At 40.1% G+C, this 57,362-nt stretch carries 59 protein-coding genes, 1 riboswitch and 1 other annotated feature (1 of these 61 running past the window's edge); of the genes, 40 read left to right on the plus strand and 19 right to left on the minus strand.

Annotation, left to right across the window (positions count from 1 at the left end):
* Positions 1-876 carry the 5' portion of a glucarate dehydratase gene (gene gudD, locus ACWF5P_RS01195; protein WP_452444497.1) on the minus strand. Its footprint begins 483 nt before the window's first position, so the window shows 876 of its 1,359 coding nt (coding positions 1-876); it begins with the start codon at positions 874-876; its stop codon lies beyond the left edge, outside the window.
* Between the two features lie 31 nt (positions 877-907).
* Entirely contained in the window at positions 908-2,269 is a 1,362-nt protein-coding gene (locus ACWF5P_RS01200) for an MFS transporter (RefSeq protein WP_101223159.1), read from the minus strand.
* Positions 2,270-2,588: 319 nt separating this feature from the next.
* On the opposite strand from ACWF5P_RS01200, the gene kdgD reads away from it, so the two are divergent.
* The 9 genes from kdgD (at position 2,589) to ACWF5P_RS01245 (ending at position 13,639) form a co-directional block, all read left to right on the plus strand.
* Positions 2,589-3,521 carry a 5-dehydro-4-deoxyglucarate dehydratase gene (kdgD, locus tag ACWF5P_RS01205; protein ID WP_452444498.1) on the plus strand — a complete coding sequence of 311 codons (933 nt, stop codon included), beginning with the start codon at positions 2,589-2,591 and terminating at the stop codon, positions 3,519-3,521.
* An 18-nt stretch (positions 3,522-3,539) separates the two neighbouring features.
* On the plus strand, positions 3,540-5,003 hold the full coding sequence (gucD, locus tag ACWF5P_RS01210) for an alpha-ketoglutaric semialdehyde dehydrogenase GucD (RefSeq protein ID WP_101223157.1): 1,464 nt from the start codon (positions 3,540-3,542) through the stop codon (positions 5,001-5,003).
* 61 nt (positions 5,004-5,064) lie between these two features.
* Positions 5,065-6,600, plus strand: coding sequence for a galactarate dehydratase (gene garD / locus ACWF5P_RS01215; RefSeq protein WP_427571569.1), 1,536 nt, complete (start codon positions 5,065-5,067; stop codon positions 6,598-6,600).
* Between the two features lie 152 nt (positions 6,601-6,752).
* Positions 6,753-7,205, plus strand: coding sequence for a GNAT family N-acetyltransferase (locus ACWF5P_RS01220; protein WP_101223155.1), 453 nt, complete (start codon positions 6,753-6,755; stop codon positions 7,203-7,205).
* 121 nt (positions 7,206-7,326) lie between these two features.
* Complete coding sequence (locus ACWF5P_RS01225; protein ID WP_101223154.1) at positions 7,327-7,647, plus strand: hypothetical protein; 321 nt, start codon at positions 7,327-7,329, stop codon at positions 7,645-7,647.
* A 112-nt stretch (positions 7,648-7,759) separates the two neighbouring features.
* Positions 7,760-8,209 (plus strand): ASCH domain-containing protein, encoded by a 450-nt coding sequence (locus tag ACWF5P_RS01230; protein WP_230176612.1) that lies wholly within the window; start codon positions 7,760-7,762, stop codon positions 8,207-8,209.
* A 90-nt stretch (positions 8,210-8,299) separates the two neighbouring features.
* Positions 8,300-8,998 carry a polysaccharide deacetylase family protein gene (locus tag ACWF5P_RS01235; protein ID WP_434167683.1) on the plus strand — a complete coding sequence of 233 codons (699 nt, stop codon included), beginning with the start codon at positions 8,300-8,302 and terminating at the stop codon, positions 8,996-8,998.
* A 709-nt stretch (positions 8,999-9,707) separates the two neighbouring features.
* Entirely contained in the window at positions 9,708-12,743 is a 3,036-nt protein-coding gene (locus ACWF5P_RS01240; protein WP_434167682.1) for an efflux RND transporter permease subunit, read from the plus strand.
* A gap of 242 nt (positions 12,744-12,985) precedes the next feature.
* Positions 12,986-13,639 carry a DsbA family oxidoreductase gene (locus ACWF5P_RS01245; RefSeq protein WP_452444499.1) on the plus strand — a complete coding sequence of 218 codons (654 nt, stop codon included), beginning with the start codon at positions 12,986-12,988 and terminating at the stop codon, positions 13,637-13,639.
* A gap of 174 nt (positions 13,640-13,813) precedes the next feature.
* Here the strand turns inward: ACWF5P_RS01245 and ACWF5P_RS01250 are convergent, their stop codons facing one another.
* On the minus strand, positions 13,814-14,227 hold the full coding sequence (locus tag ACWF5P_RS01250; protein WP_452444500.1) for a hypothetical protein: 414 nt from the start codon (positions 14,225-14,227) through the stop codon (positions 13,814-13,816).
* Positions 14,228-14,737: 510 nt separating this feature from the next.
* On the opposite strand from ACWF5P_RS01250, the gene ACWF5P_RS01255 reads away from it, so the two are divergent.
* The 4 genes from ACWF5P_RS01255 to ACWF5P_RS01270 all read left to right on the plus strand — a co-directional run bounded on the left by ACWF5P_RS01255 (position 14,738) and on the right by ACWF5P_RS01270 (position 16,457).
* Positions 14,738-15,349, plus strand: coding sequence for a flavodoxin domain-containing protein (locus tag ACWF5P_RS01255; RefSeq protein ID WP_452444501.1), 612 nt, complete (start codon positions 14,738-14,740; stop codon positions 15,347-15,349).
* Positions 15,270-15,437: a Fur-regulated basic protein FbpA gene (locus tag ACWF5P_RS01260; RefSeq protein WP_084786080.1), complete on the plus strand. Its 168-nt coding sequence runs from the start codon at positions 15,270-15,272 to the stop codon at positions 15,435-15,437. The genes ACWF5P_RS01255 and ACWF5P_RS01260 overlap by 80 nt, the downstream gene beginning before the upstream one ends.
* Positions 15,430-15,579, plus strand: a complete 150-nt coding sequence (locus ACWF5P_RS01265) for an FbpB family small basic protein (RefSeq protein WP_434167679.1) — start codon at positions 15,430-15,432, stop codon at positions 15,577-15,579. Before ACWF5P_RS01260 ends, ACWF5P_RS01265 begins: the two co-directional genes overlap by 8 nt.
* Positions 15,580-16,010: 431 nt before the next feature.
* A complete protein-coding gene (locus tag ACWF5P_RS01270) occupies positions 16,011-16,457 on the plus strand; it encodes a DinB family protein (RefSeq protein WP_434167678.1) in 447 nt (148 codons plus the stop codon).
* 29 nt (positions 16,458-16,486) lie between these two features.
* On the opposite strand, the gene ACWF5P_RS01275 is transcribed toward ACWF5P_RS01270, so the two are convergent.
* Positions 16,487-17,119, minus strand: coding sequence for a DUF2238 domain-containing protein (locus ACWF5P_RS01275; protein ID WP_452444502.1), 633 nt, complete (start codon positions 17,117-17,119; stop codon positions 16,487-16,489).
* 26 nt (positions 17,120-17,145) lie between these two features.
* A complete protein-coding gene (locus tag ACWF5P_RS01280) occupies positions 17,146-17,919 on the minus strand; it encodes an alpha/beta fold hydrolase (RefSeq protein ID WP_434167676.1) in 774 nt (257 codons plus the stop codon).
* 287 nt (positions 17,920-18,206) lie between these two features.
* On the opposite strand from ACWF5P_RS01280, the gene ACWF5P_RS01285 reads away from it, so the two are divergent.
* Positions 18,207-18,377, plus strand: a complete 171-nt coding sequence (locus ACWF5P_RS01285; protein ID WP_225989034.1) for a hypothetical protein — start codon at positions 18,207-18,209, stop codon at positions 18,375-18,377.
* Between the two features lie 107 nt (positions 18,378-18,484).
* On the opposite strand, the gene ACWF5P_RS01290 is transcribed toward ACWF5P_RS01285, so the two are convergent.
* The 3 genes from ACWF5P_RS01290 to ACWF5P_RS01300 all read right to left on the minus strand — a co-directional run bounded on the left by ACWF5P_RS01290 (position 18,485) and on the right by ACWF5P_RS01300 (position 21,261).
* A complete protein-coding gene (locus ACWF5P_RS01290; RefSeq protein WP_452444503.1) occupies positions 18,485-18,619 on the minus strand; it encodes a hypothetical protein in 135 nt (44 codons plus the stop codon).
* A 214-nt stretch (positions 18,620-18,833) separates the two neighbouring features.
* Positions 18,834-20,558, minus strand: coding sequence for a sensor histidine kinase (locus tag ACWF5P_RS01295; protein WP_452444504.1), 1,725 nt, complete (start codon positions 20,556-20,558; stop codon positions 18,834-18,836).
* Complete coding sequence (locus tag ACWF5P_RS01300) at positions 20,545-21,261, minus strand: response regulator transcription factor (RefSeq protein ID WP_452444505.1); 717 nt, start codon at positions 21,259-21,261, stop codon at positions 20,545-20,547. Before ACWF5P_RS01300 ends, ACWF5P_RS01295 begins: the two co-directional genes overlap by 14 nt.
* A 157-nt stretch (positions 21,262-21,418) precedes the next feature.
* Here ACWF5P_RS01300 and ACWF5P_RS01305 point away from each other — a divergent pair, with 157 nt between their 5' ends.
* From ACWF5P_RS01305 to ACWF5P_RS01325, 5 genes are all read left to right on the plus strand, one after another.
* Positions 21,419-22,108, plus strand: a complete 690-nt coding sequence (locus ACWF5P_RS01305; RefSeq protein WP_452444506.1) for an ABC transporter permease — start codon at positions 21,419-21,421, stop codon at positions 22,106-22,108.
* Positions 22,108-23,013 carry an ATP-binding cassette domain-containing protein gene (locus tag ACWF5P_RS01310; RefSeq protein ID WP_452444507.1) on the plus strand — a complete coding sequence of 302 codons (906 nt, stop codon included), beginning with the start codon at positions 22,108-22,110 and terminating at the stop codon, positions 23,011-23,013. The genes ACWF5P_RS01305 and ACWF5P_RS01310 overlap by 1 nt, the downstream gene beginning before the upstream one ends.
* 116 nt (positions 23,014-23,129) lie before the next feature.
* Positions 23,130-23,564, plus strand: a complete 435-nt coding sequence (locus ACWF5P_RS01315) for a PH domain-containing protein (RefSeq protein WP_452444620.1) — start codon at positions 23,130-23,132, stop codon at positions 23,562-23,564.
* Positions 23,561-25,072, plus strand: a complete 1,512-nt coding sequence (locus ACWF5P_RS01320) for a PH domain-containing protein (RefSeq protein WP_452444508.1) — start codon at positions 23,561-23,563, stop codon at positions 25,070-25,072. Before ACWF5P_RS01315 ends, ACWF5P_RS01320 begins: the two co-directional genes overlap by 4 nt.
* A 271-nt stretch (positions 25,073-25,343) precedes the next feature.
* Entirely contained in the window at positions 25,344-25,904 is a 561-nt protein-coding gene (locus ACWF5P_RS01325) for a peptidoglycan-binding domain-containing protein (protein WP_452444509.1), read from the plus strand.
* Between the two features lie 508 nt (positions 25,905-26,412).
* On the opposite strand, the gene ACWF5P_RS01330 is transcribed toward ACWF5P_RS01325, so the two are convergent.
* Complete coding sequence (locus tag ACWF5P_RS01330; protein WP_452444510.1) at positions 26,413-26,859, minus strand: hypothetical protein; 447 nt, start codon at positions 26,857-26,859, stop codon at positions 26,413-26,415.
* 220 nt (positions 26,860-27,079) lie between these two features.
* On the opposite strand from ACWF5P_RS01330, the gene ACWF5P_RS01335 reads away from it, so the two are divergent.
* Positions 27,080-28,507 (plus strand): phospholipase D-like domain-containing protein, encoded by a 1,428-nt coding sequence (locus ACWF5P_RS01335; RefSeq protein ID WP_452444511.1) that lies wholly within the window; start codon positions 27,080-27,082, stop codon positions 28,505-28,507.
* Positions 28,508-28,640: 133 nt separating this feature from the next.
* Complete coding sequence (locus ACWF5P_RS01340; protein ID WP_434167672.1) at positions 28,641-29,492, plus strand: MBL fold metallo-hydrolase; 852 nt, start codon at positions 28,641-28,643, stop codon at positions 29,490-29,492.
* Positions 29,493-29,582: 90 nt separating this feature from the next.
* On the opposite strand, the gene ACWF5P_RS01345 is transcribed toward ACWF5P_RS01340, so the two are convergent.
* Both ACWF5P_RS01345 and ACWF5P_RS01350 read right to left on the minus strand, forming a co-directional pair.
* A complete protein-coding gene (locus ACWF5P_RS01345) occupies positions 29,583-29,927 on the minus strand; it encodes a hypothetical protein (RefSeq protein WP_452444512.1) in 345 nt (114 codons plus the stop codon).
* A gap of 141 nt (positions 29,928-30,068) precedes the next feature.
* The gene (locus ACWF5P_RS01350; protein ID WP_452444513.1) at positions 30,069-30,710 is read right to left on the minus strand and encodes a hypothetical protein; all 642 of its coding nucleotides are present in this window, start codon (positions 30,708-30,710) and stop codon (positions 30,069-30,071) included.
* A gap of 241 nt (positions 30,711-30,951) precedes the next feature.
* Between ACWF5P_RS01350 and ACWF5P_RS01355 the strand changes: the two genes are divergently transcribed.
* Complete coding sequence (locus ACWF5P_RS01355) at positions 30,952-31,080, plus strand: hypothetical protein (protein WP_260358459.1); 129 nt, start codon at positions 30,952-30,954, stop codon at positions 31,078-31,080.
* A gap of 136 nt (positions 31,081-31,216) precedes the next feature.
* Here the strand turns inward: ACWF5P_RS01355 and ACWF5P_RS01360 are convergent, their stop codons facing one another.
* The 5 genes from ACWF5P_RS01360 to kynU form a co-directional block, all read right to left on the minus strand.
* Positions 31,217-31,849, minus strand: a complete 633-nt coding sequence (locus tag ACWF5P_RS01360) for a LysE family transporter (protein WP_434167670.1) — start codon at positions 31,847-31,849, stop codon at positions 31,217-31,219.
* Positions 31,850-32,014: 165 nt separating this feature from the next.
* Positions 32,015-32,641, minus strand: a complete 627-nt coding sequence (kynB, locus tag ACWF5P_RS01365) for an arylformamidase (RefSeq protein WP_434167669.1) — start codon at positions 32,639-32,641, stop codon at positions 32,015-32,017.
* Positions 32,642-32,687: 46 nt separating this feature from the next.
* A complete protein-coding gene (gene kynA / locus ACWF5P_RS01370) occupies positions 32,688-33,542 on the minus strand; it encodes a tryptophan 2,3-dioxygenase (protein WP_101223135.1) in 855 nt (284 codons plus the stop codon).
* A 51-nt stretch (positions 33,543-33,593) separates the two neighbouring features.
* Complete coding sequence (locus ACWF5P_RS01375) at positions 33,594-35,015, minus strand: amino acid permease (RefSeq protein WP_434167668.1); 1,422 nt, start codon at positions 35,013-35,015, stop codon at positions 33,594-33,596.
* 89 nt (positions 35,016-35,104) lie between these two features.
* A complete protein-coding gene (gene kynU, locus ACWF5P_RS01380; protein WP_402939341.1) occupies positions 35,105-36,382 on the minus strand; it encodes a kynureninase in 1,278 nt (425 codons plus the stop codon).
* Positions 36,383-36,554: 172 nt separating this feature from the next.
* Here kynU and ACWF5P_RS01385 point away from each other — a divergent pair, with 172 nt between their 5' ends.
* The 6 genes from ACWF5P_RS01385 (at position 36,555) to ACWF5P_RS01410 (ending at position 40,988) form a co-directional block, all read left to right on the plus strand.
* Positions 36,555-37,169: a TetR family transcriptional regulator gene (locus ACWF5P_RS01385; protein ID WP_434167667.1), complete on the plus strand. Its 615-nt coding sequence runs from the start codon at positions 36,555-36,557 to the stop codon at positions 37,167-37,169.
* A gap of 237 nt (positions 37,170-37,406) precedes the next feature.
* Complete coding sequence (locus ACWF5P_RS01390) at positions 37,407-37,754, plus strand: lmo0954 family membrane protein (RefSeq protein WP_101223131.1); 348 nt, start codon at positions 37,407-37,409, stop codon at positions 37,752-37,754.
* A 19-nt stretch (positions 37,755-37,773) separates the two neighbouring features.
* Positions 37,774-38,409, plus strand: coding sequence for a PspA/IM30 family protein (locus ACWF5P_RS01395; protein WP_434167666.1), 636 nt, complete (start codon positions 37,774-37,776; stop codon positions 38,407-38,409).
* A 155-nt stretch (positions 38,410-38,564) separates the two neighbouring features.
* Positions 38,565-39,311 (plus strand): cell wall-active antibiotics response protein LiaF, encoded by a 747-nt coding sequence (gene liaF / locus ACWF5P_RS01400; protein WP_434167665.1) that lies wholly within the window; start codon positions 38,565-38,567, stop codon positions 39,309-39,311.
* On the plus strand, positions 39,308-40,354 hold the full coding sequence (locus tag ACWF5P_RS01405) for a histidine kinase (protein WP_434167664.1): 1,047 nt from the start codon (positions 39,308-39,310) through the stop codon (positions 40,352-40,354). The genes liaF and ACWF5P_RS01405 overlap by 4 nt, the downstream gene beginning before the upstream one ends.
* Positions 40,347-40,988, plus strand: a complete 642-nt coding sequence (locus ACWF5P_RS01410; RefSeq protein ID WP_452444514.1) for a response regulator — start codon at positions 40,347-40,349, stop codon at positions 40,986-40,988. Before ACWF5P_RS01405 ends, ACWF5P_RS01410 begins: the two co-directional genes overlap by 8 nt.
* Positions 40,989-41,474: 486 nt before the next feature.
* Here ACWF5P_RS01410 and ACWF5P_RS01415 read toward each other — a convergent pair whose 3' ends face one another.
* Positions 41,475-42,638 carry an MFS transporter gene (locus tag ACWF5P_RS01415; RefSeq protein ID WP_452444515.1) on the minus strand — a complete coding sequence of 388 codons (1,164 nt, stop codon included), beginning with the start codon at positions 42,636-42,638 and terminating at the stop codon, positions 41,475-41,477.
* Between the two features lie 209 nt (positions 42,639-42,847).
* On the opposite strand from ACWF5P_RS01415, the gene ACWF5P_RS01420 reads away from it, so the two are divergent.
* From ACWF5P_RS01420 to ACWF5P_RS01430, 3 genes are all read left to right on the plus strand, one after another.
* Positions 42,848-43,081, plus strand: a complete 234-nt coding sequence (locus ACWF5P_RS01420) for a hypothetical protein (RefSeq protein WP_434167662.1) — start codon at positions 42,848-42,850, stop codon at positions 43,079-43,081.
* Positions 43,082-43,462: 381 nt separating this feature from the next.
* Positions 43,463-43,700: a binding site (T-box leader), on the plus strand.
* Between the two features lie 59 nt (positions 43,701-43,759).
* Positions 43,760-45,109 carry an amino acid permease gene (locus tag ACWF5P_RS01425; protein ID WP_101223124.1) on the plus strand — a complete coding sequence of 450 codons (1,350 nt, stop codon included), beginning with the start codon at positions 43,760-43,762 and terminating at the stop codon, positions 45,107-45,109.
* Positions 45,110-45,337: 228 nt separating this feature from the next.
* Positions 45,338-45,994 (plus strand): phosphatase PAP2 family protein, encoded by a 657-nt coding sequence (locus ACWF5P_RS01430; protein WP_434167661.1) that lies wholly within the window; start codon positions 45,338-45,340, stop codon positions 45,992-45,994.
* 52 nt (positions 45,995-46,046) lie between these two features.
* Here the strand turns inward: ACWF5P_RS01430 and ACWF5P_RS01435 are convergent, their stop codons facing one another.
* Positions 46,047-47,435 carry a cation:dicarboxylate symporter family transporter gene (locus ACWF5P_RS01435; protein ID WP_434167660.1) on the minus strand — a complete coding sequence of 463 codons (1,389 nt, stop codon included), beginning with the start codon at positions 47,433-47,435 and terminating at the stop codon, positions 46,047-46,049.
* 283 nt (positions 47,436-47,718) lie between these two features.
* On the opposite strand from ACWF5P_RS01435, the gene ACWF5P_RS01440 reads away from it, so the two are divergent.
* The 9 genes from ACWF5P_RS01440 (at position 47,719) to ACWF5P_RS01480 (ending at position 56,397) form a co-directional block, all read left to right on the plus strand.
* Positions 47,719-48,228, plus strand: coding sequence for a GNAT family N-acetyltransferase (locus ACWF5P_RS01440; RefSeq protein WP_434167659.1), 510 nt, complete (start codon positions 47,719-47,721; stop codon positions 48,226-48,228).
* A 108-nt stretch (positions 48,229-48,336) separates the two neighbouring features.
* A riboswitch (cobalamin riboswitch) is annotated at positions 48,337-48,525 on the plus strand.
* Between the two features lie 191 nt (positions 48,526-48,716).
* The gene (locus ACWF5P_RS01445; protein WP_434169715.1) at positions 48,717-49,796 is read left to right on the plus strand and encodes an iron chelate uptake ABC transporter family permease subunit; all 1,080 of its coding nucleotides are present in this window, start codon (positions 48,717-48,719) and stop codon (positions 49,794-49,796) included.
* Complete coding sequence (locus tag ACWF5P_RS01450) at positions 49,793-50,560, plus strand: heme ABC transporter ATP-binding protein (RefSeq protein ID WP_434167658.1); 768 nt, start codon at positions 49,793-49,795, stop codon at positions 50,558-50,560. The genes ACWF5P_RS01445 and ACWF5P_RS01450 overlap by 4 nt, the downstream gene beginning before the upstream one ends.
* A gap of 28 nt (positions 50,561-50,588) precedes the next feature.
* Positions 50,589-51,578: an ABC transporter substrate-binding protein gene (locus ACWF5P_RS01455; RefSeq protein WP_452444516.1), complete on the plus strand. Its 990-nt coding sequence runs from the start codon at positions 50,589-50,591 to the stop codon at positions 51,576-51,578.
* Between the two features lie 175 nt (positions 51,579-51,753).
* Positions 51,754-52,242, plus strand: a complete 489-nt coding sequence (locus ACWF5P_RS01460; protein WP_434167656.1) for a VOC family protein — start codon at positions 51,754-51,756, stop codon at positions 52,240-52,242.
* 155 nt (positions 52,243-52,397) lie between these two features.
* The gene (locus ACWF5P_RS01465; protein ID WP_434167655.1) at positions 52,398-54,002 is read left to right on the plus strand and encodes an ATP-binding protein; all 1,605 of its coding nucleotides are present in this window, start codon (positions 52,398-52,400) and stop codon (positions 54,000-54,002) included.
* A 2-nt stretch (positions 54,003-54,004) separates the two neighbouring features.
* Complete coding sequence (locus tag ACWF5P_RS01470; RefSeq protein ID WP_434167654.1) at positions 54,005-54,709, plus strand: response regulator; 705 nt, start codon at positions 54,005-54,007, stop codon at positions 54,707-54,709.
* A 173-nt stretch (positions 54,710-54,882) separates the two neighbouring features.
* Positions 54,883-56,193, plus strand: a complete 1,311-nt coding sequence (locus ACWF5P_RS01475) for a CitMHS family transporter (RefSeq protein ID WP_101223119.1) — start codon at positions 54,883-54,885, stop codon at positions 56,191-56,193.
* A 57-nt stretch (positions 56,194-56,250) separates the two neighbouring features.
* Positions 56,251-56,397: a hypothetical protein gene (locus ACWF5P_RS01480; protein ID WP_230176639.1), complete on the plus strand. Its 147-nt coding sequence runs from the start codon at positions 56,251-56,253 to the stop codon at positions 56,395-56,397.
* A gap of 170 nt (positions 56,398-56,567) precedes the next feature.
* Here the strand turns inward: ACWF5P_RS01480 and yyaC are convergent, their stop codons facing one another.
* Positions 56,568-57,140 (minus strand): spore protease YyaC, encoded by a 573-nt coding sequence (yyaC, locus tag ACWF5P_RS01485; RefSeq protein ID WP_434167653.1) that lies wholly within the window; start codon positions 57,138-57,140, stop codon positions 56,568-56,570.
* Positions 57,141-57,362 lie beyond the last annotated feature (222 nt).

The raw sequence follows: 57,362 nt of genomic DNA on the forward strand, positions 1-57,362 counted from the left end.
TGGAAGGCCCGTTGCACGCCTGAATTCCGTCATGATTTCCCGGGCGGAAAAACCATTTTCCGCTCCGCATGGATCTTCCGCATAAGCTAAAACATGATGCTGATCCCTGCAAAGTTTAATCGCATCCTCAAGCAGCCAGCCGCCATTTGGATCAAGCGTGATCCTGGCTTCAGGGAAGCGTTCAGCAAGTGCCGTCACCGCTTCGATTTCTTCCTCCCCGCGTAAAACCCCGCCTTTCAATTTAAAATCATTGAATCCATAGCGAGAGTGGGCGGCTTCTGCCAAGCGGACAATCGATTCGGGTGTCAGCGCTTCCTCATGACGGAGGCGAAGCCAGTCATTTTCCGCTTCCGGTTCGCTTAAATAACCAAGATCTGTTTTATTGCGGTTACCTACATAAAATAAGTAGCCCAGCATTTCCACCTTATCACGCTGCTGTCCTTCACCGAGAAGGGCTGCGACAGGAACACCTAAATATTGGCCAACTAAATCAAGAAGTGCCGCTTCCAATGCTGTTACGGCATGAATGGCAATACGGAGATCGAAAGTCTGAAGGCCGCGCCCTCCAGCATCGCGGTCCCCAAACTGCTTACGGATGGTATTCAGAATGTTGTTGTAGGTCCCTATGGACTGGCCGACAACCAATTGTTTGGCATCTTCTAGAGTTTGGCGGATTTTTTCGCCCCCAGGAACTTCACCTACACCTGTATTACCCGCATTGTCTTTTAGAATGACAATGTTCCGGGTGAAATATGGAGCATGGGCACCACTTAAGTTCAGCAGCATGCCGTCATGGCCCGCAACTGGAATAACGCTCATTTCAGAAATTACCGGTGTGCCGATTTTTACATTATCCTTAAGCAATTGATTGTTCATAATTTTTCCCCCTACTAGAATAATTAGTTGATTATGATTTTAACTCTACACGTTTAATTTCACCAACCAGGAATAAGTAACTTAAAATAGCGACAAGAGCATTGGCACATACGAAAACTAGCGCCCCATTGAACGACCCTGTCGTGGCAATGATATATCCGATGATGATCGGTGTTGTAATGCCGGCAATGTTACCGAATGTGTTGAAAAGCCCGCCGCTGACACCGGACATTTCTTTTGGTGAGGTATCGGCCACAACCGCCCAGCCTAATGCCCCAAATCCTTTACCGAAAAACGCAAGGGCCATTACGAAAATGACAACCCATTCCGTATCTACATAGTTTGCTGCTACCAAGCTCATCGATAGAATCATCCCAACAACAATTGGCATTTTTCGGGCGACAGTCAATGAGAATCCCTTCCGTAACAAGAAATCCGAGAATGTACCTCCGAGAATACCGCCAAAAAATCCACAAATGGCGGGAAGGGAAGCGACGAATCCAACTTCAAGAATGGTCATGCCTCTTTCTTGTACAAGGTACACAGGAAACCATGTCAGGAAAAAGTACGTTAACGTCGTAATGCAATATTGTCCTAGATAAACACCTAACAGCATGCGGTTTGATAAAAGCTGCTTAATATGATTCCAGTTGACGCCTTTCTTTTCCTCCTTATTTGCACTGGTTTGATCCATATTGATCAAAGCGCCGCCAGCTTCGATATATTCAAGCTCAGCTTTGTTGATACGAGGATGTTCTTTCGGGCCATAAATCGTTTTCAGCCAGATGAAAGCAACGATGATTCCTAAAGCACCCATAAAGAAGAAGACATATTCCCAACCAAATTTATACGTAATGTAACCCATGATCGGTGCAAAGAGAACGGTTGCAAAATACTGGGCGGAATTGAAAGTGGCAGCCGCGGTTCCGCGTTCATGGCTTGGGAACCATGTAGCGACGATGCGGCTGTTGGCCGGGAAGGAAGGCGCTTCTGCCAATCCAACTAAAAAACGCAGGCCGAACAATACGATGACAGCTGTTCCGGCAGAACCGAAAAAACCTAGAAACCCTTGTAAAAGCGTAAAGGCAGACCATAACGTGATACTCCAAAAGTAAACCTTTTTTGAGCCAAAACGGTCTAAAAGCCATCCGCCTGGAATTTGTCCTGCTACATAAGACCAAGCGAAAGCGGAGAAAACGTAGCCCATCATGACTGAATCGAGACCAAGCTGACCAGACATGTCCGTACCCGCAATTGATAGCGTCGCACGATCCGCATAATTCAGAGCAGTGACCAAAAAGAGCATAAAGACAATGAACCATCGTGTGCGTGTTTTTTTCTGGGCACTTGGTAGTTTAGGAGATGGTTGAAAAACTTTTTCTTCAGCGTTCATATACTCACTTCCTTAATCGTATTTAATTATATTTTCATTTGATACCGCTTACAATGTTAACTGTTTCCTCCTTCGTGAAAATTCTTAATATTTAGTTTTGTCCAATGGTAAGACAAATAAAATTGTTTGTCAATGGCTTTTTTTCATAAATCATTTTTCATTTTAGCTCCTTAATTATCGTGTTTTTTTGTATATAGTAGAAGTGAAATTATTGAGGTTTAAGGTAATGTTAGTTTTTTCAGAAAATAAAAAAAATACGATTGACCAGAAGGTCTATTTGTCTTACAATAAAACAATAATACACAAGGGGGAATAAATAATGAATAAGACTCGCAAGGCACCTAAAGGAATACTCGGATTTCCCGTGGCACCATTCACAACGAGTAATAAGCTTGATGAACAAGCACTCGCCCAAAATATCCAATTTTTATTAGATGAGGGACTCGAGGCTATTTTCGTGGCATGTGCAGCAGCGGAATATCCTTCGTTAAGTAAAGAGGAATATGAAGCGATGGTAGAGGTAGCCGTATCCGTCACGGCTGGAAAAGTACCTGTATACACAGGGGTAGGCGGGAATATTCAAACTTCCCTCGAACTTGCCAGAATATCCGCGGATAGAGGGGCAGACGGTTATTTAATATTACCTCCATATCTCGTTACTGGAGAACAGGCAGGTCTGGCTGCTTATTTCAAAACCATCGCAGAAAGTACAGACTTAAATTCCATAGTATATCAGCGTGATAATGTTTCATTTTCACTTTCAACTTTGGAAGCGCTTGCTGAGGTCCCGCAGGTGGTCGGCGTCAAAGACGGCCTGGGCAATATGGAGTTGAATGGACTCCTTACACAAACCTTCGGAAAACGTTTCGGCTGGCTGAACGGAATGCCGCTTGCGGAAGTTACCATGTCGGCCTACGTTCCACTTGGCTTTGACTCATATTCATCGGCGATATCCAATTACATCCCGCATATCTCACGAAAATTCTATAATGGCATTTTGAGCGGAGATCAGGAAACGGTCAATGAAATTTACCAACAGGTCATCATGCCAATCAACAATATTCGCCGTCAGAGAAAGGGATATGCCGTTTCGCTCATTAAAGCAGGTATGGAGATTATGGGAATGCCGGTTGGGCAAACAGTCAGATTACCAATTCTTCCGGTGGAAAAAGAACATTATACAGAAATGCAAACGATATTAGAGAATGCTTTAAATCGTTTTCCAAAAGAAACACCAATTCAATCAATCTAATAAGGGTGGGGATTATATATGATAACTACAGTTCAAACAAAAACGTATCTTAACTATATTAACGGTGAATGGGTTGCTTCTATTTCAAATGAAGTTGAAAAAAGTTTAAACCCGGCAGATAAACAGGCAATTGTCGGATATGTACAAAAATCTACCAAGGATGACTTGAACCTGGCTGTGGAAGCTGCGAAAAAGGCGAAAGAAAAATGGCGCAAACTAGCTGGTTCAGAGCGCGGGGAGTATCTATATAAAGCAGCGCAAATTCTTGAAAAGCGGATTGATGAAATCGCAGAATGTGCAACACGGGAAATGGGAAAGACCTTTGCTGAAACAAAAGGGGAAACGGCACGCGGCATTGCGATCCTGAAATACTATGCAGGAGAAGGAATGCGTAAAGTGGGGGATGTCATTCCATCCACCGACAGTTCAGCGCTTATGTTCACGACGCGAGTCCCGCTTGGCGTTGTGGGCGTCATAACACCTTGGAATTTCCCAATCGCCATCCCAATTTGGAAGATGGCTCCTGCTCTCGTATATGGGAATACGATTGTGGTCAAGCCAGCCACCGAGACGGCCATCACCTGTGCGAAGATCATGGAGTGTTTTGAAGAAGCCGGTTTACCGGCGGGTGTAATCAATATGGTCACAGGACCGGGCAGTGTCATCGGGCAGGGCATCGCTGATCACGAAGATGTAAACGGCATTACCTTTACCGGCTCAAACGGCGTTGGAAAAAGGATTGGACAAGCGGCGTTAGCACGCGGAGCGAAATACCAGCTTGAAATGGGCGGGAAAAACCCGGTCATCGTTGCAGCGGATGCGGATCTTAATCTGGCTGTAGAAGCCGTCATTACAGGTGCGTTCCGTTCAACGGGGCAAAAATGTACCGCGACAAGCCGTGTCATCGTTGCAGCTGAAGTTTATGAAGAGTTCAAGCAGCTGCTGGTGAAAGAAACGAAAGGCATTTCCATCGGGGATGGATTGGACAGCGGAACATGGATGGGTCCATGTGCTAGCGAAAATCAATTGAATACGGTTCTTTCCTATATTAAAAAAGGAGTGGAAGAAGGCGCTGAACTTCTAATTGGCGGGAAGCGTGCTGAAGAAGGCCCTCAGGCAAATGGCTTTTATGTAGAGCCTACTATTTTTGATAACTGCACGTCAGATATGACGATTGTACAGGAAGAAATTTTTGGTCCGGTAATTGCTTTATTGAAAGCTGATTCAGTTGAAGAGGCCCTGCAACTTGCGAACAGCGTGGAATACGGCCTTAGTGCTTCGATTTTCACAGCGAATATCAAACATTTGCTTTCATTTGTTAACGATATGGAAGCGGGATTGATCAGGGTCAACGCTGAGAGCGCAGGCGTTGAATTGCAGGCGCCATTTGGCGGCATGAAAAACTCCAGCTCCCACTCCAGGGAACAAGGAGAAGCAGCAAAAGAGTTTTTTACATCCATTAAAACGGTGTTTGTAAAATAATAACCCTCTCGTGTATCTTTAGTGATGACTGTTTGCTTTTTTAGAATGAAGGAGTGGTAAAGTGGATACAAAAACGCAACTGACGGAGGTTCCGCTTTATATTAAGGTAAATAAGATTGATAATGTCGCCATCGTGGTTAATACGGGGGGCTTGGATCAAGGAACCGTTTTCTCTTGTGGGCTTGAATTGAAAGAAAGAGTACCACAAGGTCACAAAGTGGCTTTGACGGATATAGTGGAGAATGAAGCCATCATACGCTATGGGGAAGTTATCGGTTATGCGGCTGAATCAATCAGTAAGGGCAGTTGGATTGACGAGTCGTTGGTGATACTGCCGGCTTCTCCAGATTTAAAGGCATTACCGGTAGCAAATGATATACCGAAAACTTTACCCCCACTTGAAGGGTATACATTTCAAGGATTTCGCAATGAAGATGGCAGTGTTGGAACCAAGAATATATTAGGCATTACAACAAGCGTTCAATGTGTTGTGGGCGTTCTGGATTTTGTCGTGAACCGGATAAAAAAAGAGCTACTCCCGAAGTATCCCAATGTTGATGATGTTTTCGCTATAAATCACAACTATGGGTGCGGAGTCGCTATCAATGCACCGGAAGCGGTTATTCCCATTCGCACGATACAGAACCTTGCGAAACACCCAAATTTCGGCGGGGAAGCCTTGGTAGTTGGATTAGGGTGTGAAAAACTTTCTCCAATGAGAATAAATCCAAGCGGGGATGATTCAGATATCATTTCACTTCAGGATCAGCAGGGATTTGCGGGAATGGTCCAATCCATTATGGAAATGGCCGAGGAACGTTTAATCAAGTTGAACCGCAGGCAGCGGGAGACATTTCCGGTTTCCGAATTAGTCATCGGTACGCAGTGCGGAGGAAGTGATGCCTTCTCTGGTGTGACAGCTAACCCTGCAGTAGGATATGCTACAGATCTGTTAGTTAGAGCAGGGGCAACCGTTCTATTCTCTGAAGTCACAGAAGTACGGGATGCGATTCATCTATTGACGCCTCGAGCCGTGAATGAAGAAGTAGGAAGAGCCTTAATAAAGGAAATGGATTGGTATGATAACTACCTTGCTTTAGGTGATGCTGATCGAAGTGCCAATCCGTCGCCTGGAAACAAAAAAGGCGGATTGGCCAATGTAGTGGAAAAATCATTAGGCTCCATTGCCAAATCCGGAGGCAGCCCCATTTCAGGCGTATTGGCTCCAGGTGAAAAAGCAACGGAAAAAGGGCTGATTTTTGCAGCTACACCAGCTAGTGACTTTGTTTGCGGAACACTGCAGCTCGCTTCTGGTATGCACCTTCAAGTTTTTTCAACTGGTAGAGGCACACCTTATAATCTCGCAATGGCTTCCGTCATCAAAGTATCTACACGAAATACATTGACAGAGCAATGGAAAGATCTGATCGATATAAATGCTGGAACTATAGCTACTGGTGAAGCAACGATTGAGGATGTTGGATGGGAAATATTTCACCTTATTTTGGAAGTGGCCAGCGGTAAAAAGAAAACCTGGGCAGAGCATTGGGGCCTGCATAATGATTTGGCACTGTTCAATCCTGCGCCAATTACTTAATAATGATTTACTGGACGGACTTCCTTTTAATAGAGGAAGTCCGTCCTTTTTTCTTCCAGAAAAGAGGACCGCTGGACTATTAGCAGAAGTTATTAATGAACGTTTGGTTTTCATCATGACGAGATACTGAAGTACATATCAGGAGGGATAGCATGGTCACATTCAGGAATGCGACGGCAAAAGATTTAAGTGAAATAGTACAGATGCTTGCGGATGATGTTTTGGGGAAGGAAAGGGAGCGCTATGAAAATCCCCTTCCTGAAAGCTATATAAAAGCATTTGAATCCATTGATGCAGATGGAAATAATGAATTGATCGTAGCATGTCTTGGTGAGGAAATCGTTGGGGTACAGCAAATCACGTTCACTCCTTACATTACCCATCAAGGCGGTTGGAGAGCTACGATCGAAGGGGTTCGGACGGCATCTACAGAACGAGGGAAAGGTATTGGAAGCAAGTTGATTCAATATGCGATTGACCGTGCAAGGAAGCGGGGCTGCCATATCATTCAGCTGACGACCGATAAAAAGCGGGAAGAAACGTTGCGTTTTTATGAACGTTTAGGATTTAAAGCCACTCATGAAGGCATGAAAATGAAGCTTTAAATTCACGGTCTTTTGTCCCCTTTTTTTGTGCACAACAACTTGTCTGGTATTATATGTTAAAATTATTCGTGAGATATTAATAGATGTATAGGATTTAAAAACTTATGAAAGGGTGAGCTCGATGGAAAACGAAGCATGTATTCAGAAGAGGTATGGTGTAATCAGTTTTACTTCATTCATCATTGGAATCGTTTGCTTTTTTACTGTTTTTATTACACCTATCAGAATCGCAAATTTCGGGAGCCTGACGGGTGATTATATCACATTTTTCCTTACGATTACCGGTATCGTCCTATCTGTCATGGGAATTTTGAAGAAAACGGAGAAAAAAGTGATTTCTATCGTTTCTTTGGTTTTTTCCTCATCTTTCTTTATATTTTGGGTTATCGTCATCACTTTGCTGTTAACTGGTGAAATAGAATGGCCACGTAGATCAAATTAGCAGTTGCAGTGATAGAGTTTAATGAGTTTTGCTTGAAGATAGTTTGGAGTTGAACCAATTGAACCTTTCGTGATGCTCAGGGGAGCTGAAAAATAGAATGGAGAATCATAGAATGAATGTCAAAGCGGAGTTATATTGGAATGAATTTTGGCAAGGGAAAGAAGAAGAAAAACCCCAGTCAGTCAGTGCGTGGCAATTCGGGGCCGATCCCGATCAATTGGCTCGATTAGTGATGGCTGGGATAAAAACGGCTACATGCTCTGGGTATGTTTTTTATGAAGAAGAAAATGAACCATTACCATCCGTGGGTGATTACAGCATTATTTTAAGCGGTGAGGATGAGCCCTTAGCCATCATCCAAACAGTGAAAGTCGAAGTATTGCCCATGAATGAAGTGAGCGAAGAGTTTGCAATTGCAGAAGGGGAAGGCGATCGAACATATACATACTGGTGGGACGCACATGAAAAATTTTTTAAAGAAGAACTGGACAGAATCGGACACACCTTTCAAGTAGATATGCTGCTAGTGTGTGAGCGTTTTGAATTGATTCATGTAAAGTGAGTGTAGACGGCTAGCAATAAGTGCTTTCTTTCAGTGATTTGCTATAATAGGTCATTGGATTAAAAAACTTATAGAAAGATAGGTATTTGCATGAAAAAGAAACTGATATTCATTGGATTGGGAATCCTGGTTGTTTTCCTGCTATTGTTTGGTACGTATAAATTAATGAATTCAAGAACATATCAGTTATTCGGTGGATTAACGGATAATGTCGAGACGAATGAAAAAGTGGTCGCTTTGACTTTTGATGATGGCCCATCGAACAATGTAAATCAAATCCTTCCGTTATTGGATAAATACGATGTAAAGGCTACATTCTTCCTGATTGGTAACGAAATCGAAAAGTATCCAGAGGAAGCGGGTAAAATAGCGGAAGCAGGACATCAGATTGGCAATCACACGTATTCCCACAGGCGAATGGTTTTTAAATCGCCCTCTTATATCAAGGCGGAAATCGAGAAAACGGATACATTAATTCAAAACTCCGGATATAAGGGTGAAATTGATGTCCGGCCGCCAAACGGGAAAAAAATCTTAGGTTTGCCTTATTATTTAAATAAAAATGATAGAGAGACCATTACTTGGAATCTGGAACCAGATAGCTATTACACTTCAGCTTCTGACAAAGTGAAGTATGTGAAGGAAAATATAAAACCAGGTTCGATCATCCTGATGCATCCGATGTACGATGATACGGGTAAAGAACTTCAAGCGATTGAAGGGATCTTACAAGAGTTAACGAACGAAGGGTATAGGTTTGTAACGGTCAATGAACTTCAGGAAATGTAGTTTCATTTTTCGTCCAGACGATTTTCGAAGAATCGGGTTGCTGCGGCAGCCCTTTTTTATTTGATATACAGAATAGTACAAAACATGGGCTGCATATTGTTTCTTAATGGAAGGTTGTTGTTAGGGCATGCATTCGCATGAATTTTTCCTTTAGTGGAATAAAGCTATTAAAATGGGGCTGGTTACTTGTATCGAAATAAAAACACCGCTCTGATCATGATTTTATGTATCCTGTTATTCCTATTTCTTGTGGTGCTCATTTTTCGCCACATCACGGTATACTTCGTGTATAGCTCGGGCATCGGCCCGTTATTGCTTATCGGGGTAATGGTTTTTGCTATCGTTATGCTTTTTTTCAAAGGATATAAATAATCGAGTCTGTCTACTGGTTTTAAGGATTTGTACAATTTGAACGTTGCTTTCCTCTCCAGGCACTCGCTTTCCGCGGGCGGTCCGGGAGTCTTCTGGACGCGCTTTTCCCGCAGGAGTCTCGTTCCTTACGTTCCAACCAACTTGGTTTTTAAATTTAGATAGAACCCCTTTTGTCTACAAACTGAGGCTGCTGCGCAGCCTTTTTTTGTTTCTATGTATAGAGATACATAAAAAAATATAAAAATCAATAAAAAATTAACACTACGACATTAGTAATATATGGTAATATTTGAAATGGGATTATTTTCTATAAATTATAATCAGGGGTGATATGTACGTGGAGTTTTTTACTAAGTGGGCGTTTAAGAACAAGGCTGCCGTTTCATTGGTAACCATATTTATTTTGTTGATAGGAGTTGTCAGTTATTTTAAACTGCCGATGGAATTTTTACCATCTGCCGATAATCCTCAAGTTACGATTATCACAATGGGTCAGGGCACTGATTCGAAAACGATGGAAGCACAAGTTACAGATCCAATTGAAAGAGCAGTTACGGGAGTTAAAGGAAAGAGTTCAATATACTCCACCACTGGAGATGGATTTTCAAAAGTAGATCTATTCTTTGAAGCCGGATCGGATATGAAACAAGCGAAACTTGATGTTCAAGAGGCTCTTGGCAGTGTAGCGCTGCCACAAAGCATGGCAAAGCCAACTGTTACACAGTTAAATACATCAATGATTCCCATCTCATTTGTAGCTGTTACTTTTAAGGATGGATTAACAGCTGAAAATATAGACTTTACCAAGAAAGAATTAGAGCCTCTGTATAAAGATATTAAAGGGGTTTCGGATGTACAGACATTTGGAATTTCGCAATCCGTTCTTTCAGTCAAAGTGGATAATGAAGAATTGGCTAAAAAGAAAGTCTCCATTCAAGATGTCATGAGCGTCCTTAACGGTCAGAATGCAGCTCTGGCCGTAGGCGAAAAAGTGATTGATGGGAAGGCAAGTAACATCAAGGTTATCGGTGATTTAACAAGTATTGAAAAATTAGAAGCACTAAAGGTCACTCCGAATGTCGCACTTGGAGAGATAGCAAAAGTTGAAGAAGCGAAGGATGGCAACCTCATCAGTCGTTTTAATGGAAAGGAAAGCATTGATTTAAGCATTATCAAGGACAGTCAATCAAATGCGGTCACCATCAGTAAAGAGGTTGAAAAAGTAGCAAAAGAAATTAATGAAAAGTATAGCGACCAGAAATCGACCATTTATTTATCTACAGCTGATATGGTGGAGACTTCCGTTCAGACGATGGTAAAAGAAGTTCTGCTAGGTGCGTTATTCGCTACGATTGTAATCATGGTCTTTTTACGGAATGTTCGATCTACATTCATTACAATCGTATCCATACCGCTATCTCTTGGATTTACGTTATTTTTGCTGTCATTGTCGGGAGTGACGCTGAATATTTTGACGCTGGGCGGTGTCGCTGTAGCGATCGGGCGCTTGGTGGACGATAGTATAGTTGTTATTGAAAATATTTTCCGGAAAATGCAGCAGGAGAAGATTTCAAAGGAATTGGTGATGGATGCAACGAAAGAGGTGGGAGTGGCGATAACAGCTTCAACCCTTACTACTGTAGCCGTTTTCTTGCCAGTTGCTTTATTGAATGGAGGGCTTCAAGAGTTTCTTCTTCCTTTCGCCTTGACGGTAACTTATTCTTTGCTGGCTTCTTTAATTGTGGCATTGACGGTTGTTCCGTTAATGAGCGCAGGATTGCTGAAAAGGACGGAGCTGCCAAAACATCGACCGGCCAAGCGTTTTACCAAACTGGTTACTTGGTCATTAAATCATAAATGGGTAGTCCTGATTATTGCGATGCTGTTGTTTGTCGGTTCCATTGGTACATATTTTGCCATGCCAAAAGGGGCGATTGATAATTCTTCAGCAGACTATGTCTCCGTGACATTAACTTATCCAAATGATCAGCCATATGAGAAAGTAAAGGAAAAAGCGATTGAACTCGAAGAAACGATGCAGGATATGAGTGAAGTGGATAATATTTTCATGCAATTAGGAAACTCAGCCGAGACTGCCCAATATGGAGCAGTCACATCACCTACAGAGGCAACTTTCGGCATCCTCGTGAAGGATAAAGCAAATGTAGATTCAATCCTGGAGAAAATGGAAAAGGAACAAGAAAACTATCCTGATGCGAAGCTTACGGCCCAAGCCTCTTCATTTATGATGGGGGCATCAAAGACGAACATTACGATAGATGTGATCGGCAGTAATGTTGAAGATTTGGAACTGACGGCCAATAAGGTCAAAGAAAGTATTCAGGATATTAAAGGAATCGAAGAGGTTACAACAAACCAAGACGAAAAGAAAACGATTTATTCATTCAAGGTAGATCCGGCTAAAGGCAATACAGAACAAATCGGTCAACAATTAGGTATCATGCTTAATAAAACTCCTATTGGCAATATAACCTTGCAGGATAAGCAGACACCTGTCGTCCTTGAACCCATCTTGGATCCTAAAAAACCAGAGGATTTAAAAAGTATCCCGATCATGACAGACGGCGGTCTAGCTCCGGTGTCTAAGGTTGCATCTTTAAATAGTGAAGAGAGTGCAACAACGCAGTTCCATAAAGATGGAGAAACGTATCTTCAATTAACGGCAACGGTCGATCCGACTAAGCTTTCCGATATTGCAAGCAAAATAAATCTTGAGATATTTGGAGATAAAGAGAACAAAGGTCTTGATATTCCGAATGATGTAGAGATTTTAGTCGGCGGGGCCAGTGCTCAGCAGACAGATGATTTTTCCGATTTATTCCTTACGATGTTAATATCGATCGGCATCGTCTTTTTAATCATGGTAATAACATTTAAATCAATCAAAGCACCGATCGCCATTCTATTTTCCTTGCCATTCGCTGCCATTGGAGCGGTATTAGGATTGGTTATCAGTCGAATTCCAGTTGACATTACAGCACTGCTGGGTGCTCTCATGTTAATAGGAATTGTTGTGACAAACGCGATTGTGCTTCTGGATCGAGTCAAACAAAACGAAGAAAAAATGATCATCCGTGATGCGATCGTCGAAGCGACGGCTACAAGATTCCGTCCGATCATAATGACGGCTGTAGCAACAATTTGTGCCATGCTGCCGCTTTTATATAAAAAAGCGGAAACAGGAAGCTTGGTTTCACAAAGTTTAGCGATCGTTGTCATTGGCGGGCTAGCTGTGTCTACACTGCTCACACTTATCGTCATTCCATGTATATACGAATTGCTGTACTATAAAAAATCGAAAAAACAGAGAAGGAAAAAGAAAGAACCCGTTAACGAACAAATCGAGATGTAGGGAAGCTTAATAAAAAAGTTTGTAGAGAAAAGCAACATTTTCTTTACAAACTTTTTTTCTTTTAAAGTAATGGTTGACTTTCCTCTAACCTGTAACTAAAATGATTACAACAGGTGGTAAAACAATTGCCGAAAGATATCGACTACTGAATGCCATGTTCTTATATTAATATTTTTTTTGCTTTGTATTGTAACTATTATGGTTACAAGTTGAGCTAATAATGAAAAGTGAGGGAATATATTATGACAGTGAAAATTAAAGCGTATTCTGATTTTATTTGCCCATTTTGTTTTTTAGGTAAAGGTCCTTTGGACGAAATCGTGAAGGATAAGGATGTAGAAGTGGAATGGATGCCATTTGAATTGCGTCCGAGTCCACATGCCAAAATCGATCCATGGAAGGAACCCGATAAGTTGAATTCATGGGACTCTTACATTCTGCCTGCTGCGAAAAAGCTAGGGGTTGATATGCGTTTACCCCGTGTCTCCCCGCATCCATATACACATTTGGCATTCGAAGGCTGCCATTTTGCAAAGGAGCACGGAAAAGGGAACGAATTCCACAACAGAGTATTTACCGCGTTTTTTCAAGAGGAACAAAATATTGAAGATATTGAAGTATTGACAAAATTAGCGGGTGAAGTTGAGCTTCCTGTAGAAGACTTTAGAGAAGCGCTAGTGTCACGGAAGTATCGCGTAGTGCACCAACAAGCACTCAAACATGCCTATGAAGAAGCAGATATAAGGGCTGTCCCGACGTTTATTATTGGTGATGAAGTTATTCAAGGACTAGCCAGCAAGGAAAGGCTGGCGCAAGTCATTGAGAAGGAAGAAGCAAAAAATAAACGGAATGAATTTGATGGCTTGCAATGTGATGTTAAGGGGAATTGCCAATAACGTTTTACTGTCAGGCAAATACGGATTTACTACTGTAATGTCATTTCACGCCCCTCCTTAAAATAGGCTTGATTAATCTTTAGAGTACTTAAATATTACAGAATAACCCCTTTTATCAAACAATAAAGCCTTTCTTTTTACTGTTTAATATAAAAGGGGTATTTTAATGTAATTCTATAACTCTAGTTGAATTGTAGTAACTATATTAGAATCATCAACCCATAAATAAGCATTTTTACATTTATGTGTGAAATATCTAATGGCAAAAGTATCTTTTAAATAATCTTTTAAAGTCCAATTGTATAATGAGAGCGAGATTATTGGCCCCTTTGATGTGTTTTTTAAAAAATCTAACACCTTATCGAACTCCATATCTTCGTATTTCTCTATAAATTCAGGTATTATCTTGTATGATTTTTGTGGTTTCCATTCATATTGTGACTTGCTCATTGTCCCATATAGATTTTTTATTATTGGATTTAAATGATTCGACCTGATCAAGGAGAGAGATTCTTGATTCGGCTTACTTAAGATTATTTCTGATGGTAATTCGTTTTCTAATACAACCTTGGTGTTGTCAAAATGCATAATAATTTCTTCGATGACTTGATTATCAATTCTATCGACAAATAACGAAGTAACACTATTTTCATCTTGGCAACCCAACAGTAAAAAGAATTGAGTTAATAGTGAATATTTTTTTTCGAAATTTGAATTAGGGGTAAATTCCCTGATCTTGAAATCTGAAAAACTGACTGTATTTTTTCGAACTGATTATTAGCTTCAGAAGGTTTCAACCATTCCATTAGTAGCCCACCTAGTATGTTTTTTATTTAACCTCAAAATAACTATAACCATTTGCAATGGCTGAATAAGTTAAATTATTACATAGTGTATCATGGTTGTTTGTGAAAAATAGGTTTTTTTACCTAAATATTTTGGTTTTTAACTTGTTTTTTAGGATATTTATATTATTTTTAAGATGAGGAACGGACTGTTTAATATAATTACCGAAGGTAAATAATTGACAATGAGAATCATTTTCATTTATAGTGAAGTGTGTAATGAAATTAATTCTCAATTAGGAAGGTGATATAGATGAAGGTATTCATTGGTTATGTCAGTTTATCCGGTAATACCGAGAAAATGGCTATAAACATAAAGAATAGAATGAAGGCTGTCGGCTGTGAAGTATATATGGAAAGATTGGATACTGTTGAAGTTGCTGCTTTAAAGGATTTTGATTTGGCCTTTATTGGTTTATATACATGGAATCTTGAAGATGTACCGTATGAAGCAAACGAGTTTTATGAAGAAATTGACCAAGTGGACTTTGCTGGAGTGAAAGTTGCACTCTTTGGTGCCGGCGACCTGACCCATTCGAAACCCTGCGCCGCGTTAGATATCCTTTCCGATAAAATGAAGCGATTTGGATTTGATGTATATGATCGAGTATTGAAAATACACCATGAAAGCAGTACATACGAACAACTGAGGAAATGCGAAGACTTTGCAGAGCATGCCCTTATATGGGGAAGCAATAGGAAGAAGTCGAGATTCTTCATGTGGGATCGGATGCTAGGCAGCCCCAAATACCAAAAGTCTGTATTTTTGTTAAGGAGGGTCCTTGATGATTACCCAATTAAGTACAAAGGGAGAAGCAAAAAAAGAGGAACTTATACAAGAACTTCTGAAATTCGGGATTTTTAAAAAATATAATAAACAACTTTACGAGCTTCCGATAGTAGTTTTACAGAAGGAATTCAATCACTTGAGAGGTGAATTAAAAAATGTCTAGGAGAAGGAAATCATATACTGAACTTCTAAAAGAAAACCGCGAACTTCTGTTGCATGACAAAATTGAAGTGGAACGCATCTATACAAAGATCGATCAAAAAGCCATCAAGGAAAAAAAGGGCAGTAAGCAAGTACAATCATGACTGGTTAAAATTTGAACGTTGATTGAAACTTGGCACTCGCTTTCCACGGGCGGTCCCGCACTCGGAGCTTTTTGCGCCTGTGGTTCTTTTATGAAACGCTCGCTAGATTGAGGGAATTTGCGAGACCCCTGCCGAAAACTGGCTAGCCGAGACCCCGGAGTCGCTTGCGTCGAGGAGGCTTGGCAGACAGTCAGCGGAAAGGAGCGGATTTCTGAAATCAACTCGAGTATTTTTGAAACTTCAGGCAAACTGACTTTTCTTCAAGTTTGCCTGAAGTCTGAGCCGAAATCCATTTTTGATTTCGGTTTTTTCTTTTGGGTCTGTAATTGAATGCTGTTGGTTTCCATATTCAACAAAGGTTGAAGAAGAAGGTATTTTCCGGTTGGTTGCCGAATAAAAATCCTTTAGGTAAAACTTAGGGGGAGTGCAAATTGAAAAATGTAATAAATGGAATCAATCATTGGATAGGTTTTATACCTGAAGAGTTCAACCGGAGGACAGAAAAAGAATTAAATCATCGACCAATGCCACACAAATGGTCAAAAAAAGAGATTTTAGGGCATCTTTGCGATTCTGCATTGAACAATATGAATAGGTTTATCAAGATTCAGTACGAAGAACAGCCATATGTTATACAACCATATAATCAAGACCAATGGGTATTGGTTCAGAATTATCAAGAGCGACCATTGGATGAGATCGTTAACCTTTTTTGTTCTTTAAATAAGCAAATCATACATATAATAACGAATACACCAATTGATAGATTATCTAATCTTTATGATATAGGAAATAATCAACTAAAATCATTGGAGTGGCTAATAAAAGATTATCTAGAACATATGGAACATCATATTAACAATCAAATCCTAATTTAAAAATAGTGATCTATAGGTCACTATTTTTTTCAATTTTTCACTTTTCGTAACAGCTTGTCATGAAGTTTGGACAAGGTGAACAATACAAGGATAGAGGCGATTAAAGTTAATGACATATCCCATTGTGCGTCCCAAATATCACCTTGTGTTCCTAAAAATTCTTTTGAAGCTTTTCCGCCTTTTGAAATGATGGCAGCTATCCATTCTATGATTTCATATAGTGCTCCGATGGCAAGCGCAAAACTTAATGTAACAGCAAATAACCACGGTCCTTTTGTTAGAGGGGTTTTACGTATTAGTATTTCTCTAATCACAATCGCAAATAAACCTTTTAGGAAATGCCCGAACCGATCATAATGGTTCCGGTTTAAATCGTAATGATCTTTTAGCCAATTAAACAGGGGGACTTTTGAGTACGTATAATGGGCACCGATGAACATGGTGATTGAAAGAACGGCAATAACGAAATAGGATAATGTAGTGAGGCGGAATTTATTATATGTAGCAAGTACATAGATCAGAAACACAACGGCAGGAAGTACTTCCATTGTCCATATCAAGTATCCTTCAGGCTTAATGACTGACCAAATAAAAACGGCAGTGACTAGCAATAGTAATAATAAATGAATCAGTGTACTTTTATCTCTTCCCAATTTTTTCACTCCATTAAATTTATCAGTTGATAGAATCAAACAGTTTGTGTATGGATAAAACGCTTTATACTTTCATTTAAATCATTAGCCGCTTTTGTAGGGATCTGATGCTTTGCATGATCAATGAATTTTAATTCCGTGCATGGCAATTTTTCATGCAATAAATTAGCGTAATAATACAATGGTTTATCTTTTTTACCATAGATCAATAAAATGGGCAGGTTGATTTTCTCAAGCTGATGGGTACAGTTATAATGCAAACTATAATGGTAATACTGCTCGATATTTCTGGCATCTCCTTTTAGGGCTTCATTAAACATTTTGTTGAACAACTTTTCGGTATTTGAATTGTTCCATGAAATGGAAAGCGCAAGTATTGGAACTGCATCTTTCTTGGCAAGTGATATTCCTAGAGAAATCTTTTGCTTTAAATATTTATCCCTCACTTCAGACATTCCACCTATAACAATGCCTCCTAGAGCCCTATCGGCACAACTCAGCAAATATTCCAATACGATAGATCCTCCGGTCGAGTATCCGCAAATGATTGCTTTTTTAATTTTCAAATGATCCAACAGATGTTTGATATCTTCTATGATCCGGGGATAAGTTACTGGCAGTCTTGAATACTGACTTCTACCGTGTCCCCTAATATCAAAGGTTATAACTTTGAATTCTTCGGATAATTCCTCCATTTGGTATTGGAAATTCACACTAGTCAGTACAGGAGGATGAATAAAAACAATAGGAACCCCTTTTCCCTTAACAGAATAATACAAGCTATTACCGTCCACATCTAACATGGGCATGAAAATTCACCTCAATAATCTTAAATCATTTTCAATCATTGAATGGCTATACTATTTAAAAAACAATTTAAGATAAGCGTTTGGATTTTATCGACATGAAAATAAATATCTTCATTTAAAGAGTGCTAATATCCCTCTTGAAAGAATTTTCCCTTTAAAACGTATTTTTATTACTAATTGTTTTGGTAACATACAATCTGAATTTTTGGTTTTTTTTTGAACAAGATATAAGAGTTCAGGAAATGAACAAAAATATATAAAATAAGGTGATGTAAATGAGAGCAAACATGGATAAAATTTTACCAGTAGTCGCTTCGGTCGGAGTGGGTATCGCCACTTATCAAATGTTGAGTGGAAATGGCGGGAAAATGAAAAATATGGTGCCGCTTGCCACTAATTTGATGGGAATGGGAACAGGGATGCCAGGGCAGAATCAACAACAGCCAGAAAATCAATAAAAAAGAAAATCATCCCCTTTAGGGGATGATTTTGTTCAGACTGTAGACAAACTCGAAGAAAAGCGAGTTTGTCTGCAGTATTTTTCTTAAAAACGTTCCAGTCGATTTCAGAAATCCACTCCCTTTCCGCCGACTGTCTGCAAAGCAGCATCAAAGCAAGCAGCTGCGGTCTCAAATAGCCAGTAATTCGGCAGGAGTGTCGCAAATTTCTTCAATCCAATAAGGATTACAGTAAAAAACATGAAGGATAATCTAGTCTTATTTTAAATTTTAGGTAGAGCCCCATTTTGTTTTTATTCAAGTGTTTTCTTCCTGCCTACGAACAACATATGTAATTCTAAAGTATTTGCGATACGCCAACATTTCGAAACCCTGACGTTACCCAATCTGATTGAACTTTAACTATGATTCAAATGTACCCTTATGAATTTCTGGCTATCCTATTTTTCATCAAATTTAGGCTGGGAGAATGATACGAACGGTTGTGCCTTTTTGCGGTGAACTTTTTACATTAATGGATCCTCCATGAAGGTGAACTAATTGTTTCGTTATGGCCATCCCAAGACCAGTTCCACGACCGGAATCACTTGTATTGGTACCCCGGTAATAGCGCTGGAAGAGCTTATCTAGAGTTTCATTGTCCATACCTATACCATCATCTTCAATCGTAATAATCAGAAGGTGCTGCTCAATAGGCGAAATAGATACTATAATCGTAGTACCAGAAGGATTATATTGGATAGCATTCGCAATTAGGTTATCAATAATCCGTTGAAACCATTTGGTATCGATAGATGCTATAGCTGTTTCGTTTTTCGGCTGGAAGACGAATTTCATGTAGCTGTTAGTTGGATCATTTATGAAATGGATAATGGTTCTGCGTATGAATTCTATGATATCTACTTCTTCTTTTACAATGGGCAGAGCTTGATTTCTTAAACGGTATGTTAATGTTAGATCTTCAAGTAATTCCATCATATATCCTGACTTTTCGGCAATGATTAAAGCGAATTCTCTTGTCTCTCTTTCTGTCCACGAGTAATTTTCAGATTCAAGCATTTGAGCATAACCTGATATGGAAGCAAGAGGCGTTTTTAAATCATGCGAAAGACCGCTTATCCATTCATCTCTAGTTTGAGTCATTTTCCTCCGTTGGGTTTCGTTTTGATGCAGGGTCTCGGTTAACTGTTCAAGGGTTGTAATCAATTCCTTATATAACCGATATTTCCTTTTTAGCTTTCCTTTTTTATTTAACATGATAGGGTGCTGATGGAGATCGAGTGGCTGTTCATATAAACCACTTCCAAGATTTTGAATCCATTTCATCATCGTAATCAAAGGAACCCCGAATTTACGTGCATACCAGAAAGTTCCTGTTAACAACAGAAGAAATAACACTATAAAAATGGTTAAAACACTTTTACTGATCCTTTTGAACAAGTTTTCTTCTAGAGAGGTCGAACCTGAATGGTTTATACCCACAATGATAGTCTGTTCTGTCTCTGTATCAAAGAAAGCATCAACTGAATCTTGTGCACTCTCTGATAAGGTTTTAAGGTCCTGATTCGTGTATGAGATCCCTTCCTTATCGGTACCATAGCCATCCAATACCTTCCCGGTCGAATTGATTAATTGAACCCATCCCTCTTCCTCATCTATTTGCTTAAGAGTAGTAGCGGAAAGATTAAGATGATGATTTTTCCAATCGACACTTGTCTTAACCTCTTTTAACAGACTAGTCTCAGAATTTTTTCTACCGAATATAAGCAATTGTGGCTGCGGATACGCTTCATCTAATTTCCAATGGAAGTATTCCACAGGGTCAGAGTTATTTTGCAGCATTAAACCGGCAAGTTCGCTCTCATTAAAATGTGAAGGTACATTTTCCGAAGTATTGTAATCTCCAATGACATCGCCGTTTGTTGTCAGGACTAGGAGCCAGCCATTCTGATTCTTTGCCAGCTGTTTTAATTCGTCATCGAATGCCACTTTTTTACCTTGTATCGTAATCCTATCAGAAAAGAAAGTGCTATCTGCCTTAGATAAATCTTCTGTAACCTCGTCATTCATGATGGAAAAGCCAATGATCGCCCAAATGGACAATAGAATAAAGAAAAATATGATGAAAACAAGAATTAATTGTATAAAAAACTGAACAATGAAGCGTTTATGAATGTTCATGTTTACTACCATCAGAAATAAATTTATAGCCAAGTCCTCTTACTGTAATAAGATGACGTGGTTTACTTGGGGTGTCCTCAATCTTTTCCCGAAGTTTACTAATATGGACCATAACGGTATTATCCTCACCTAAAAATTCTTCGCCCCACACTTTTTCATAAAGCTGACTTTTACTAAAAAGCTGATTTGGATATTTACAGAAGAATAGCAGTAGCAGGTAAACCTGTGCAGGCAATTCTACTGTCCTGCCATTCACGGATACTTCTCCAGATAGAGTGTTTACTTGGATTTGTCCGTATTGGTAAAACGTTTGGGAAGTGTGTGAAACCTTTCCTGAATGACGCCGTAAATGTGCTTTTACCCTTGCGACAACCTCAAGTGGATTAAAGGGTTTTGTAATATAATCGTCTGCGCCTAATGCAAATCCAGAAAGTTTATCCAAATCTGTTGAACGTGCCGTAAGAAAGAAAATGGGGGCATCGGTGGTTTCTCTAATGAGCGGACAAATTTCAAAACCGCTACGATCTGGGAGCATAACATCCAAAAGGATCAAGTCATATCTTTTTGTTTGACATAAGGTCAAAGCATCCGCAGCAGTATATGCTGTATCTATATATTTGAATTCTTCTCTTTTTAGAATCGTTGTTAACATATGTAGTATTGCACTTTCATCATCTACAATTAATATTTGTGTCTCTTGCATATGGATACTCCCATTCTATTATGATATATAAATTATCATATCATTCGTTTACCAATTATTTAATAATTAAGGAAAAATTAAGGTGGAGTTTCTGGTAGCTTAAGAAAGAACACCTATAATAGTGCTTAAGTGATGAACAGGAAGGAAGAGACTTAGTATGTATATTATTGGAAAAAGAGAATTTATCAGCTTATTTAAAGGAATTAAATCAATTATTATTGTAATGATGTTATTAGCTACCTCCTATTATTCAGCCAAGTTTTCCGATTTATTAACGTCTGGGATTGAACTTACAGCGAGGGAAGCTGAAAATATACACACAGTTGGTCTTTTGATCCTTATATTATTTTTTGGACAATTATTTGTTATGGGCCTTTCACACGATAGCCTAAACAGAGAAACACACGAACGCACTATCAGATTTTTAGTGACAAGAACGTCAAGAACCTCTATTATACTGGGGAAGTTTTTAGGTATTTGGCTATTTTGGCTTATTTGCCTAACGACCTCCTTTTTGCTTACCAGCGTCTTTTCCCAGAAGATTGATGTTTTTATCTTTACTCAGACAATGAGTTTATTAACCTACCAAATAGGCTTAACAATCTTACTGTCCGTTCTCATTCCTAAGCCTGGATTTACCATGTTCCTTGGGATCATGGTTGGGTTAGCTTTTCCTATTATTGGATTATGGGTTTCTTTTACGTCGAATGTATGGGTGAGTTGGATGAAATTCATAACCCCCTATTATTATCTGATTAGGGAAGACTATACCTTTTTGGTGATTGTTATATTAGCAGGTATCATGCTCGTTATCGCCAATCTGATTTTCAAAAGGAGGGAATGCTGATGAACGCCATAGAAACAACGCAGTTAAAGAAATCGTATGGAGCGGTACCAATCGTAAAAGGAATTGATCTTATCGTGGAAAAAGGAGAAATCTTTGGTTTTCTAGGTCGTAACGGAGCTGGTAAATCAACCTTCATCAATATGTTAACCGGCATTATTCAACCCAACTCTGGAACTTACTCGCTTCTAGGTGTAAAAGGTTCAAATGATCAGGTAAAGAAGAGGATTGGGGTAATGCCAGATTACTCGACATTATATGGCTCGTTAACGGCGGTGGAGCATTTGAAGTTTTTATCAGCTCTTTCAGGAAATCCAGCAGGAAAAGATAGGTGTATTGAAGTCCTGCAGTTAGTTGGTCTTGAATCTCATGCTCATAAAAAAGCCGCTAAATTTTCATTCGGTATGAAAAAGAAGCTTGGAATTGCACAAGCCATCATCCATGAACCTGAGCTAATCTTTCTTGATGAACCAACTTCAGGTTTGGATGCGGAATCCGCAATCCATATTCAAAAGCTGATCAAGGATTTGCAAAAAAGAGGGGCGACCATTTTCATGACATCCCACAATCTTTATGAAGTAGAGAAAATATGCACCCGAATTGCGATTATGAAAGAAGGTCAGATTGTTAATATTGGCACAATGGAAGAACTTAGGAACTTATATAGGTCGACGATAAGGGTCAAGCTTAAGCATTCTTCGGTGCCGAAATCGGAACAAGTAAAATTACATCAGTGGCTGGAGTCAGTAGGTACAGAACTGGAAATGAAAGATCCTTACGTGACTATCAATATTGATGATGAGAAAAAAATTGCTGATATGATCCGAGCTTTCAATCAGTGTAAGGTTGATGTCTTACGTGTAAATGTAAAAGAACCATCACTAGAAGAAATCTTTTTGGCCGAATAGGCTAAATGAATATAAGTTTATAAAGCACATTGATTTAAAATACAGGCGGTGATTTTATTAATTCTATAATGAGCTTACCTCAAAAAAGATTATCCAAGGATGCGATAAAAGTGTGGATGTTAAGTGAAACGATTACGAATCTAATCGCATTCATCATTCTAGGATTCTTACTTTACCTAGATTATCGTTTTTCTTGGAAAGAGTGGATCGGTTGGATTCTGATTGGGATTACAGATATCTCTGTGCTAGGTGCAGTCTGGTCATTGATCAGCCCTTTTCTCCTTTATAAAAACTGGCGCTTTGATGTAGATGAAGAGTTTTTACAATTGAAATCAGGTGTACTAAATGAAGTGCATGAAATTGTCCCAATAACAAAAATTCAATCGGTTGCAACCAAACAAGGACCATTACTTAGAAAATACGGACTCTGTTCAGTTTCAATTGAAACGATGGGTTCCGCTCACTCGATACCAGCTCTACCAAAAGAGGTTGCTATCAAGTTAAGGAATCAGATTGCTCAATATGCAAAAATTAAGGAAGTGGTGCAATGACGACAGCAAAACGATACAATCCACTTCTTATGCTTTTTAATTTCTGTAAATTAGTCAGGAATTCCATTTTCTTTGTCATTTATTTCTTTGTGATCAAAGCTGGTTCTGAATCCACCTTCATCACATATGGCAGGGTTGTTTTTTTTATCGTTTTCGGTTTAACACTTTTTTCAATCATTTTAAAATGGGTCACCCATAAATACGAACTTGATTATCGTTCCTTTCATCTATACAAAGGAATTTTCAGCAGGTCTGAACGAACCATTGCTTTTTCTAAAATTCAAAACGTCAACCGTCATACGTCTTTATTCCATCGGATTTTTAAAGTGACTTCCGTTAATTTTGAAACAGGTATAGCAGGTGAGGATGCTGCTGTTAGATTCGAAGTCATTTCTCAAAAGGAAGCAAATCGAATGGAAATGCATATGAAAAGTAATGTTCAGGAAGAATTGGCCACCATTCATGCTAGCGAATATAAAGATATTCCTTCTGTTGAAGAGGAAGTTAAAAAAAGAATCTCAAATCGGACCAATCATTATAAGCCGACAAAAAAGGATATTATAAAAGCGTCTTTTACATCTCTTAGTTTTTTGGTCCTTATTCCTTTTATTAGTTCTTTTTATTTCAAAATCAATGATATCTTTCATGTGGAAAATAAAGCAGTGGGGATTTTTGAAAAGCTAATAGGCTCTTGGTGGATGATGACGATCATCATCATTGTTTTCGTCATTGCTTCTATAACGTTCGGAATAGTGAGGACTTTTTTTAAATATGGGAATTATCAAATTTCCTCAGACTATGATCGAATTTACATTACGAAAGGTCTAATCGATGAAACTGCCTTTTCTATAGCCAAAGAAAAAGTGCAGGCAATTGAAATTAAACAGTCCTTCATGAAACGGTTGCTCGGACTTGCCGAAGTGAAACTGACAAGTGCAGGTGGTTTGAGTTCTGACGAAGATTTGCTTGAAATCAACTCACTCTATCCCTATCTACCTGTTAAACGGGCATATGAAATAGTCTCGGAAATATTGCCATTTTATGAAATATCACAGAAGATGACTCCCCTTCCGATAAAATCCTTTTGGGTGCGCATACTGTGGCCAAGCTGGTTCTGGATCATAGCAACAATTCTCTTATTTTATTTCAAGCCAACTGTTCTGGAAGTGGAGGAAGCTTGGTGGATTCTTTCTGCTATCCTAATAATTATTATTGTTGTTTCAAGGTTATTAGATTTCTTCAATACCTTCTACATTTTGAACAATGACTTCATTCAATTCAAAACCGGGAGTCTCACCACATCTTTATTCGTGTCAAAACGAGATAAGATCATTGAAGTGAACGTAACCCGAAATATCATTCAAAAAATGCTCGGCCTTGCCTCCATTGGGACAATCAACCGGGCTAAACCGGTGCATCATGCTGGTATTGACCATGTGTCTTTTGAGATGGCTGATTCGTTTTACAAATGGTATATGAATCGTAGAAATGAAATCAAAGTTGAATGAAGGGTATAACATAAAAATAGGATCAATATCAGGGTAAGTGTTCGATCAGATCATGATTACTGTCAATATATATAATAAAGCCTGTATGAGAACGGTGCATTGTCAATAATGGGATTCCTTTTCGGCAATATATTTCCTGTGGATAATATTTACCATTTTTTATAATTAAAGTAATAAAACACCAATAAAATAACTCCTTGCGTTATAATGAATGGGCTCCAAGGGAAGTGACAGAAACCTGCAGGAGTGATCATTTGAATGGAGGTTATATGTGTTGAAGAAAAAATTATTGGTCATGATTCCAACAGTTGCCTTGATGTTGGCCCCTCTAGGAACGGTTACTTCAATTACCCACGCAGCATCAAAGGGCAGTGAAATCCAGAAAATCGAAACGAAGGCGGAAACACGCCCGACCCTCAGGAAAGGCTCACGTTCGAGTTATGTAAGAGACTTACAGCAAAGCCTTAAAGATGTTAAATATAATGTAGGTGTTGATGGGATTTTCGGTACCCAAACACAAAATGTGGTAAGGGAGTTTCAAGTGGATCATAACTTGAGTTCGGATGGTATCGTCGGACCGAAGACATGGGCTGCTTTAGATGAAAATAAGGTGGAAAGAAGACAGTTCACGGAGAAAGACGCGATCGCGTTAGGTAAGAAGAAGCTGGGTAACAACATCGTATTCAGCGGTGATGGCAGATTGCTGAAAGATGGCAAAGGAAAATCATATTACAATTATAAAGCAGCTAATAAAGATTGGATCGATCAAGGCGGCACAGGAACGATTGGGTGGTTTTACATTTATAAAGATGGCCGTGTAGTCGAACAATAAAGGGATATATATGCAAAAAATGTTCTCACTTTAAGTGGGATTTTTTTTATGGATATTAAAGTAGACTAAATACATCTATTTTTGGCTATAAATAACAAGTAAATATAGATATAATAGTAAATGGACAGCAATTTGGTATAGTGGGCAGCGGTCACTCCTTTTCAGAAAGGGGGTGTCGCTGGTGATTTCTATTATGGACGGACTGATGCTAATGATTTCATTCGCCTCTTTAATCGTCGCAGTAATCGCGGTTACATTAAAAAAGTAACCCCCTCCATACCATCCGGCCAGATGTATGTAGGAAAAGGGTTACTTTCATGATCGAGTAGCAACTGACTTACCACAGAAAGCCGCTGCTCTTTATGCAGTTTGCTGTTCATTAAGACGCTGGTTAAACCAGTGTCTTTTTTTATTTATTAGTTATCAATATTATATCCTCATTTTGCCTATACATTCAACTAAAAAACATGGGTGAGATATTGCTTAACGAAGTCTTTGGTAAAATCAATTAGACTTTCGTTAGATCCTTGCCGGAATCCAGTTTGAATAATTTCATTCCTTTATAAGAAACAATTGAAGGAATCATACAAAGCAAGGCCATCGGTAAACAATAAAGAAGATAGAAATGCCCTCCGTTGTCCAGCAAAGGAATATAGGCTAAAGCAACAAAAAGTAAAGTGAAAAAAATGATCGTGAAAATCCCGAAAGATTGATGATAGAAGGCATGAATTTCCCTTCTTTTTTCATCTTGGTTGGGTAAGGTCTTTACTGCTTTGTGCGTTCGAAGGAATAGGTACAAGGAGAACATTAGAAATAAAGCGGAAAATGGTAAAGCGATTGTAAATAATGAAACGTCAAGAATGGAAAGATAAAAGCTGGATAAAAAGAAAACTTCAGATACCCCTAATGCAAAACAATAATTGAAGATACTTATTCTATCAGGTTGTTTAAGCATGAAATCCCTCCTTCTATATCATATTATGCAACTGCTTTCATGTTCACCACTTTGTCACATTTAAAAGGAAAATAAATGTTCCAAGTTCCACCCAGGATCAAGCAGATGGGTAAATGGCATCGCTCGATAGTAGTCAGATTTATCAAGCCTGCAGATTTTGAATAGAGTCTTTGCATATTACGAATAGTAATAAAATATCGCTTAAAGGGGGGAGTGCTCAATGTCTGTAAAAACGGCAATTAAAGGATTTTTGCTTGTTCTTCTATTATATGTCCTTTATGCAGTGGTGACGGCTGTTGTTCTTTTCCCCAAAGCAGAAAAAGAAGAAAATAGGCCGATTAAACAGGTAAGTGCATATATGGGAGAAAAGGAAGCCACCGTGGATCGTGTCCTGCTTCTCGAAGACGGTTATGAGTCGGGACTAGCCCGAATGCGTATGATCCAGGAAGCCCAGCATTCAATCGATATTGCCTACTATGCTTTTGGAAAAGGCAAATCAACAGAGCTTTTTCTTGGAGCCTTGATTGATGCGGCTGACCGAGGTGTCAAAGTCCGAATCCTTCTGGATGGAATATCTCATGGACTCAGAGGTCAATTAAGCAGTGCCCGTTATGCATTGGCCTCGCATGAAAACATTGAATTAAGATATTACGAAACCTTTAAGCCATTTAAGCCGTGGACCTGGCATAATCGCCTTCATGACAAGATCATCACTGTAGATGGAAAGTTAGGCATCATCGGCGGGAGAAATATTGCAGATAAGTACTTAGCAAGCAAGCCGCCGAGGAACTTTGTCTATGACAGGGATGTACTCATTTTCAATGCTAAAGAGGAGAAAGATAGTGTAATCGTTGAAATGAAGGACTATTTGAATCAATTATGGAATCATCCGTATACGAGCGATGTTTTTTCGGACCTCTCGAAAAGGCAAATGGAAAAAGGGAAAAGTGAAAGAGATGCATTGGCGAATAAATACAGCATAGCTTTGCAAACTGAAGCCGATTTCGTTAATCCAGCCGTCGATTGGAGCAAGGCTACAACACCTACTAAAAAAGTGTCCTTCATTCATAATCCAATCGAACGGTTTAACAAATACCCTTTTGTGTGGAGATCTCTATTGGATATTGCGGCGAATGCCAATCAATCGGTATTTATCCAAAGTCCCTATATTGTTCCTGCGGATGCCTTGAAGGAATATGTACCGAAGAAGATGAATTCAAAGGCTGATTGGACGATACTAACCAACTCGACGGCATCAACCCCGAATGTGATCGCTTTTTCCGGATACTTGGAGCTTAGGGATAGTATCGTTGAGACGGGGGCAAGGCTTTATGAATATTCAAAGCCTTATTCTTTGCATGGTAAATCGGTTGTCTATGATCAACGATTAAGTGCAGTGGGTTCCTACAACTTGGATTCTCGATCTGCCTTTTTGAATACAGAATCGATGGTGGTCATCGATAGTGAAGCATTTGCAGCGCAGTTGACAGGAGCCATCGAGTCGAAAATCTCAAATAGTACACTCATTGCGGACAATAAAAAATATATAGAACCACCTGAAGATCAGAAAAAGGAAGAGTCTTTTGTTAAATCCACCTTTTTAAATGCCCTCTCGAAAGTTACGGTATATTGGAATAGGTTCATTTGAATGATGACGAAAAGGACAGCAATCACGGAGATTGTTGTCTTTTTTGCCTTTAGCGGAGATTATGTTATGAATACATGTGGAATTTGCTATACTTGAGCAAGCTAATCACAACAATCGTAAGGAGAACAGAAACATGCAAACATTACAGCACCTATCGAAACATATTGCCTACCTGACGCCAGTTCAGGAAACGGATCGCCCGGTACTTGCCGCCGTGACGGGAAACAAGAAAACGCTTATCATCGATGCCGGTAACTCAGTCAGGCATGCACAGCTCTTTAAGGACGAATTGCTTCGGAATGATATTAGCGGGAATTTCCTCGTTCTTACCCATTCACACTGGGACCATGTTTTCGGACTGGAGAATATCGGGATTCCAGTGATTTGTCAGGAAAAAACATACACCAACATTAAAGATATGCAGCAGCTTTCATGGGAAGATCAAGCCCTTGATCAACGGGTCGAAGAAGGGACGGAGATTACCTTTTGCGCCGATGCAATCAAATTGGAGCATGGGACGAATAGAGAGATTTCCTTTCCTCTGCCCGATATCATCTTTGAAAGAACGATGACGATCGATCTCGGCAATATAACCTGTGTCATTGAGCATGTTGGGGGCGATCATGCCAAAGATTCCTGCATCATCTATGTACGGGAGGAAAAAACATTATTTCTGGGAGACTGCCTTTATGCCAATCTTTATGCTGAAAAATGGAATTATACGGCTGAACAGGCTTCGCTGCTCATTAAGAAAATTGAAGCCTATGATGCCGAAACCTACATACTCTCCCATCATGATAAGCCTTGCACGAGACTGGAAATGGAGGCGGAGCTTAAGCTAATGAAAGAATGTGCCAGAGCGGTGGTCGAACACCGGGGAAACCGAGCTTTAATGGAGCAGGAACTGGCTAAAGAACTAAAGCGGGATCTAACTGAGGACGAACGTGAAACAATTGGATTTTTCGTGAATGGTTACTTTGAGTGATTGAAGACCATAGGGGTGGCTTGGGGTATGAGGTCGGTAATACTGGGCTGCTCATACCCTTTAATTTGGCCTTAGTTCTCAAAGGCTCATTCAAGGTCCCCACACCAAATCGATAATAATAGTTAATAATACTGAAACAATAAGAATTGATAGGAAACCTGATATGATTTTCCCTGCTTTTGCTCCTCTATTATCGGGATAAATATGACCAATGATAAAGGAAGGGATGAAAAATATAGCCGAATAGAACATTGTATAATGAATACCTGAATCTCCATTTGACCATGCGCTTAGTCCGATATTAATTAAAATATCATCTCCTATGCAAGGTTTATCGCCAAATTGAAAGGTAAACAATATTCCGATTAAACACAGTGCAAAAGAAAGGGAACCTAAGCCGATATCCTTTGTTTTCCTAACTTCAATAGTTTTCATTTCTATTCTCCCTGTATAAAAATAACAAAATATGTGTTTTATATTGTAACATTTATAGCCTTATTTCTGGTCCCGTTTAATATAACTTTTATATAGCTTGTACATGTATCACGAGGGAGGATTCATCATTTCTATAGGGCTTCAAATTCTGTAAACATAAGGTCTTTTATAGGCTTTTGCTCTTTGCTTGGAGGTAGTCATAGCCCTTAGTTGTCTTTGTGAGATTGGTGGTACGATTACTGTCCCTGAGGGATACATAATGTTGTTTTTATCATTTAAATGACGTGCATTGACTAACAAGGCATGTCCGAATTCATGAGCCAAGATATCCATATTTTTTTGTTGGAATGTATCATATGTCATGACGATATTACCCAGTGTTCCTTTATTATCCCAGCTGACGTTACCAATAGCCTTTCCATCTTTAAGGTCTTGTGCATTAATGTAAAACACAGCAAGTCCAGTTTGACGGCCACGATTACCTTTTCTTAAGGCTCTAAAAACTTCCTCCCGTTGTCTCATCTGCAAAGGTACGGAGATCCTTGCTATAGTGGCATCAGTTTTCAAACCACACTTCCGTGCTCCTTCTTTAGTTCTTAAATCACAAATATTAGGCCGAAAATCAATTCCCCATATGTCACTGGCGTATTTAAATTGTGTTCTTATATCTTCTTCTCTCACTTCAGCAGCGTTACCTAAAATGAAAACACAAACATCGGTCGTATACCGAGTACTCTGACCATTGTTATTCTTACTGGTTTTCTCATCTTTTTTCTTTGACACAGCGTTCATCCTTTTTTTTATAATTGCCACATGATAATAAATGCAGAAATTCCTCAAGATGTTTGGACAACCCTAAACAAAAAGTTGAATGACCAAAGAATTTAAAAAAATCCAATTTTCAGAAGCATGTAAGGCTCCCTTAGGGGAGTTCATAATATTTGTATCGTATATACTGTGTTCAAAAGCGTTATTTGTGGTAGTTTATGGTAAATTGCAGAAAAACAATAATAGGGGGATGGAAATGAAACTTTTACTAAGATTATCTTTAGTAAGTATTTGTGCATTGTTTTTAATCCCTGCAAGCGAAGATTGGAAAACTGGTAAACTGTACATTCTGTTGTTCGGTGACGGGGGAAAAATAGTGAAGTGAACATATGATTCTCTTTTGAAAACATTATCGTTTCATTTATTGTGACACTAACTCAGCAAGTACCTTAATCCCTGTTTCTCCAAAAAACTGCACCTCTGATTGTTAGGTGTTTCTAACAATTAGGGTGCAGTTCAGATTAATTATGAGCTTTTTCCAGAGCTAGCTTTAACCCGAAACCAATCAAGACCGTCCCGGTTATACCCTCGAAAATCGCTTGGGTTCTAGGCTTTTTCATGAAAGCACTGATCTGGTTCAGCAGATAGATATAAAATACAAACCACAACGCAGTTAAAACGGTGTACGTCATGCCCATGATCAGGAACGGTAAAAACGTATCATTTCCCGGGTTCACGAACTGAGGCAGGAACGTTAAAAAGAAGACGGCCACTTTAGGGTTCAGCAGATTGGTAAGGAAGCCTTGCTTAAAGCAAGACTGGTTTTCGTACTTACTTTTGACTGATGTTTCCGCCGCTGCGGCCACTTGTTTATTCCTTAATCCCCATAGGGTCTTGAAGCCTAGATATACTAAGTAAACGGCACCGACATATTTGAAGATGGAAAATAGTAAAGCGGATTTCACAATGATTGCCGAAAGTCCTAACACGGCAGCTGATGTATGAATAAGCAGGGCACAGCACGTGCCGAACATCGTTTTAAAACCTCCCGACGTCCCCACGGTAACGGTGTTCCTTGTGGCTATTGCTGTATCTGGACCGGGTAAGATGATGAGAAGAATGCACATGATGATGAACAAATAAAAGTTTTCCATATTCGGACCTCCACTCTTAGTGATGAATTCTGAAAATTATAACATAAATACACTTGGTTTAGGGAGATAAATTTGATAGTTAATGGTTACCTCAATAGAAAGGGAGGAAATAAAAAAACAAGCCAAATCATTTTTTGATCTGGCTCGCTTTTTAGAAAAATTTTGTTAGGGTAACTTTTTCAACACAGCACGTACCGGACTTCCATCTGCTTCAACTAAAGGAAGAGGGAGGGCTGCCAGCTCATAATTACCCGGTCCTATATCGTCTAATACAAGTCCTTCCAAAATGTGAATTCCATGACCGGCAAGTTCATGGTGGGCAGACAGTTCTTTACTATCCAGTGGATCTACTGATGGTAAATCAAGACCAATAAGACGGACGCCCATTTCTGAAAGATATGCCGCTAATTCTGGCTGGATAGGAGGAATCGTTTGTGGAAACACACTTCGATCCTGCCATGCATCCGTCCGTATTAACAGACGGGTAACGCCAGTTAGATCTATACTGGATAATTCATCGACTCCGATGCTTGTCTTGTTTGGTAAATGGATAACTCGGGCATTTCCCATATATAAGTCGAGATCCAAATCAATCACTCTTTTTCCATCGTCATCAAAATGAAAAGGTGCATCAATATGGGTACCGGTATGGATACTCATATTGATTTGACCAACATTGACAGATCCACTTTCTTCTTTACTCCAATTTACTTTATAAGAGAAAGGTGTATCTCCAGGCCAAACTGCAACGTTATCATCCAGACGTTGTGAAATATCAATCCATGTCCCCATGCATCTACCTCCATCTCTGCTGGCTGTTTCTTTGCTGCTTATTTCATCATAGCTTCGTTCTTAAACTCCATAGTTCTGGGAAAAAGTGTTGATCAAGTGCTCTTTTTAAATACGTTACACCTGATGATCCGCCAGTACCTTGCTTATTACCAATAATCCTTTCCACTGTGGTCATATGATTAAAACGCCATAATTGCTGTTGGTGGCCAATGTCCACTAACTTTTCGCCCAGCTCATATAAGTCCCAATATTGCTCAACATCGCGATAAACTGTCAGCCATGCCTCTTCTACACTGGCATTTGGTTCATATCTTTGTGACCAATCCCTGCTGATGGCTCCTTGATCAATAGGTAATCCGCGGGCTACAAGAGCATTAATCGCCGCGTCATAAATACTTGGCTCATGAAGGGCCTGCTGCATTTGCTCGTATAACTCTGTTTGGTGCTGATAAACTGATAGCGTATGGACATTTTTGTTTCCTAATGCAAATTCAATCAAACGATTCTGATAAGATTGGAATCCGGAAGATTGTCCCAGTTTATCCCTGAACTCCATGTATTCAGCCGGAGTTAAGGTTGAAAGGACATTCCATGACTGAATCAATTGCTGCTGGATCCTTGAAACGCGAGACAGCATTTTAAACGAAGGTTCCAACTTGTTTTGGCGGATAGACTCAGTCGCTGCTGTCAACTCATGTAAAATGAGCTTCATCCATAGCTCACTCGCTTGGTGGATAATGATAAATAGCATTTCATCATGATGATCGGAACATCTATGTTGACTGGTTAAAATCTTATCAAGGTGGAGATAATCTCCGTAAGACATCGATTTTTGAAAGTCGGTTTGAATTTCTTTCTCTAGACCCGTTATTGTTTTTTCATTGTTATCCACATTTTTCATTCCGCAATCTCCTCACTTTTCCATATGCAAAAAACTATTTATTTCGTCATTCTATTCTATCTTCTTTTCCAGAGATTCTTCCATTACATTATGGTTATTATTTCTTCTTTTTGAAATAAAATAAGCAACAGCTAAAAATAGTAACCAAGGAATCCCGAATTGAAGCATGATTTTGAAATCCGTAAACCATGACGTAATCATCAAACTGAATAGAAGAACGGCTCCCAGTATCGTTAAATAGGGAAAACCGATCATCCTTACCGGTAACTTGCGTCCGCCTGTTTTCTCCCATTTCACTCTAAAAAACAAATGGGAAATGAAGATCATGAGCCATGTGAACATGGCACCGAACATGGAAATCCCCATCATGAAAGCATAGGATGAACCAGGAAGTAACGCATGAACGCCTGCAGCGATGAAAATCCCCGTTGAAGAGACAGCAAGGGCTTTTGTAGGTACACCACTTTTGTTTAACTTTCCTAAAAAGCTAGGTGCATGTTTTCCACGTGCCAATGAAAACATCATCCGTGTTGAAGCATAGAGCTGAGCGTTCATGGCAGATATGGCAGCCGTTAGAATAATAAAGTTCATGATCCCGGATGCACCTGGAATGTTCAAGATTTCCATCACTTTTACGAATGGGCTTACCTCGATCCCTGCCGTTTTCCAAGGAACGATCATCAGCATGATGCCGATTGTCAGCACATAGAAAGTGGATAAACGGAACACGGTCGCTTTTAATGCTTTAGGGACAGCTGCATCCGGATCTTTTGCTTCCCCAGATGTAACCGCTATCAATTCAGTTCCCAGAAAGCTGAATAAAGAAATAAATACGGCTATCCACATCCCCTTCAAACCAAATGGGAAAAAACCGCCTTCATTCACGAAGTTTTCCGGTCCTATATGCGGCTGTTCGGATGAACCGAATAGTACATAGGCTCCAAGAAGGATAAAACCAACAATGGCACTTATTTTAATAAAGGAGAACCAATACTCAAATGTCGCGAATGTATTCACGCTGGTAGCATTTACATAAATCAGGACACCTGCAAACAACAAAATCCATACGATTCCCGGCACGGTCGGAAACCAATAATTCATATATACGCTGACTGCACTTACTTCAACCCCAACAGCCAAAACATTGCCAATCCAATAGGAATAGCGGACAAGATAGCCTGCCATTGGAGTCATGTACTTTTCCGCAATGGCCCCAAAAGATCCGGAAGTAGGATGGGCAACCGTCATTTCGGCTAAACAGCCCATCAATAGTAAGACAATGAACGCCCCAAGAGCATAACTGAGCAATACACTTGGCCCTGCCGCTTGAATCGCAAGTCCGCTGCCAAGAAATAGCCCCGTCCCGATGGCACAGCCCATCGCGATCATGGAAAGCTGACTTGTTTTCAGCTCTCGCTTTAATCCTTTTTCTGGCTCATCTTTAAAGTTCAATTGAGTATTTTTGTTCTCCATAGTTCATCCCCTTTTTTTAAAAAAAGATTTCAGCCTGCCATAATTAACTAACCATTTGAGGGATGAGCCCCATTTGGCGGAATTCCATGTTATGCGACCACTTCACGCTCATTCTTGAATTTTTCATATTGTTTTTCTGACATGATTTTCTTGAGTATTTGTACAACTTCCCAAACTTCTGCGTAGGAAGTATATAGTGCAACCGGAGCGAGACGAATGATGTTAGGTGCCCGGAAATCTGGAATGACACCGTTCTCTTTCAATGCCTTGCATATCCGTGCAGCTTCTTTATGCTCGAGGCTTACATGACCTCCGCGGCGTATGTCTTCACTAGGAGTTCCAATGAAAAATCCCATGTCTTCCAATTCGAATTCGACTAAATCCATTAAATATTGATTGATTTTCAGGGATTTTTCGCGAATATTCTCAATTCCCGCTTCTATAAAAATGTCCAAAGACCCAATTAAAGGCGCACAACTTAACACATGGGGCGTGCCAATTTGATACGCTCCTGCTGATTCAGCTGGTGTTAAGGTATGTTCCATATCGAATTGTTTATCTTTTTTGGAGCCGAACCATCCAGCCAATCCAGGCATCGTTCCAAAATGTTTTCGATTTACATATAAACCGCCAACACCGCCAGGACCGCCATTTAAATGTTTATAATTGCACCAATACGCAAAATCCACATCCCATTCGCTGAATGAATGCGGGATGGCACCGATGGAATGGCATCCGTCAAATCCGATTACAATTCCTCTTTTATGAGCCTCATCAGTCAATCGTTTCATATCCAATATTTGACCGCTGCGATAAAGGACCGTTGGTAAGATGATTAAAGCGATGTCATCGGTCATTGCTTGGATAATGTCATCTTCTTCAAGAAATCTGCCATCGCGGCTTTTGACGCGGATGAGATCGGTTTCCGGATCGTATCCATGTGTACGCAGCTGACTTTGAAGAGCATAAATATCAGTCGGAAAGGTTAATTCATCTGCCAAAATTTTTGTGCGCATTCCTTCAGGCTTATAAAAAGTAGCTACAAGCTGATGCAGATTCACGGTTGTGGAGCCGGTTACAATAACTTCCTCGGGAGAAGCTCCGACCAATTGGGACATCTTCGCGCCCAATTTCTCAGCCATGAAAAACCATGGGTGATTCCCTTGCGTCCATCCATCGATCCCATGCTCTTTCCAATCTTCCAAAGACTCCAGAAGAGTGCGTTCAGCCCTTTTCGAAAGAAGCCCCAATGAGTTTCCATCCATATAGATGGAATCCGGCTTTAAATAAAACTCTTCTCGAAAACCTTTAAGCGTATCATTCTCATCCATTTGTTTAGCGTGATCCAATGTATATTCAGAAACCATAATCATCCTCCTATATTAGTATATTAATAATTCTAGGAGAATCGTACCAAAGAATATGACATGGTGTCAATAAGTTAATTCAGAAAATTATAAACATTGAATCGAACTTTCCAACAAATGTTTTTTATTTTATGGAAATCCTTTATGCTAGAAGATAAGGGGAGGAATAAGCATGGAGAATGGCAAAGTAGGGGATAAACGGCATTTACGCTCGATCATGACACGACAAAAGTTATTGGAAGCTGCAAAGGAAATATTTCTTGAAGAAGGTTATCAAGCTGCGCTTATTTCCCAAATGATCAAAAGGGCAAACATCGGATACGGAACGGCCTATGTTCATTTTAAAGGGAAAGAGGATCTGTTAATTGTATTAATGGAGAATGTAATGGAGCAATTCTATGAAATTGCCGAGACCTCTTTCTTTCCAAAATCAAAAGACGAAGCAAAACATATCATAAACAGACAAGCTAATTCATTTTTGAAAATGGCAGAAGCTGAACGCAACATGATGCAAGTTTTCGAACAGGCCATTGGGATATCAACCATTATTTCAGATAAATGGAAAGCGATTCGCATGAAGTTCATTCAGCGAATTTCAAAGGACGTCGCCTATGCACAGCAAAATGGTCTGGCAAGGCCTGAACTAAACCATGAGCTTGTGGCAAGAGGGTGGTTTTTCACAAATGAAATGTATCTGTGGGAAATTGTCCGAAACGAACACCAAAGCACTGTCGAAGAAATTGCTCAAACCATCACCTCAGTTTACGTCGAAGGCTTGTATTTGTAATGATAATGACAGTACACCAATCTTCCGGTTTTATCGGAAGATTTTTTTTATTTCAAAACTCACGAGTAAACCCGCAGAATTCACGAGTAAGCCGCCCAAACACACTAATAAACGCCGTCATTAGCATCGGACTTACAGCGTCTACGCCTTAAGTCTTACTAGAAAATATAGCTAAGGCTCATTATACGAACTTGTAAAAGTAGATAAGATATAAACATAGAAAGGAGGACGAAAACAATGAAGAAATTTGGTTTATTTATTGTAGGACTGATCGCACTTTTCCTGTTACTGGCGAACGTTGGTCCACTGATCAGCCTGGCGATTTGCTTGGCGATCCTATACTTTGGGTTCAAGCAGTTCATGAAGTCCGAATCGACAGGGGCGAAGATTGCGTGGGGATCAGTCTCCATTATCGTGCTGATCGTTTCTATTTCCCATATCCCGGCAATATTGGGACTGGTGGCGGCTTATGTTCTTTACCTGGTTTATAAAAAATGGAATGAAAATGATGAAAGTGAATCATCGAAAGAAAATGACCCGTTCTCAAATTTTGAAAGAGAGTGGAAAGAGTTGAATAAGAACTAATAGAAGGGACGGAATTGAAATGGGTAATTTATTTTCAAGAATGAAACAAACGATTTCAGCGGATTTTCATGACTTGTTGGATAAGAAGGAGCAAAAAAATCCGATTGGAATGTTAAATCAATATTTGCGCCAATGTGAGCAGGAGACAGATAAGGTCGGTAAGCTGCTTGAACGTCAATATCTTTTGAAAGAAGAGTTTACGCGTGAATATAATCAAGCGCAAAATCTAGCTGAAAAACGTAAGCATCAGGCTGAGATTGCTAAGCAGTCAGGAGAAACCGATCTAATGGAATTTGCTGTAAAGGAAAGCCTGCACTATGAAGGTCGGGCGCTAAGTTTGAAAGAGGCGCATAAAAGTGCAGAGGTTCAGTTAGCTGAACTGGAGCGGAAATATGAAGAAATGAAGCATAAGCTGAAGGATATGCATCTAAAGCGGTTGGAACTGATGGGCAGGGAAAATATTGCCCGGGCAAACAACCGGATCAATCGGGTATTGGACGGAGGCAATTCCGAAGCCAAACCGGTAGCGATGTTTGAAGAAATGGAGCATTATATCGATCGCATCGAGCACCAGGTCCATACAGATTATAATCGGCATACGATCGATGCCAGGATTGTCCAGCTTGAAAAAGAATTGGAACAGAAAGAAGCGTAAAGGTTTGTAAGGCATCTCTGTAATCCCCTGGCCTTTTGGAATGGAGGTCGGGGAAAACAGGCTGTCAGAAAATGATAATTTCATGGTATTCTTAAAAGGCACGGGTTCCTGTGCCTTTTAAGAATATCATGATCATATACAGGGGAGGCGAACCGATGTTGAACAAGATGAAGACGGACTATATGGGATGGATACTTCTCATCGGAGTCGTCCTGCTTTTTTTAGAGATTTCATTTACGGGTGGAGGTCTCCTTTTTTCCATCGCTTTTTCAATAGGATGTATCTATTTAGGCAGGAAATTCACAAAACGGACAATCGGGAAAATTCTATTTTTTATAGGGCTGATTTCCCTTATCATCACCGTCTTGAATATGTTCGTTTTTAGATTTTTCCTAATGGCGATCCTTATTTATCTATTGCTTTTATATTATCAGTCCAAAAAGAATCCTGATTGGGTCAGTCCCATTATAACCAATGATGATTCGGACGAAGAACGGATCAATAAGGAGCCACTGCTGAAAACCGATTATCTATTTAAAAATAAATTGTTCGGTCATCAACAAACGGCCGAACATGTATATGAATGGAATTCCGTGAATGTTCAGGGCGGTGTCGGTGATACGGTTATCGATTTAAGCAAAACGATTTTACCGAAGGGCGACGCTGTCATTTCCATCAGGAATATCATTGGCAATATCACTGTTTTTGTACCGTATGGAATCGAAATCAGGGTCCATCATTCTGTCATTGCAGGCAGAGCGCGGATCTTTGAGAATAAGCCTGAATCCAGGGTCTTTAATCAAATTTATTCCTACCAAACGGAAGGGTTCAATGAAACGGATCACAAGGTTCATATCATCACTTCAATCTTAGTTGGGGATTTAGAGGTGAAGCGGATATGAGCATACTGACACGGCAGATATTGACTGCCCTTGGTGTTGCTTTTGTTCTTTCCCTTGCCTTGCCGGCGGCGGTTTTCTTCATTTTTCCTTTATCCGACTGGAACTTATTATGGGAGAAAATGGTCATGGGGTTACCCTTCGTCATATTCCTGCCAAGCCTGGTCATGACGGTAGGGCTGATTTATGGAGTTGTTTCGGGAATGTTTTGGAAGAGGCAGCTCGAAAGGGTGGATGAAGGGCTGCATTTACTTGAACAGGGCCGTCTGCCATCGCAACAGGAGGGGTATCCGGTCCAAGAAATCGCTAAAATGGCGGAACGGATGCAACTGATCCATAAGCAAATCAATGAGCAGACAAAATTATCGCAAAAAATGGCGAATGAAAAGGCCATTGATCAGGAGAAACAAATCCAGGAAATCGTTTCCCAGGAACGAAACCGTTTGGCGCGGGAGCTGCATGATTCGGTGAGTCAGCAATTGTTTGCAGCTTCAATGTTCATGTCGGCCATCACTGAATCACAATCCGATATGGAAAAAACGGAAATGAAACAATTCAAGGTAGTGGAAGAAATGATCCATCAATCCCAGCTTGAGATGAGGGCGCTATTGCTTCATTTGAGACCTGTTGCATTAAAGGGAAAATCTTTACATGAAGGAATGAAGGAGCTTCTTTTGGAATTGGCCCAAAAAGTGACGATGGATATAAATTGGAAGATGGAGCCTGTCACTTTGGATAAGGGGATTGAGGACCATCTGTTTCGGATTTTACAAGAATCGATTTCCAATACACTGAGACATGCAAAAGCCAATTCGCTTGAAGTGCTATTGATCGTTCGTGATGGAATGGTCATTTTACGAATAACGGATGACGGCATCGGTTTTAACGTCGAGGAGTCGAAAACGGGATCATATGGTCTGCAAAACATGCATGAACGGGCTGTTGAATTAGGCGGAACGATGCAACTTGTAAGCGTTCCGAATAAAGGAACGAAACTTGAAGTGAAAATCCCATTATTAAATGCTGGAGGTGATCATGATGATTAAAGTATTATTTGTCGATGACCATGAAATGGTAAGGATAGGGGTATCGGCTTATTTATCCGCACAATCGGATATCGAAGTGATCGGGGAAGCGGACAATGGCTTGAAAGCTGTCGAACTGGCAATGGAATTGCGTCCGGATATCATTTTGATGGATTTGGTGATGCCGGAAATGGACGGCATAGAAGCGACGAAACGAATTATCGAAAAATGGCCTGAAGCAAAGATCATCATTGTGACAAGCTTCCTGGATGATGAAAAAGTGTACCCGGCATTGGAAGCCGGAGCGACGAGCTATATGTTGAAAACATCAAAGGCCAGCGAGATTGCGAGAGCCGTCCGTTCCACTTTCCAAGGTCAAAGCGTACTTGAACCTGAAGTGACGGGAAAAATGATGGAAAAGCTGCGTCGCCCTAAAATCACCCAGCTTCATGATCAATTGACAAACCGTGAAATGGAAATTTTATTGCTGATGACTCAAGGGAAAACGAATCAGGAAATTGCCGATGAACTATACATAGCCCTGAAAACAGTCAAAGTGCATGTCAGCAATATATTAAGCAAGCTTGCGGTACAGGACCGCACGCAAGCAGTGATTTACGCATTTAAGCATTCGCTCGTTCAAGAGGAAGAGTAAAGAGCGTCTATTTACCAATAGAGGAAAGTTTGTTATATTTAGGGAAATATCCCATCCTGTAAAGTTCATTCAAGGTTGCTGATTGCAGCCTTTTTTACGGATTACAGGAAAAAAGTAGGTGAAATGATGTTAAGAGTGATTTTAGAATTATTTCGTATAATCACCATTATTTTCGTTATTGGAATGATAATGGGGCTCATCATTAATTCAATCTATGCGATTTTTGGAATAACCGTAGAGAATACCACGGGCGGATGGATCGTTGGTATGGCAATTTTTCCATTACTTTATGTACTCTATAAAAACCGGCTTCAATTTTCAGGTTTCTATAAAAATGGCAAACAAGTAAAACTCTCAAACAGGACAACTACTATACTGCTTTGCTCCTCTGTGTTAATGTTGACGGTTGCCCCTTTATTTCGCTAACGGAATGTAAAAAGAGCATGTTTTAATCAAAACATGCTCTTTTTTATACCGTTTTTTAGATTATACAGCTTCCTCTGCGGTATCGAGCCTCGTTCCGTATATCCGATAAAGAACCAAAGCGAATACCATTCCTAAAAAGGAGATAGAGGAGATGAACAGGTAAAGGGTCTTCCCTCCATATGCTCCATATATGGCTCCGCCTATATAAGAAGCAATGATTCCCGAAACCCCGAAGAATAGCAGCGCCAGTACGGTCTGGCCTGTGGCACGCCATTCCACCGGAACGATACGGTAAAGATATTGGATGGCCGCCGAGTAGAAAATCGGGAAAGTCAATAGCTGCATGACTTGCAAATAAGCTAATAGCTGTGGATCGGTAATCCACGCTGAGACGAAATAACGGATAAAGAAAAACGCTGCTGCAAACGAAATGATGATGATTTCCTTACCTTTGCGCAGCCACCAAAAGCTTAGGGCGAATACAACGATTTCACTTCCCGCCGCCAAGAACCAGGTCAAGCCTACAAGCTTGGCACTTCCTCCAAGTTCCCGGATATATACTCCAAGGAAGGTATCGTTCATCCTTGCTGGAACAGCACAGATAAAGACCAATAACAGAAAGAGAAGCGTCTCTTTATTGCTGAAAAAATGCTTAAGGCTGCTTAAGGTGACAGGTTTCCCTGAAACGGGAGCATCAGGCATCATCCAGCTGACAATGAAGCTGATCAAACCTATTCCTGCAAAAAGGAACGCAAGGCTGTTCGCTCCGAAATATGACATAACATAGCCGGTGATCAGCGATATGACCGCATAACCCAATGCACCATATGTCCGGATGGAGCCGTAGCTAATCCCGGATTTCTCTGCCATCGTAAAATTGAGGCTTTCCGTCAGGGGATCGATCGGCATCAAAAAGAAATAAAGCAGCATGGCAAACAGGATAAGCTGAAGATAACTGCTTGAATCATAGAGGAAATAACCGATTACGCTCGAGAAAAAGATGAGTAACAACAGGACTTTTCGTATAGTCCTTGTTTTGTCGCTGATCATTCCCCATAAAGGCTGAGTAATGAGGGTGACAAAACCTCCTGTACCGATGATGAATCCGATTTGGGCTGGACGCAAACCTTGATCAGCCAGATAGACTGGCAGAAACGGAATGAAAATGGCAAGCAGTCCAAAATATAAAAAGTTAAAACTCTTTAATAATTGTATTGCTTTCATAAAAAATATGATACCTCACGTGTTCTATAGAGTGGATTGATTTCAGACCATGTTATTGTATCATTGATGACAGAATTTGAAAAAAAAGTTTAAATTTTATGGATGAAAATAGAATGATAGAGTTGGTTTCGAGGTTAAATTTTATTTTTAAAAAATGGATGTAAATGATAGAATTAACACTTATTGTTAATTGGGGAGGGTGGTAATTCATGGACCAGGACACAAAAGTAATTCAAGAGTTGCAGGAATTGAAGCAAAAAGTCGGTCATCTGGAAGACTTATTAACGCAGCAAAAGAATAAAAAGGAAAAAGCAGGACCATTTCGAATCTTCCTGGACGCAGTAGGCTCACTGCTATTTGGATTAATTGTTGTAGGACCGGTTATTGTGATTGTCGTTGGGGTTCTGATGGTGGCTGCATCCTGGTTAGGGAAGGAGTTTTAAAAGGTTAGGAGAGTCTAGGCTTCCCATAGCCCAAGAATAACTGCTGCAAATTGAGAGTGTCCATAAAGGGGCACTTTTTGTCTTTAGGAAACCTTGTATAGGCAAAAGTTTTATTGGGTTCAAATACGCTTCAACCATCATGGGTTCTTCATTTTCATCTTTTAAGACTATCTAACACCTGATTCTGCAGCCGCAGGATGTTCCTAAAGTGCTAATAAATGTGTATATTGTTTGTCCAACAGTATCCTATAATTGATCAAGGGCTTTCACGATTTCCCCTAATTTATTTCTTTGAAAATATTATCCTAAGAAAGTTATTGACAAATTTACCTTGAGTCCGTATAGTATTGGATATTATTAAAAATATTCAGATATAATTTTTGAAACGCAATGAACAGGAGTAGTAAAAGCTCATTATTAGGTGAAGAGAGCTGCGGGTTGGTGCAACGCAGTCCAATGATACTTTGAACTTGCCTGGGAGTGGTAAAGCGAAAGATAGGAATGATTCCATTCTTTTGTTTTAACGATTGACCTTCGTTACAAGGTTTTTAAAGCAGGGTTCTAAAAGAGAGCCAATAAGAGTGGTACCGCGGTAAGCTTAAGGCATATCGTCTCTTTCTTCATTTGATTATGAAGGAAGAGACGATATGCTTTTTTTGATTTTGGGGAGGTAAGGATATGGAAACGGACAAACGGAATTTACAGAGGACAATGACTTCAAGGCATATAACGATGATGGCATTAGGAGGTGCCATCGGGGCAGGTTTATTTAAAGGAAGCAGTTCAGCCATTGATATGGCAGGTCCTTCCGTAATCATAGCGTACTTGATAGGAGGCATCATCCTATTATTCATCATGCAAGGTTTAGCTGAAATGGCGGTCCGCAATAGCGGTGCACGAACATTCAGGGATTTGGTCCAATCGATTTTAGGAAAGTATCCTGCCTATTTCCTGGATTGGATTTATTGGAAAATGTGGGTATTGAATATCGCGGCCGAATCAGTGGTTGCGGCAATTTTCATTCAATATTGGCTGCCTGGATATCCAATCTGGATATTGGCATTAGCTGTTTCGGTTTTAGTTACTGCGGTTAACTTACTGTCGGTAAAGGTTTTTGCTGAAACGGAGTACTGGCTTGCTTTAATTAAGATTACCGTCATCATTGTGTTCATCATGGCTGGATTATTGTTGCTGCTCGTTACTTTTGGTGATCATACAGCCGTCGGTTTTTCTAACTTGACCGAGCATGGAGGTTTCTTTCCGAATGGATCGACAGGTTTGATCACTGCGATGCTGGTGGTAATCTATTCATATGGCGGTACGGAAATCATCGGGGTCACATTAGCTGAAACGAAAAATCCTGAAAAAGTGGTTCCAAAGGCCGTTCGCAGTACATTGGTCAGGATCATTTCTTTCTATATCATTCCTTTTTTCATCATCGTTAGCTTAATTCCTTGGAACGAAGTAAACGGAGTGAAGGAAAGTCCGTTTGTAATGGTCTTTCAAATGATCGGTATTCCTGGTGCCGACCATATCATGAACGCCGTTGTTCTATTAGCGATCATTTCATCGATGAACTCCGGGTTGTATGGTTCATCCCGCGTTCTGTATACACAAGCCGTGGATGGTCGCGTTCCGAAAATCTTTTCCCGTTTATCCAAGAAGAAAGTACCTGTTCCCGCAATATTAATGTGTACTTCCGCTTTATATGGCGGTGTACTGATTTCCTTATTTGCTGGAAGCAAGACCTTCGATTTCTTAATGGGTTCGCTTGGATATACCGTATTATTCATCTGGTTGATCATTGCTTTCGCCCATTTGAAATCACGTAAACAACAGTCAGGAAAAACAAGTGCCTATTCGGTAAAATGGTTCCCGTATACGACTTGGGCTGCGATCATCGCTTTAATAACGATCCTGATCGGAATCATTTTCACGACATCCATAGTCGTTACAATCATTACACTTTGCATCTACATCTTCATTTCCTTAACGTATGTATGGAAAAAACGCCATAACAAAATCTAGAGAAGGCGGAGTGATCACTTTTGCCTTCCCGCGTATAAGTTTCCGTTTCAAGCCGTGGTATATGCCATGGCTTTCGTTATGTATTCATGGTCTGATGAAAAGTAAGAGATATCCATTTTACTAGTTCATGGGAATCATTAACTTTAGCAATTAAAGAGTTAATTTAGTGAAAAATGTTGTATAATAATCTTTGGAAAAAAACCAATATATTGAAAGTCGGAGCGAGCTATGAAAAACAATTCCCTACTATCCTTTCACCCGTTATATTATTTAATACTTTTGGTGATTACTAGTTCCATCTATTCAATCATCAATCAATCTTCAGGTCATGCTGTCGATGTTACGACTATAATAGATGGGGAGATTCCCTTTATTAAAGAATTTGTCGTTCCTTATTTACTTTGGTATCCGTATATTTATGGATTGCTGATTTACTACTGTTTTGTTGACCGAAAGCACTATTTCGTAGGATTAGGCAGTTTGATATCGGGGAAACTTTTCTGTTTTCTTGTATATTGCCTTTGGCAAACGACAGTTCCGCGTCCGGAAGTGGTGGGTAACGATATATTTGCCCATTTAATGCGATTCGTCTATAGTCATGATCAACCTGTCAACTGTCTTCCTAGCATACATGTACTGACTACATTCATCATGATGATCGTTGCCCATAAGCGGAAAGAAGAGCACAAATGGGAGTATGCCAGTGTCACTGCATTCGGAACACTGATCATCCTCTCGACGCTATTTACGAAACAGCATGCTGTATTGGATGTACTCGCTGGAATACTCCTTGCATGCGGGGTATATGCAGCTGTCCAGTATATGTTCCAAGCACTATCGGCTATTCAGGCCAATCATTACACAGCGAGGCAAATTAAAAAGTAACCATATGTAAAAAAGCATCGAACCTCCAATGGAAGTCCGATGCTTTTTTATTTTACATTTCAGCTTCGATTTTCAAAGATGATTCTTCACTGAACTGTTCCTTATCCAGGTCGCCCGTTATTTTACTAGTCAGAATACCGGAAGTCATGCTTCCGCTGACATTCACAGCCGTTCTCCCCATATCGATCAATGGCTCGACGGAAATCAACAGGCCGGCCAAGGCGATTGGCAGGTTCATTGCAGATAATACAAGGATGGCAGCGAATGTTGCGCCTCCGCCTACACCTGCAACCCCGAAAGAACTAATGGCTACGATGGCAATCAACATGGCTATAAAGGAAGGATCTAGCGGGTTGATCCCAACCGTTGGAGCGATCATGACCGCTAACATGGCCGGATAGATTCCGGCACAGCCGTTTTGACCGATCGACAAGCCGAAGGATCCGGCAAAGTTGGCAATACCTTCGGACACCCCTAGTTGTTTCTGTGTTTGGATGTTCAATGGCAGAGCGCCAGCACTTGTTCTTGAAGTGAAGGCAAACGATAATACTGGGAAAGCTTTTCTCAAATATACGATTGGATTCAATCCTGCAAGCATCAGCAATAGCAAATGGATAAGGAACATGACAATCAGGGCGACATAAGAGGCACCTACGAATTTTCCTAATTTCAGGATGGCATCCAAATCGCTCGTAGCTACCGTCTTCGTCATGATCGCCAAGATCCCGTAAGGTGTTAAACGCAGGATCAATGTTACTACGCGCATGATGATGCTGTGCAATGTATCTACTATTTTAGCAAAAAATTCAGCATGTTCAGGCTGTTTCCTTTTGACTCCTAAATAGGCAATCCCAAGAAATGCAGCAAAAATTACAACGGAAATGGTTGATGTCGGACGTGCACCCGTTAAATCAAGGAACGGATTGGACGGAATCAATTCAAGAATTTGCTGCGGCATCGTTTTATCCTGAATCGTACCGTATGTTTCCGATATTTGATCCCCGCGGCTTAACTCCGCTTCCCCTTGCTCAATTTGAACGGCTTCCAAATCGAATACAGTTGCCGAGGTGATCCCGACAGCAGCTGCAATCGCAGTCGTTCCAAGCAGGATTCCGATGATCAGGACACTGATCTTTCCAATATTGCTAGTCAGTTTCAATCTTGTGAATGCGGATAAGATTGAAATGAAGACAAGCGGCATGACGATCATTTGCAGGAACTTGACATAGCCGGAACCTACAATGTTAAACCAATCGACCGATTTAACGATCGCATCTGACTGAGGTTCATAGAAATACTGCAAAAGAAGTCCGAATACAATTCCTAAACCAAGTCCAGTAAAGACCCTTTTTGTAAAGGAAATATGCTTCTTATTCATGTAAAATAAAACGCCTAAAAGAACGAGCATTATGGCAAGATTTAAAAACACATAACCAATCATATATATTCCTCCTAATTCCGATTAACCAAATGAGAATAATGAATATCTGAAGCCTATGATACATCATCCGCTGATTTTTTACCAGAAAAAAATAATTTATTTTTGACTTTTGTAGTAATTCATGTATTTATCTTTATTCAGGAACTGGATTTGAGGGAACAATAAAGGGAAGCTGGATCAAGCCAGGGTACAAATCTTCATCTATCTATTTATCAGGAAGGATAAGCCCTTTGTTTTCTTGAATGATAGATTAGGAGCGTTTTTTTGAAAGGGTGGAAGAATAATGGATATATACATTGACAGGCTTAATGAACGGGATGCACAAGCGTTATTTGCATTTGAATGCAATAATAGAAGGTTTTTCGAGCAAACGGTCCCAGGCCGGGGAGATGATTATTATAGCTTTGGATCGTTTGGAATCAGGCATAAGGAATTATTAAAAGAACAAGAAGATGCTATCTCTTCTTGTTATTTGATTAAGGATGGTTCAGGCATAATCGTCGGCAGGATTAATCTTGTGGATATCGACCCCGTTAATGGTACGGCTCATGTCGGTTATAGAATCGGTGAAGCGTTTACGCAAAAAGGGTTTGCGAATGAAGCTCTAAAGCTTTTGGTTAATCTGGCGCCGGAATTGAATGTGACTCAAATACATGCCAAAACTACAAGCGACAATATCGCTTCCCAAAAGGTTTTAGTGAAAAACGGTTTTGAACGGATTTCGATTGATGAGGAGTTTAGTGTGGATACGGGTCAAAAGCTAACATTCTACCATTATAGAAAGAACCTTTAAATCCATTTTCTTCTATATAATAGACCGCATCCCATTTTTTTAATTGTGAAAAGATTGGGAGTATACTATACTAACGTTGTATTTAATTGTTTGGAAAATTTTGCGAAGTTCATATATTTGCCGCTGGGTGCCTTTGTGTGAACAAAGGGTAACAGGGAATCGGGTGCAAATCCCGAGTGGTCGCGCCACTGTAACCAAGGAGTTTTCTTTCAGGATGTCACTTGACCGTCAGTCAGGGAAGACGAAAGGAAATGTTGATATGGAAGCCAGGAGACCTACCTAGTGAGCATCACCAATTTTTCCTTCGCTGAGAGGAGAGGTGTTCGAGAGTAAGAAAAGGCGGACTTAGGTCCTTCCGTATTTTTTGGCCTATACTCGTAACTCCATTCTTTGTTAAAAGGATTGGGGTTTTTTTGTGTTTTTTTTGAAGGAGGATTTCATCATTGGAAGAGTCATTGATTAGAAGTTCATTGAAAGAGAGAGGGGATGTGCTTGAAGAACCTCATTTTGAGAGAAATGCCAAGCGCAGGTTTCGTTTTCTGCTATTTTTCTTGCTGTGCATCCTTTTATTATCAGTTACATTCGCTGTTACCCTTGGGCCAGTTAAGATGTCAGCAATAACGGTTTGGAAGATCGCCTTAGGGCATCTGCCTTTTATCGGTGGTTTTCTGGAGGTGAATTGGAGTATCGCACAAGAGCGGATCATTTGGGATATCCGCCTGCCCCGTGTATTGCTCGGTGCGGTGGTAGGTGCGGGATTATCCGTAGTGGGTGTCGTCATCCAGGCCTTGGTGCGCAATTCACTTGCAGATCCGTATATTCTGGGCATTTCATCTGGTTCTTCTGTTGCTGCAACCCTTGTCATTCTTTTTGGGGCGCTTCCTATATTCGGTCAATATGCGTTATCATTCGGTGCCTTCCTGGGGGCCATGGCTGCGATGCTTTCCGTGTATTTATTGGCTCAAGTGGGAGGGAGAATTCAAACGACAAGGCTGTTATTGGCGGGTGTAGCCATTTCGATGATCATGTCTGCCGTCACTAATTTCATTGTCACTCTTGCACCAAAAGATTCCGGCATCCGTGAAGCGATGTTTTGGATGATGGGCAGCTTAGCGGGGGCAAAATGGGAATACATACCGATTCCAGCGGTTGTGGTGCTTGTGGTTTCCTTGTTCCTTATCGTACAATCCCGCTCCCTCAATATCTTATTGATGGGCGAAGAAGTAGCCGCGACGCTCGGAGTCAATATGGAAGCCTTCCGTAAAGTTCTGATCATCATTACATCCCTTGTTACGGGAACAGTTGTGGCTGTAAGCGGTTCGATTGGGTTCATCGGTCTGGTCGTACCGCATTTAGCCCGGCTATTGGTCGGGACAGACCATAAACGTGTTCTTTCATGCAGCATATTGATTGGCATGATCCTCGTCATTTGGTCAGATGTTTGTGCCCGGCTGGTCCTGGCACCTCAAGAACTTCCGATTGGCGTTGTCACCGCACTTTGCGGAGGACCATTCTTCATTTGGCTTTTGCGGCGAAGTTCATATTCATTTGGAGGTGGGGGCAAGTGAGATTAGCTATTGAAGAAGTATCCTATTCAATTCTGGACACTCCTATCATTGAGGATATATCACTGCAAATAAAAACTGGGCAGTTCGTTGGGCTGATCGGTCCGAATGGGAGTGGGAAATCCACTTTATTAAAAAATGCTTCTCGGATCTTGAAGCCTCATACGGGAGCTGTTCACCTGGACGGCCGTGACCTTTACCGGCTTTCACAGAAACAAACAGCCAGGGAAATGGCGGTTGTCAGTCAGGAAACATCCCTGACCTTCGACTTTAGTGTACAAGAGATGGTTTGGATGGGACGGCATCCTCATAAGCGGTTATTTCAGGGAGATACGGAGAAAGATAGAGGAATCGTCAATCAAGCATTAGCTCGCGTTGAAATGAGTGGATTTGAAGACAGGAGTTTCATGAGCTTATCGGGTGGTGAGAAACAACGTGTCCTCATAGCCCGTGCCCTTGCCCAGGAAGCGAATATCATCATCCTGGATGAACCAACGAATCATTTAGACATCAGGCATCAGCTCCAATTGCTGGACCTTGTAAAAAAGCTGGACGTTACCGTCTTGACGGCTCTGCATGATATAAACTTGGCAGCCATGTATTGTGATCATATATATGTCATCCAAAATGGCAAAGTGATCACATCCGGAACACCAGAAGCTGTATTGACGACAAAAATGATAAGGAAGGTGTTCGGGGTGGAAACGGAAATCGGCATACACCCCATCACGCAAAAGACGCATATCACCTTTTTAGCACATATATAAAAAAACAATGGATATGAGGGGAAAGTATATGACTGTTTACCGAAAGATTTTGTTAAGCATCAGTTTATTGGCAATGATGATATTGGGCGCTTGCAATAACTCCGAGGAAGCTTCAAAGGACGGAGGCAAACAGAGCGAAAAAGGTGGAAAAGAAAAAGTGGTCATCACTAATCTGGATCATGAATTCACCTATGCAGAGGCACCAAAACGTGCGGTTTCGCTAAACCAGCATGCGACGGAAATCATGCTTGCATTGGGGTTGCAGGATTCAATGGCAGGTACGGCTTATTTGGATGACGAAATTTTGCCAAAGTATAAAGATGCCTATGAAACAGTGCCTGTGCTTTCCAAGGAATACCCATCAAAAGAAGTTTTCTTTGAAGCTGAGCCGGATTTTGCATATGCAGGCTGGAAAAGCGCCTTTACGGAACAAACGTTAGGAACCGTCCAAGAGCTAAAAGAAGCCGGAATCAATACATATATCCAAGAGTCTTCCAATATGTCAACACCGACAATAGAAGATGTGTATAAAGATATTGAGAATATTGGACGCATCTTTCATGTAGAAGAAAAAGCAGCGGAAGTCATCAAAGAGATGCAACGCGAATTAAAAGAAACTACAGCAAAAATCGAAAGTGCAGGCAAGCCCAAAAACGTTTTCGTATATGACGGCGGTGAAGAAGTCCCGAGAACGGCAGCGAAAAATAATTACATGACAGGAATCATTTCCATGGCTGGCGGCCAGAACATTTTTGGTGATACGGAAGGGGGGTGGCCTGAGGTCAGTTGGGAAGAAGTCGTCGATCGGAATCCGGATGTCATTGCCATCATTGATTACGGAGATATCCCCATAAAGCAAAAAGAAGCATTCTTATTAAATAAAAGTGAACTGGCGGATGTACCGGCCATTCGAAATAAAGCAATCATCGTGCTTCCTCTTTCAGCGGGCGCGGAAGGGATTCGTGCACCACTAGCCTTACGGACAGTAGCGGAAGGACTCTATCCCGAGAAGTTTTGAACCGACCAAGCGGATGCTGAACAAATGACCCGAATAATTGACACGAATGAGACGTGTCCTTGTTCGGGTTTTACTATATCCAATTAGAAGGATAATAGGATCGGTTTCTTGAATTATTTTGTTTGGCAGATCATAATTCGTAAAAATGAAAGTTATAGGAGAAGGAGAATCTAATATGATAGAAGGTTTATATGAAGCCCATTTACCAGCCAAGAACCTGGAGATCTCTATGGATTTTTATAAGAAAATAGGCTTGAAACTAGCTTGGAGGGATGAAGATACTGTCTTCTTTTGGATCGAGGAAAACAAAAGCTGGGTCGGCTTATGGGAAGGGAAGGAATATCAAACTCCATACCACCCTTCACTAAGGCATATCGCCTTTCGGGTAACTTATGATAATATGAAAAATGCATTAACTTGGCTCAAATCCTTGCAAATTGAAGTCGTCCCTTTTGGAAAAAGGACAACCATTGAACCTTTTGTGCGTCCGAACCAAGGAAATGCTTCCGTCTATTTCAATGATCCCGATGGAAATAGTCTGGAACTTATGTGTTCGATAAAAGTCCCTGATTCATATAAGCATATTACCGAAAAACTATCACTTGAAGAATGGGAAGAACTATTAACCCAGGTGAACTTTGTGAAGGGAAAATTTCCCTCCTAGTCACAACCATAATATAACTAAACTGTTTTGTTACTTAGGATTTTGCAAATTTTATTCAAGTCCATTTGATAAGAAACAAATCATTGTTTTGTTTGGAAGTTGAGAAATATACTATACGAGTATGAGCAATCAATACGGAAAGGCTTGGCATGTGGATGTTTAAAATTAGAGTGAACCTATTAACTCAAATGACATTACTTATCATATTCGTTGTTTTTATCAGTACCTTACTTGTGAGCATCCTATTCTCTACACTGCTGGAAGACATCGTCGAAAACCATATGGGTAAGCAAGCAATGACGGTGGCCAAATTAGCGGCTCGAAATCCAACGATCATCCAGGGATTTAACGATGAACAGCCCTCAGAGGTGATTCAACCCGTATCAGAAATGATTCGTCAAACAACAGGTGCAGATTATGTAACCATTGCAGACCATAAAGGACTTCGATACTCTCATCCTAATCCAGAATATATTGGGAAGCCTACGGCTACTAGTAATGATGCAGTACTAAATGAACACAAATCTATTATTTATCAAGGAAATGGGATATCGGGGCCAGCGATTAAAGCTAAGGCTCCTATCTGGAATGATAAAGGGGAAGTTATCGGTGTTTCATCTGTAGGATTTTTGGTAGAGAATGTTCAAGATCAAATATCCAATTATAAAATGAAGATTATTCATTTGTCACTTATCCCGATCAGTGTAGGAATCTTATGGGCAATATTTATAGCGCGACGCTTAAAAAAGCTTATTTTAGGTCTGGAGCCTGAGGAAATTTCTTTTCTTTTTCAGGAAAGGGAAGCGACACTTGATGCCATCCGATATGCTACCGTTACGATTAACATTGAAAAACAGGTTACTTCCATGAATAAAAGAGCACGTGAATTGTTTCATGATCATCAGCTTATGGTGGGAAAGAGAGTTGTAAATGGGCATTTAGAAAAACTCATCAAAATGGTAATCAGCACAAAAGAGGGGCAGTTCAATCGTAAGTTACTTTTAGGCCAACAGCTATACATTTTGGATTTATCCCCAATCCTAAATCATAATGACGTCAGGGGTATCGTTTTAACAATAAGAACAGTATCAGAAATTGAACAATTAACTAATGAATTTTCAGAAATCAAGGCCTTTTCAGAAAATATGCGGGCACAAAATCATGAGTTTTTAAATAAATTAAATACCATTTATGGATTACTTAGTTTAAAACAGTATGATAGGGCAATGAACATCATCTCTTCTGAAGTGAGGGAGAGGCAAGATATCATTTCGTTTCTTATGTCATCGGTTAAAGACCCTTTAATCGCCGCCTGTTTACTTGGAAAGATAAACCGTTCAAAAGAATTGCAGGTTATTTTAGAAATAGAACAGGAAAGCAATTTAAACAGTACATTAAAACCTGAGGATTCCCATCACTTGGTTTCCGTTATTGGTAATGTCATCGATAATGCGATGGAGGCAGCGCGGCAAAAGAACAAAAGTGAGGGAAAGGTCAAAGTTTCGTTTACGGATTTAGGAAACGAAATCATATTTGATATCGAGGATAACGGTCCAGGTATCCCTCATGCAATGGAAGATATTATTTTTACAGATGGTTATACGACTAAAAATGGGGAAAATCATGGGATCGGCTTGGCCATTGTAAAAAACTCCATTGGTCTTTTAAGCGGTGAAATTTATATTGATCGCAGTTATTTGGGGGGAGCAAGATTTACAGTCGTCTTCCCGAAGGATATAAAAGCAGAAAAGGAGGCGTGAGAATGTCCAAAGGACCGATTACAGTCGTCATTGTTGAAGATGATGAGAATGCAGTGAATATATATAAACAATTTACGAATCAACTAGATCAATTCACTGTCATAGCTACAGCTAGCACAGGCAAGCAAGCGCTGAATATACTGCATGCCGCACAACCGGACTTAATTTTATTGGATATCTTTTTACCTGATATGAATGGAATTGACCTTCTTCGGGAAATTAGGAGGGAATACCGGGGGATTGATGTAATTCTGATCACCGCCGCGAATGATACCGAAACAGTCAGTGAAGCGATTAGGGGAGGGGCTTTTGGTTACCTTATAAAACCGATCATTATCGATAAGCTTCTTGCGACGCTCAACCAATACGACCTGACGAGACGGCAGCTGCATAATGGCAATTTAGTAAATCAAGATAAAGTGGATACTCTTTTTCGGACCATAAGTAATTCAAATACAGCAAATGATGTCCAAATAAATTCTCTTCCCAAGGGAATTGACAAACATACCTTGAAAATGGTCAGAAGCAAGATTCAAAACGTCAATGGCAGTTTAAACGCTGATGAACTAGGTCAACTCGTTGGAATTAGTTATTCAACCATGCGAAGATACCTGGAGTATTTAGTTTCTTGTAATGAAATGGAAGTTGAGGTTTTGTATGGTGGTGTAGGAAGGCCTGAAAGAAAATATAAAATAAAACACATGTAAATCCCAGTTGATGAAATTCGTTTTCATCAATGGGATTTTTTCTTTTTTAGGCGTGAAAAAAATGAAAAAAACTCTTTTTACTTTCTTTATATGTGAATAAGGCATAATGGATGATAGTCTCTAAAGAAAGCGCTGTCAAAATGAGATGGTGATAAACAGAAGGGGGCTTGAAGATGTTATCCATTTTAGGATTTTCCATGATTGCAGTATTCATGTATTTAATTATGTCGAAGCGACTATCGGCACTAGTGGCCATTATGCTCGTTCCAATCATATTTGGAGTGATTGGAGGATTTTTTACAGAGCTGGGTCCCATGATGCAGGATGGTGTTGAAGGTATAGCTTCAACAGCCATAATGATATTGTTTGCGATTTTATATTTTGGAATAATGATAGATTCCGGTTTATTTGATCCTCTTATTTCTAAAATATTGAAAATAGTAAAAGGAGATCCATTAAAAATAGTTTTAGGAACCGCTATTCTCTCAATGACCGTCGCATTAGATGGGGACGGGACAACTACTTACATAATTACTGTCTCAGCACTTTTACCCCTTTATAAGCGTCTGGGCATGAACAAAATAATATTAGCCACTGTAGCCATGTTATCTATGGGTGTGATGAATATGACACCGTGGGGGGGAGCTTCCGCTATGGCGATGGCCTCGTTGAACCTTGACGCATCGGAATTGTTCTTGCCGATGATTCCTGTCATGGGGTTTGGCCTAATTTGGGTTCTTGTCGTGGCTTTTATATTGGGAAAAGGAGAACGAAAGAGATTGGGCGTAGTGGAGATCCAGCATAATCACACTAATGAAATGAATTCGGAGGCCAATTCCGAGTTAGCGGCAACTACGGTCTCCCGTGATTATCGCAGACCGAAATTGGTCTGGTTCAACTTCATTTTAACGATTGTGCTCATGGCATCATTAATCATTGATTTTATGTCTTTGACCATTTTATTCATGATTGCGTTCGCCGTTGCGTTATTGGTCAATTATCCTGATTTGAAAGATCAGCAGGATCGAATCGCCGTTCATTCGAAAAATGCATTGGCCGTCGTTTCAATTGTCATTGCAGCCGGGATTTTTACCGGCATCATGTCTGGAACGAAAATGATTGATGCAATGGCCATTACGTTGGTCTCATTAATTCCGGAATCTTTCGGACCATTTTTACCGGTTATTGTTGCGTATGCCAGTGCCCCTTTTACTTTCTTTATGTCAAATAATGCATTCTATTTTGGCGTACTTCCTATTATCGCACAAGCCGCTGATGCTTATGGAATTAGCGCGGCAGAAATAGGGCGTGCTTCATTAATAGGGCAGCCGATACACGTATTGAGTCCTTTGGTGGCCGCAGCACATTTGCTAATAGGTTTAGTTGGCACTGACTTCGGGGATCTACAGCGGTTTGCCGTGAAATGGGCATTAGGGACTGTCACTGTTATGACAATAGCCGCGATAATCTTGGGAGTCATTTAGTAAAAGGAATGGTTACTCTATCTTGCAGAAGGATATTTTAAAATTGGAGGATTTTCAATGTGGATCATCACACTCTATAAAAGCAGAGGTATTGTAATGTATGAATTTGAAACAGAACAAGCAGCAAGGGAAGTTTTCTGTAATATTCGGGGCAATAAGGTTCTATCAGAAGTTATTTACTTTAATGACCCATGTTTAGCATAATGATAGCAATGAATAGTAGGGTGTTTTAAAAAAAAGGTTATTGCAAAAGAAAAGTGGAACTTTACAAAATATGTATGTTTAAAACACAAATCATGGGAGTGTCCTTCAAGATTATGCATTTCATTGTTTACCCCGAAAAGCTAAGGCTTTATTGGGGTTTTTCTGTTGCCCTAGACGCTTTTAACAATGATTCTTGTGGTAATCTTCGCCAGATTCATTACAGTATGCAGTCTCGTATCATTTAAAGATTGTCGGGGCAAAAGGGGATCTAAATAATTTACGACGGCTTTTAGGTGATAATCACCCAATTCAGGTAAGGATTTATTCATCGCTTCACCAGGGGTAAAAGGACCTTTTGTCAGAAATATAGAACCGATTTGATGATAACCACCCAAACAAGCATCGATACCAAAAATAAAGGGATTTACAAATTGCTTTTTTATTTCTTTCAAAACACTTTTCAAATTATGGGCGTGAACAGGATCTGCGAGTGTTCCGAAGACATGATAGGGGACTTGGTTTTCTCTAAGCATCGTCCCTACTAAAGGCCCGAATGAATCTCCTGTGGAACGATCTGATCCAATACATAAAAAGATGATATCTTTGGACATTGGCCGAAGAATTCTTGCGATTTGAAAAGACATTTCGTCTATTTCTCCTTCTGTATTTGTATCCAAAGTATAGCTGCAACGCTGCATTTCTATTTTTGTCTCCCTTTTTTTCCTGCCATCAAAAGGATACATGCCTACACCCCCTAGAGTACCGTGATCTTGAATAAATTATAACATGATTAATTATTCTTCAAAATATTATGGAAATCACTTGCTTCCCTCTAATGATCAATTTCAGCCGCCGTATCAAGTGGAATATCATTTCTTGTTTATTTGTATTTTGTTAATATATAGATAAATTGGTTTTTTTGATAAAATGAAAACAAAAAAATATACTGTATGAAACTTTTGATT

The sequence above is a fragment of the Peribacillus sp. NPDC055009 genome, from assembly GCF_053608705.1.

Excerpts from the sequence above, each read along its gene's own strand:
- ACWF5P_RS01415 (WP_452444515.1), bottom strand. The coding sequence starts at position 42,638 with ATGAAAGCAATACAATTATTAAAGAGTTTTAACTTTTTATATTTTGGA.
- ACWF5P_RS01460 (WP_434167656.1), top strand. The coding sequence starts at position 51,754 with ATGATAGAAGGTTTATATGAAGCCCATTTACCAGCCAAGAACCTGGAG.
- ACWF5P_RS01345 (WP_452444512.1), bottom strand. The coding sequence starts at position 29,927 with ATGAAAACTATTGAAGTTAGGAAAACAAAGGATATCGGCTTAGGTTCC.
- ACWF5P_RS01260 (WP_084786080.1), top strand. The coding sequence starts at position 15,270 with ATGATTACCCAATTAAGTACAAAGGGAGAAGCAAAAAAAGAGGAACTT.
- ACWF5P_RS01225 (WP_101223154.1), top strand. The coding sequence starts at position 7,327 with ATGGAAAACGAAGCATGTATTCAGAAGAGGTATGGTGTAATCAGTTTT.
- ACWF5P_RS01320 (WP_452444508.1), top strand. The coding sequence starts at position 23,561 with ATGACGACAGCAAAACGATACAATCCACTTCTTATGCTTTTTAATTTC.
- ACWF5P_RS01315 (WP_452444620.1), top strand. The coding sequence starts at position 23,130 with ATGTTAAGTGAAACGATTACGAATCTAATCGCATTCATCATTCTAGGA.
- ACWF5P_RS01235 (WP_434167683.1), top strand. The coding sequence starts at position 8,300 with ATGAAAAAGAAACTGATATTCATTGGATTGGGAATCCTGGTTGTTTTC.
- ACWF5P_RS01305 (WP_452444506.1), top strand. The coding sequence starts at position 21,419 with ATGTATATTATTGGAAAAAGAGAATTTATCAGCTTATTTAAAGGAATT.
- ACWF5P_RS01330 (WP_452444510.1), bottom strand. The coding sequence starts at position 26,859 with ATGCTTAAACAACCTGATAGAATAAGTATCTTCAATTATTGTTTTGCA.
- ACWF5P_RS01360 (WP_434167670.1), bottom strand. The coding sequence starts at position 31,849 with ATGGAAAACTTTTATTTGTTCATCATCATGTGCATTCTTCTCATCATC.
- ACWF5P_RS01405 (WP_434167664.1), top strand. The coding sequence starts at position 39,308 with ATGAGCATACTGACACGGCAGATATTGACTGCCCTTGGTGTTGCTTTT.
- kynA (WP_101223135.1), bottom strand. The coding sequence starts at position 33,542 with ATGAAAAATGTGGATAACAATGAAAAAACAATAACGGGTCTAGAGAAA.
- ACWF5P_RS01265 (WP_434167679.1), top strand. The coding sequence starts at position 15,430 with ATGTCTAGGAGAAGGAAATCATATACTGAACTTCTAAAAGAAAACCGC.
- ACWF5P_RS01245 (WP_452444499.1), top strand. The coding sequence starts at position 12,986 with ATGACAGTGAAAATTAAAGCGTATTCTGATTTTATTTGCCCATTTTGT.
- kynB (WP_434167669.1), bottom strand. The coding sequence starts at position 32,641 with ATGGGGACATGGATTGATATTTCACAACGTCTGGATGATAACGTTGCA.
- ACWF5P_RS01220 (WP_101223155.1), top strand. The coding sequence starts at position 6,753 with ATGGTCACATTCAGGAATGCGACGGCAAAAGATTTAAGTGAAATAGTA.
- ACWF5P_RS01440 (WP_434167659.1), top strand. The coding sequence starts at position 47,719 with ATGGATATATACATTGACAGGCTTAATGAACGGGATGCACAAGCGTTA.
- ACWF5P_RS01455 (WP_452444516.1), top strand. The coding sequence starts at position 50,589 with ATGACTGTTTACCGAAAGATTTTGTTAAGCATCAGTTTATTGGCAATG.
- ACWF5P_RS01390 (WP_101223131.1), top strand. The coding sequence starts at position 37,407 with ATGAAGAAATTTGGTTTATTTATTGTAGGACTGATCGCACTTTTCCTG.
- kynU (WP_402939341.1), bottom strand. The coding sequence starts at position 36,382 with ATGGTTTCTGAATATACATTGGATCACGCTAAACAAATGGATGAGAAT.
- ACWF5P_RS01395 (WP_434167666.1), top strand. The coding sequence starts at position 37,774 with ATGGGTAATTTATTTTCAAGAATGAAACAAACGATTTCAGCGGATTTT.
- ACWF5P_RS01255 (WP_452444501.1), top strand. The coding sequence starts at position 14,738 with ATGAAGGTATTCATTGGTTATGTCAGTTTATCCGGTAATACCGAGAAA.
- ACWF5P_RS01375 (WP_434167668.1), bottom strand. The coding sequence starts at position 35,015 with ATGGAGAACAAAAATACTCAATTGAACTTTAAAGATGAGCCAGAAAAA.
- ACWF5P_RS01420 (WP_434167662.1), top strand. The coding sequence starts at position 42,848 with ATGGACCAGGACACAAAAGTAATTCAAGAGTTGCAGGAATTGAAGCAA.
- ACWF5P_RS01250 (WP_452444500.1), bottom strand. The coding sequence starts at position 14,227 with ATGCATTTTGACAACACCAAGGTTGTATTAGAAAACGAATTACCATCA.
- ACWF5P_RS01425 (WP_101223124.1), top strand. The coding sequence starts at position 43,760 with ATGGAAACGGACAAACGGAATTTACAGAGGACAATGACTTCAAGGCAT.
- ACWF5P_RS01310 (WP_452444507.1), top strand. The coding sequence starts at position 22,108 with ATGAACGCCATAGAAACAACGCAGTTAAAGAAATCGTATGGAGCGGTA.
- ACWF5P_RS01300 (WP_452444505.1), bottom strand. The coding sequence starts at position 21,261 with ATGCAAGAGACACAAATATTAATTGTAGATGATGAAAGTGCAATACTA.
- ACWF5P_RS01470 (WP_434167654.1), top strand. The coding sequence starts at position 54,005 with ATGTCCAAAGGACCGATTACAGTCGTCATTGTTGAAGATGATGAGAAT.
- ACWF5P_RS01280 (WP_434167676.1), bottom strand. The coding sequence starts at position 17,919 with ATGCCCATGTTAGATGTGGACGGTAATAGCTTGTATTATTCTGTTAAG.
- ACWF5P_RS01465 (WP_434167655.1), top strand. The coding sequence starts at position 52,398 with ATGTTTAAAATTAGAGTGAACCTATTAACTCAAATGACATTACTTATC.
- ACWF5P_RS01435 (WP_434167660.1), bottom strand. The coding sequence starts at position 47,435 with ATGATTGGTTATGTGTTTTTAAATCTTGCCATAATGCTCGTTCTTTTA.
- ACWF5P_RS01430 (WP_434167661.1), top strand. The coding sequence starts at position 45,338 with ATGAAAAACAATTCCCTACTATCCTTTCACCCGTTATATTATTTAATA.
- gucD (WP_101223157.1), top strand. The coding sequence starts at position 3,540 with ATGATAACTACAGTTCAAACAAAAACGTATCTTAACTATATTAACGGT.
- yyaC (WP_434167653.1), bottom strand. The coding sequence starts at position 57,140 with ATGTATCCTTTTGATGGCAGGAAAAAAAGGGAGACAAAAATAGAAATG.
- liaF (WP_434167665.1), top strand. The coding sequence starts at position 38,565 with ATGTTGAACAAGATGAAGACGGACTATATGGGATGGATACTTCTCATC.
- ACWF5P_RS01200 (WP_101223159.1), bottom strand. The coding sequence starts at position 2,269 with ATGAACGCTGAAGAAAAAGTTTTTCAACCATCTCCTAAACTACCAAGT.
- ACWF5P_RS01480 (WP_230176639.1), top strand. The coding sequence starts at position 56,251 with ATGTGGATCATCACACTCTATAAAAGCAGAGGTATTGTAATGTATGAA.
- ACWF5P_RS01355 (WP_260358459.1), top strand. The coding sequence starts at position 30,952 with ATGAAACTTTTACTAAGATTATCTTTAGTAAGTATTTGTGCATTGTTT.
- ACWF5P_RS01285 (WP_225989034.1), top strand. The coding sequence starts at position 18,207 with ATGGATAAAATTTTACCAGTAGTCGCTTCGGTCGGAGTGGGTATCGCC.
- ACWF5P_RS01385 (WP_434167667.1), top strand. The coding sequence starts at position 36,555 with ATGGAGAATGGCAAAGTAGGGGATAAACGGCATTTACGCTCGATCATG.
- ACWF5P_RS01290 (WP_452444503.1), bottom strand. The coding sequence starts at position 18,619 with ATGTTTTTTACTGTAATCCTTATTGGATTGAAGAAATTTGCGACACTC.
- ACWF5P_RS01295 (WP_452444504.1), bottom strand. The coding sequence starts at position 20,558 with ATGAACATTCATAAACGCTTCATTGTTCAGTTTTTTATACAATTAATT.
- ACWF5P_RS01475 (WP_101223119.1), top strand. The coding sequence starts at position 54,883 with ATGTTATCCATTTTAGGATTTTCCATGATTGCAGTATTCATGTATTTA.
- kdgD (WP_452444498.1), top strand. The coding sequence starts at position 2,589 with ATGAATAAGACTCGCAAGGCACCTAAAGGAATACTCGGATTTCCCGTG.
- ACWF5P_RS01335 (WP_452444511.1), top strand. The coding sequence starts at position 27,080 with ATGTCTGTAAAAACGGCAATTAAAGGATTTTTGCTTGTTCTTCTATTA.
- ACWF5P_RS01230 (WP_230176612.1), top strand. The coding sequence starts at position 7,760 with ATGAATGTCAAAGCGGAGTTATATTGGAATGAATTTTGGCAAGGGAAA.
- ACWF5P_RS01340 (WP_434167672.1), top strand. The coding sequence starts at position 28,641 with ATGCAAACATTACAGCACCTATCGAAACATATTGCCTACCTGACGCCA.
- ACWF5P_RS01410 (WP_452444514.1), top strand. The coding sequence starts at position 40,347 with ATGATTAAAGTATTATTTGTCGATGACCATGAAATGGTAAGGATAGGG.